Origin of the sequence: Microcoleus sp. B9-D4 (assembly GCF_036705105.1) — a bacterium.
Lineage (GTDB): Bacteria > Cyanobacteriota > Cyanobacteriia > Cyanobacteriales > Microcoleaceae > Microcoleus.
In genome coordinates this window covers 1-57671 of record NZ_JAUBTS010000023.1, presented here as the reverse complement: position 1 = coordinate 57671, position 57671 = coordinate 1, and the positions used below count along the sequence as shown (strand labels likewise).

General features: G+C 44.7%; 47 protein-coding genes. 24 read left to right on the top strand and 23 right to left on the bottom strand.

Going from position 1 to position 57671, the window contains the following annotated elements; all coding sequences use genetic code 11:
* Positions 1 to 475 precede the first annotated feature (475 nt).
* Positions 476 to 724, bottom strand: coding sequence for a hypothetical protein (locus tag QUB24_RS16030; protein ID WP_333154140.1), 249 nt, complete (start codon positions 722 to 724; stop codon positions 476 to 478).
* Between the two features lie 631 nt (positions 725 to 1355).
* On the opposite strand from QUB24_RS16030, the gene QUB24_RS16025 reads away from it, so the two are divergent.
* Positions 1356 to 1715, top strand: coding sequence for a DUF433 domain-containing protein (locus tag QUB24_RS16025; protein ID WP_333154138.1), 360 nt, complete (start codon positions 1356 to 1358; stop codon positions 1713 to 1715).
* A 4-nt stretch (positions 1716 to 1719) separates the two neighbouring features.
* On the top strand, positions 1720 to 2067 hold the full coding sequence (locus QUB24_RS16020; protein WP_333056587.1) for a DUF5615 family PIN-like protein: 348 nt from the start codon (positions 1720 to 1722) through the stop codon (positions 2065 to 2067).
* A 406-nt stretch (positions 2068 to 2473) separates the two neighbouring features.
* Here QUB24_RS16020 and QUB24_RS16015 read toward each other — a convergent pair whose 3' ends face one another.
* From QUB24_RS16015 to QUB24_RS16000, 4 genes are all read right to left on the bottom strand, one after another.
* Positions 2474 to 3430 carry an MrcB family domain-containing protein gene (locus QUB24_RS16015; protein ID WP_333154136.1) on the bottom strand — a complete coding sequence of 319 codons (957 nt, stop codon included), beginning with the start codon at positions 3428 to 3430 and terminating at the stop codon, positions 2474 to 2476.
* Positions 3431 to 3688: 258 nt separating this feature from the next.
* Positions 3689 to 3919, bottom strand: coding sequence for a hypothetical protein (locus tag QUB24_RS16010; protein ID WP_333154134.1), 231 nt, complete (start codon positions 3917 to 3919; stop codon positions 3689 to 3691).
* A gap of 265 nt (positions 3920 to 4184) precedes the next feature.
* Entirely contained in the window at positions 4185 to 6917 is a 2733-nt protein-coding gene (gene topA / locus QUB24_RS16005) for a type I DNA topoisomerase (RefSeq protein ID WP_333154132.1), read from the bottom strand.
* 390 nt (positions 6918 to 7307) lie between these two features.
* Complete coding sequence (locus QUB24_RS16000; RefSeq protein ID WP_333154131.1) at positions 7308 to 7598, bottom strand: hypothetical protein; 291 nt, start codon at positions 7596 to 7598, stop codon at positions 7308 to 7310.
* 31 nt (positions 7599 to 7629) lie between these two features.
* On the opposite strand from QUB24_RS16000, the gene QUB24_RS15995 reads away from it, so the two are divergent.
* The 6 genes from QUB24_RS15995 to QUB24_RS15970 all read left to right on the top strand — a co-directional run bounded on the left by QUB24_RS15995 (position 7630) and on the right by QUB24_RS15970 (position 14625).
* A complete protein-coding gene (locus QUB24_RS15995) occupies positions 7630 to 9078 on the top strand; it encodes a hypothetical protein (protein WP_333154129.1) in 1449 nt (482 codons plus the stop codon).
* 86 nt (positions 9079 to 9164) lie between these two features.
* Entirely contained in the window at positions 9165 to 9836 is a 672-nt protein-coding gene (locus tag QUB24_RS15990; protein WP_333154128.1) for a VOC family protein, read from the top strand.
* 491 nt (positions 9837 to 10327) lie between these two features.
* Entirely contained in the window at positions 10328 to 11341 is a 1014-nt protein-coding gene (locus tag QUB24_RS15985) for a poly(ethylene terephthalate) hydrolase family protein (protein WP_333154126.1), read from the top strand.
* Between the two features lie 437 nt (positions 11342 to 11778).
* Positions 11779 to 13350 (top strand): NAD(P)H-quinone oxidoreductase subunit N, encoded by a 1572-nt coding sequence (locus QUB24_RS15980; protein WP_333154194.1) that lies wholly within the window; start codon positions 11779 to 11781, stop codon positions 13348 to 13350.
* A 153-nt stretch (positions 13351 to 13503) separates the two neighbouring features.
* Entirely contained in the window at positions 13504 to 14109 is a 606-nt protein-coding gene (locus QUB24_RS15975; RefSeq protein WP_333154125.1) for a Uma2 family endonuclease, read from the top strand.
* 99 nt (positions 14110 to 14208) lie between these two features.
* Positions 14209 to 14625: a GNAT family N-acetyltransferase gene (locus QUB24_RS15970; RefSeq protein ID WP_333154123.1), complete on the top strand. Its 417-nt coding sequence runs from the start codon at positions 14209 to 14211 to the stop codon at positions 14623 to 14625.
* A gap of 2 nt (positions 14626 to 14627) precedes the next feature.
* On the opposite strand, the gene QUB24_RS15965 is transcribed toward QUB24_RS15970, so the two are convergent.
* Entirely contained in the window at positions 14628 to 14987 is a 360-nt protein-coding gene (locus tag QUB24_RS15965; RefSeq protein ID WP_333154122.1) for a Spx/MgsR family RNA polymerase-binding regulatory protein, read from the bottom strand.
* A gap of 65 nt (positions 14988 to 15052) precedes the next feature.
* Positions 15053 to 15496, bottom strand: coding sequence for a DUF4332 domain-containing protein (locus QUB24_RS15960; RefSeq protein ID WP_333154120.1), 444 nt, complete (start codon positions 15494 to 15496; stop codon positions 15053 to 15055).
* Positions 15497 to 15891: 395 nt separating this feature from the next.
* On the opposite strand from QUB24_RS15960, the gene QUB24_RS15955 reads away from it, so the two are divergent.
* The 7 genes from QUB24_RS15955 to QUB24_RS15925 all read left to right on the top strand — a co-directional run bounded on the left by QUB24_RS15955 (position 15892) and on the right by QUB24_RS15925 (position 25178).
* Complete coding sequence (locus QUB24_RS15955; RefSeq protein WP_333154118.1) at positions 15892 to 17280, top strand: aminopeptidase P family protein; 1389 nt, start codon at positions 15892 to 15894, stop codon at positions 17278 to 17280.
* Positions 17281 to 17460: 180 nt separating this feature from the next.
* Positions 17461 to 19023 carry an adenylate/guanylate cyclase domain-containing protein gene (locus QUB24_RS15950; RefSeq protein ID WP_333154116.1) on the top strand — a complete coding sequence of 521 codons (1563 nt, stop codon included), beginning with the start codon at positions 17461 to 17463 and terminating at the stop codon, positions 19021 to 19023.
* A 210-nt stretch (positions 19024 to 19233) separates the two neighbouring features.
* Positions 19234 to 20220, top strand: coding sequence for a GntR family transcriptional regulator (locus QUB24_RS15945; RefSeq protein WP_333053807.1), 987 nt, complete (start codon positions 19234 to 19236; stop codon positions 20218 to 20220).
* A 177-nt stretch (positions 20221 to 20397) separates the two neighbouring features.
* On the top strand, positions 20398 to 21072 hold the full coding sequence (locus QUB24_RS15940) for a nitroreductase family protein (protein WP_333154114.1): 675 nt from the start codon (positions 20398 to 20400) through the stop codon (positions 21070 to 21072).
* Positions 21073 to 21225: 153 nt separating this feature from the next.
* Positions 21226 to 23115, top strand: a complete 1890-nt coding sequence (locus QUB24_RS15935) for a hypothetical protein (RefSeq protein ID WP_333154113.1) — start codon at positions 21226 to 21228, stop codon at positions 23113 to 23115.
* A 169-nt stretch (positions 23116 to 23284) separates the two neighbouring features.
* Complete coding sequence (locus tag QUB24_RS15930; protein ID WP_333154112.1) at positions 23285 to 24421, top strand: AAA family ATPase; 1137 nt, start codon at positions 23285 to 23287, stop codon at positions 24419 to 24421.
* Entirely contained in the window at positions 24414 to 25178 is a 765-nt protein-coding gene (locus tag QUB24_RS15925) for a hypothetical protein (protein ID WP_333154110.1), read from the top strand. Before QUB24_RS15930 ends, QUB24_RS15925 begins: the two co-directional genes overlap by 8 nt.
* Before the next feature lie 161 nt (positions 25179 to 25339).
* Here QUB24_RS15925 and QUB24_RS15920 read toward each other — a convergent pair whose 3' ends face one another.
* Positions 25340 to 26119 (bottom strand): ABC transporter permease, encoded by a 780-nt coding sequence (locus QUB24_RS15920; RefSeq protein ID WP_333154109.1) that lies wholly within the window; start codon positions 26117 to 26119, stop codon positions 25340 to 25342.
* A gap of 127 nt (positions 26120 to 26246) precedes the next feature.
* Between QUB24_RS15920 and QUB24_RS15915 the strand changes: the two genes are divergently transcribed.
* The 5 genes from QUB24_RS15915 (at position 26247) to QUB24_RS15895 (ending at position 31245) form a co-directional block, all read left to right on the top strand.
* On the top strand, positions 26247 to 27404 hold the full coding sequence (locus QUB24_RS15915) for a DegT/DnrJ/EryC1/StrS family aminotransferase (RefSeq protein ID WP_333154107.1): 1158 nt from the start codon (positions 26247 to 26249) through the stop codon (positions 27402 to 27404).
* Positions 27405 to 27615: 211 nt separating this feature from the next.
* Complete coding sequence (locus tag QUB24_RS15910) at positions 27616 to 27738, top strand: hypothetical protein (protein WP_333154106.1); 123 nt, start codon at positions 27616 to 27618, stop codon at positions 27736 to 27738.
* A gap of 145 nt (positions 27739 to 27883) precedes the next feature.
* Complete coding sequence (locus tag QUB24_RS15905) at positions 27884 to 29560, top strand: AarF/ABC1/UbiB kinase family protein (RefSeq protein WP_333154105.1); 1677 nt, start codon at positions 27884 to 27886, stop codon at positions 29558 to 29560.
* 114 nt (positions 29561 to 29674) lie between these two features.
* Positions 29675 to 30094: a hypothetical protein gene (locus tag QUB24_RS15900; RefSeq protein ID WP_445300361.1), complete on the top strand. Its 420-nt coding sequence runs from the start codon at positions 29675 to 29677 to the stop codon at positions 30092 to 30094.
* A gap of 200 nt (positions 30095 to 30294) precedes the next feature.
* Positions 30295 to 31245 (top strand): NAD-dependent epimerase/dehydratase family protein, encoded by a 951-nt coding sequence (locus tag QUB24_RS15895; protein WP_333154103.1) that lies wholly within the window; start codon positions 30295 to 30297, stop codon positions 31243 to 31245.
* A 14-nt stretch (positions 31246 to 31259) separates the two neighbouring features.
* Here QUB24_RS15895 and QUB24_RS15890 read toward each other — a convergent pair whose 3' ends face one another.
* From QUB24_RS15890 to QUB24_RS15835, 12 genes are all read right to left on the bottom strand, one after another.
* Positions 31260 to 32282 carry an Npun_R2821/Npun_R2822 family protein gene (locus QUB24_RS15890; RefSeq protein WP_333154102.1) on the bottom strand — a complete coding sequence of 341 codons (1023 nt, stop codon included), beginning with the start codon at positions 32280 to 32282 and terminating at the stop codon, positions 31260 to 31262.
* A gap of 164 nt (positions 32283 to 32446) precedes the next feature.
* The gene (locus tag QUB24_RS15885) at positions 32447 to 33379 is read right to left on the bottom strand and encodes an Npun_R2821/Npun_R2822 family protein (RefSeq protein ID WP_333154100.1); all 933 of its coding nucleotides are present in this window, start codon (positions 33377 to 33379) and stop codon (positions 32447 to 32449) included.
* Entirely contained in the window at positions 33376 to 34350 is a 975-nt protein-coding gene (locus QUB24_RS15880) for an Npun_R2821/Npun_R2822 family protein (RefSeq protein WP_333154098.1), read from the bottom strand. The genes QUB24_RS15885 and QUB24_RS15880 overlap by 4 nt, the downstream gene beginning before the upstream one ends.
* 107 nt (positions 34351 to 34457) lie before the next feature.
* On the bottom strand, positions 34458 to 35573 hold the full coding sequence (locus tag QUB24_RS15875; protein WP_333154097.1) for a formylglycine-generating enzyme family protein: 1116 nt from the start codon (positions 35571 to 35573) through the stop codon (positions 34458 to 34460).
* A gap of 11 nt (positions 35574 to 35584) precedes the next feature.
* Positions 35585 to 36535 (bottom strand): glycosyltransferase family 10 domain-containing protein, encoded by a 951-nt coding sequence (locus QUB24_RS15870; RefSeq protein WP_333154095.1) that lies wholly within the window; start codon positions 36533 to 36535, stop codon positions 35585 to 35587.
* Positions 36536 to 36678: 143 nt separating this feature from the next.
* Positions 36679 to 37920: a glycosyltransferase family 4 protein gene (locus QUB24_RS15865; protein WP_333154094.1), complete on the bottom strand. Its 1242-nt coding sequence runs from the start codon at positions 37918 to 37920 to the stop codon at positions 36679 to 36681.
* 110 nt (positions 37921 to 38030) lie between these two features.
* A complete protein-coding gene (locus QUB24_RS15860; RefSeq protein WP_333154092.1) occupies positions 38031 to 40034 on the bottom strand; it encodes an ABC transporter ATP-binding protein in 2004 nt (667 codons plus the stop codon).
* Between the two features lie 92 nt (positions 40035 to 40126).
* Entirely contained in the window at positions 40127 to 41278 is a 1152-nt protein-coding gene (locus QUB24_RS15855; RefSeq protein ID WP_333154091.1) for a glycosyltransferase family 4 protein, read from the bottom strand.
* Positions 41279 to 41557: 279 nt separating this feature from the next.
* The gene (locus tag QUB24_RS15850) at positions 41558 to 42376 is read right to left on the bottom strand and encodes a hypothetical protein (protein ID WP_333154089.1); all 819 of its coding nucleotides are present in this window, start codon (positions 42374 to 42376) and stop codon (positions 41558 to 41560) included.
* Positions 42377 to 42385: 9 nt separating this feature from the next.
* A complete protein-coding gene (locus QUB24_RS15845) occupies positions 42386 to 43261 on the bottom strand; it encodes a hypothetical protein (RefSeq protein ID WP_333154088.1) in 876 nt (291 codons plus the stop codon).
* Positions 43227 to 44225, bottom strand: a complete 999-nt coding sequence (gene galE, locus QUB24_RS15840) for a UDP-glucose 4-epimerase GalE (protein ID WP_333154087.1) — start codon at positions 44223 to 44225, stop codon at positions 43227 to 43229. The genes QUB24_RS15845 and galE overlap by 35 nt, the downstream gene beginning before the upstream one ends.
* A 200-nt stretch (positions 44226 to 44425) precedes the next feature.
* Positions 44426 to 44629 carry a hypothetical protein gene (locus QUB24_RS15835; protein ID WP_006634790.1) on the bottom strand — a complete coding sequence of 68 codons (204 nt, stop codon included), beginning with the start codon at positions 44627 to 44629 and terminating at the stop codon, positions 44426 to 44428.
* A 248-nt stretch (positions 44630 to 44877) separates the two neighbouring features.
* Here QUB24_RS15835 and gloB point away from each other — a divergent pair, with 248 nt between their 5' ends.
* Entirely contained in the window at positions 44878 to 45651 is a 774-nt protein-coding gene (gene gloB, locus QUB24_RS15830; RefSeq protein WP_333154085.1) for a hydroxyacylglutathione hydrolase, read from the top strand.
* A gap of 2 nt (positions 45652 to 45653) precedes the next feature.
* On the opposite strand, the gene QUB24_RS15825 is transcribed toward gloB, so the two are convergent.
* Entirely contained in the window at positions 45654 to 46493 is an 840-nt protein-coding gene (locus QUB24_RS15825) for a glycosyltransferase (protein ID WP_333154084.1), read from the bottom strand.
* Positions 46494 to 47133: 640 nt separating this feature from the next.
* Between QUB24_RS15825 and QUB24_RS15820 the strand changes: the two genes are divergently transcribed.
* From QUB24_RS15820 to QUB24_RS15810, 3 genes are all read left to right on the top strand, one after another.
* Positions 47134 to 52293: a PAS domain-containing protein gene (locus QUB24_RS15820; RefSeq protein ID WP_333154083.1), complete on the top strand. Its 5160-nt coding sequence runs from the start codon at positions 47134 to 47136 to the stop codon at positions 52291 to 52293.
* Positions 52294 to 52656: 363 nt separating this feature from the next.
* Positions 52657 to 53115, top strand: coding sequence for a 50S ribosomal protein L9 (gene rplI, locus QUB24_RS15815; RefSeq protein WP_333053831.1), 459 nt, complete (start codon positions 52657 to 52659; stop codon positions 53113 to 53115).
* A 443-nt stretch (positions 53116 to 53558) separates the two neighbouring features.
* The gene (locus QUB24_RS15810; RefSeq protein WP_333154082.1) at positions 53559 to 56177 is read left to right on the top strand and encodes a replicative DNA helicase; all 2619 of its coding nucleotides are present in this window, start codon (positions 53559 to 53561) and stop codon (positions 56175 to 56177) included.
* 92 nt (positions 56178 to 56269) lie between these two features.
* Here the strand turns inward: QUB24_RS15810 and QUB24_RS15805 are convergent, their stop codons facing one another.
* Positions 56270 to 56875 carry an FKBP-type peptidyl-prolyl cis-trans isomerase gene (locus tag QUB24_RS15805; RefSeq protein ID WP_333154081.1) on the bottom strand — a complete coding sequence of 202 codons (606 nt, stop codon included), beginning with the start codon at positions 56873 to 56875 and terminating at the stop codon, positions 56270 to 56272.
* Positions 56876 to 57131: 256 nt separating this feature from the next.
* Positions 57132 to 57458 (bottom strand): phasin family protein, encoded by a 327-nt coding sequence (locus tag QUB24_RS15800; RefSeq protein ID WP_333053835.1) that lies wholly within the window; start codon positions 57456 to 57458, stop codon positions 57132 to 57134.
* Positions 57459 to 57671: the final 213 nt, after the last annotated feature.

Below are 57671 nucleotides of genomic sequence, written 5' to 3'. Positions count from 1 at the left end.
TTAAAGTTGTCACTTTTGTGTTAATAAACCGAATTAGTCACCCTAGGAAAAACTTCAAACAACTCTCATTAATATCAAGATGGATTTCTACCATTTGTACCAATATACTTTTGGATTACCGCAGTTTTTTCGTGAAAGTCGATCGCCCATATCGCCTTTCTGGTCGCTGAGGAGATGTTAGACCAACGTCCAGTTATTGATAGGGGAAGGAATTACCGAAACCCTAAAATAATACCATTTTTACAAAGTTTGGCTAAAAAATAAGTGTTGGGTTTGTTTACATCGCCTCTCGATCGCACAAGTGCGGATCTGTGAGATTGTCGATATGCTGCGTTAGGGGTTGTTCATGGCGGCGCACCCTACGACTACTTAGCCGATCGCCACAAAGTAAACTACAGCAATCTCAATCCGAAAATCACTGCATCGGTTTGATTGCTGGCTAGATACCATCGCCGATATTTCCCGCTGAAAAAACTTAGGAGGCGACTAAAACAGGGCACTCTGAAATCCGGCAAACATTGGACACAGTTGGCTGGTGGGAAACGACTCGCAGTTCGTGAGAATACCGGGGACGCGGGTCATTTTCTAACCAGATGGGCGGTACCATCATCACTTCATAGTAAGCGATCTTATGCAAAACCCCGGGCTGGGACTTCAACTCCACTGTCAAGCCCGCTCTGTACTCAAATGCTTCTTCCCAGTCTAGGTTTTCATTCATACCCATAGCGATCGCGCCTCTTAATCTTGTTTCTTTTGTCCATTGTAGAGCGGTACATAAAAGATTGGGTACTTTCTGTTGCTTATGATACAATTTTTAACCTTATATGTTCGTTCCCTGACAATTTAAGAGAGAAGAGCAATTGTCAATAAGTAAATAGGATGATTTTGCCGACGGGTGACAAGTAAGCAGAAAAGCTAGGCTTGACAAGAGTTGGAGTTGATATGTCTCAAAAAAAATAGGGGCGATCGAACCCCGCAGACGTTTATTAGACAAAGGAAGATCAGAGAATTTTAAGGATTGAAGTACAAACCTATTTTTGCAAACTTGGTTAATATTTTATAAGTCAGCCTTAATTTGGAACTGGTATAAACACATGATTATCTAGCCCCAAAACACTACATATAGCCTTTCGAGCTCTCATATGAGGTACTCATGGGCATAGGCCTCCGTGGCCTCCGTGGGCATACCTCACCACGCTTGAGAACCGCTATATTTTGTGCTTTGTCAAGCAAGCTATAATCAAAAAAATTATCAAAATTTTCACGCTCCCTCGATTGCAATCTAGAGTCAACTGATTCGGGCGATCGCACTATAATAGCAAATAGCTACATAATTCATAAATCCTAAAATTTCCATGACAATCAAAGAATTAGAAACACAACTTTTGGCATTAACGCCAACCGAGAAAGCTGAGGCAATCAGCATCTTAACCCAAAGCCTGAAAAACAGCGGCCGCCCGATTACAAAAACTCCCGGCGTGATGGGCGGTGATGCTTGTATTCACGAAACTCGCATTCCCGTTTGGTTGATCGCCAGCTATCACAATGACGGCGCTACCGATGCTTTTATCCTAGACTGCTATCCCCATCTCAGTGCTGCTGATTTGGTAAATGTTTGGGCTTATGCTGAAGCTTATCCTGACGAAATTGAGGAAGCAATTAGACTGCAAGATGAGGCTGACGAAATATTAGATACACCTGAAAATATCAAATAAACCTATGGCGCGTCTCTACGCAGACGAACAATTTCCTCGGCAAGTCGTGCAAAACCTGCGGTCTTTGGGGCATGATGTCCTGACTGTTCAAGAAGCAGGAAATGCTGGACTACCTGATGAGGATGTATTAGCATTTGCCATCATTGAAAATCGGGCTGTTTTGACCGTCAACCGACGGGATTTCTTTCAACTGCACAAGCTGCAACCTGACCACTGTGGTATTATTGCCTGCACGCGAGATGACGATATTGCTAGACTGACTGCTAATATTAATGATGCGATATCTACTGCTGAGACATTGACGAAAAAAGTGATTCGTGTCTATCGCTCAGGGCCGCCGTCCATATCTTAATTGAACTCAATAATAAGGAATTACCGAAGCCCTAAAATAACAAAGGCTCCTTAAGGAGCCTTCGCCAAAATATAAATTTTGGTATTCAGAACGTCTTTACCGGAATTCCTCGACCCTCGTGGCTAACGGGATGTCATGATTAGATCATGTCTGCTGCATCCATAGGTCTAATCTAATTCATGGTTTGGATCTGTGTCAAGTTTTACTCAAGCAAAGTATTAAAATTTTCCAGTGTGGGCGATTTGCGGTATAGTACGCTTTCTAGTTCTGGATTGCCGCAGTTTTGTCGTGAAAGTCGATCGCACATATCGCCTTTCTGGCGGCTGAGGAGATTTTAGACTAACGCGAGGTCAGGGATATGGGGTTTGGGCGGCGTTGGGGGCGCGAGATCAGCATATTTAGCATTTTACATCTTCAATATTTTCTTGAATTCCTCCAAAGTTGGCGTTGGCTTAATTCGATGAATCATGCGATGACAGTTGGAGCAAAGAACCGTAAAGTCTTGTATTGGATCTAATTTAATTTTCGCCTTGCTCAAGCTTGATATTGGAACAGTATGATGCGCCTCTATAAATTGCTTGCCTACTTCTCCATATCGAGCTTCAAAGTTGAAATCGCAAGCTTTGCATATATAACCTTGCAACTGCTTGACTTTTTTAGATAAACTTTGGTTTCTTTCAGTAACTCTATGTATTCTATATTTTGTCAAATCTTCAAACCAGTCGTCTTTTTTTTGCTCGTAGTTCTGAATATCATTTATTGAAAAAACTTTTTCAAAAAGAGTAAAGTAAATTTCTAGGAGTTTATTGAGGTCGTCAGTCAATACCTCATCATCAGGTATCTCATTTCTAGGGTAAAATTTGGATGCAATGTTACCTGCTTCATAAGCCTGCCCCAATCTTCTAGCGTCTTTTTTACGAATGAAAGTTAGCTTTAAGTCTAGTGAATCAGAAAAATCTTTAATCGCTTCTTCTCCAAGGGTATCTCTAAAAAATATTGCTTGATTTCTCACCCTATTTCTTGATCCAGGAAGCCCACACTCATCGCGTATATCTGCAATACCCTGATTTAAAGAAAGATAAACACCAGAGCCATCCACAGGGAAAAAGTAAACACAGTAAAATCCTGAAGTTACAGTCTCAGTGACTAATATATTAAATATTGCAATCCAAGGAACTTTAGCCCAAGCACCCTTACCGGCCGAAGCTTCAATGCTGTACATATCGGGGAGATGTAAGAATGACTCTATAGATTTTGGGATCGTCTTTTTGAAATAGCTAGCAAATGGGTGTTTTGGAAAGGGATCTTTGCTAGCTTCTGGATACTCAAGAACTACTTTCTCCAGCAAATGTTTAAGCACCATATGATACTGCCTCAATATTGATAGTGAGATTGATTGGTTTGCCTCCAGAAGATCGAGGAATTCTTAGGTCAAAGGACATGAAGTCATTTGTATATTTTTCCATATATTCCCGAAATTGACTCCTGTTTTTTTACGAGAAAATTCCCTTATAATATGGTAGCGGATCGAGTAGGGTGCGTCCCCAGAGAAACTTTAATTACTGCATTCTCCATCGAAAGGGACGCACCCTACAAGCCACTAAATTTCTAGTAGCGCGGTTTACGGACATGAGGCTGCTATAACTTTAGCGTTAATTAAGGTAAAAATCCGATCTAGTTCTAGTAAGCTTGCTACTTCTACAACCTTTTCTGAATTTAAAAGATTAGCCTTTTTTCTGTCCGCTAGTTCTTCTAATCGGGCTTGCAGGTTTTCCGTAAATTTGAATAAGTAAAGATTTCTGACTTTCTGAATCGAAATCTCACGATCGATCCAGTAGGAATGTTGTACCATAAGTTCAGCTCTCATGGTGATTAAATTACTCCAATTACTAGATGGATCGTCTTGATTATATCATAAAAATAAAAGATTGCTAAAGCAAAAAACACAAAAAAACCTGCATCGAGTATTGGTCACTATTCTTTAGTCGGTTTCAACCGACTTTCGCTATGAGACAGGGAATTCATTCCCTGACGGACTCGCGGATAAACGAAAGAACCCGATAAAAACCCGGTTTTTCTACTAATAAACCGGGTTTCCAATATTACAGAAAACTCAACTAACTTGACTTAGTTGTTTTCTTGGCTGTTGTCGCAGTCGTCGCCTTCTTAGTCGTGGTTTTCTTCGCCGCAGTCTCCGTCTTTTTAGCAGTGGTTTTCTTCGCCGCAGTCTTCTTCGTTGCTGTTTCCGATTTCGTCGCAGTAGTCTTGGTTGACTTCTTAGACTTGCTGCTAGATTTTCCGCCCCCCGCTGCTTCCTTGGTGGCTAACAATTCCAGTGCTCTTTGTAAGGTGAAATTCTCCACAGATTCATCCTTAGCCAAAGAAGCATTGATATCGCCGTGTTTGACGTAGGGGCCGTAGCGGCCATCGTAAACATTGATCAATTCTCCCGACTCTGGATGCGCGCCCAATTCCTTCAAAGGTGTGGCTGATTTGCTGCGGCCGCGGGCAGCTTTCGGCTGCGATAATAACTCTAAAGCCCGATCGAGCATTATAGTCAAAACATCATCCGGCGGTTTGATCGATCGATAATCTTTCCCCACCTTACCCTGGTCATGCACCACATAAGGCCCGTACATCCCCAAATTAGCTTGCACCTTCGCCCCCGTCTCCGGGTGAGAGCCCAACAAGCGAGGTAAAGTCAACAAACTCACCGCCATATCCAGCGTCACGCTATCCTTATCCGTCCCCTTCGGTAAAGAAGCCCGCTTCGGTTTCTTATTCGTTTCCGAAACTTCCCCTAACTGAACGTATGGCCCATAACTGCCAATCAGCACATAAATCGGTTCCCCGGTTTCCGGGTGAAGACCCAATTTTTCCGGGCCTTCGGTTTTTTGCTTTAACAGAAACTCCACTTGTTCCGGATCTAAATCTGCCGGCGTCAAATCTTGGGGAATCGATGCTTTTACGACGCCTTCTTCGCTTTCCGATTCTAGGTATGCGCCGAATTTGCCGATGCAGACTTTAGCAGAAATATTCTCCAATACCACAGTTCGGGCAACTTTCGCATCAATCTGACTTTCCTGTTCTTTAACTTGGGTTGCGAGTCCGGTTTCCCCTGTATAAAACTTTTGCAAATACGGCAGCCATTTCGCCTCGCCGGTGGCAATTTCATCGAGGGTTTGTTCCATTCTGGAAGTAAAACCGGTGTCTACTAAATCGGGAAAATGTGTTTCCAATAAAGTAGTGACAGCGAAAGCGGTGAATGTCGGAATTAGGGCGTTAGCTATTAATTTGGCATATCCCCGATCGACAATTGTACCGATAATACTCGCATAGGTACTCGGACGGCCCACACCTTCGCTTTCCAGCATTTTCACCAGAGAAGCTTCCGTGTAGCGGGCAGGAGGTTGAGTTTCGTGGCCAACTGCCTCTAAATCCTTACAATTAGGTTTATCCCCCACCTTCAGCGCCGGCAAAATCACCTCCTGGTCTTCCAACGCCGCATTCGGATCGTCGGAACCTTCCACGTATGCCCGCAAAAAGCCTGGAAAATCAATGCGTTTGCCGCTGGAACGGAAACCGGCATCTTCTACCTGAGTTAATACAGTGACGTGAGTTTGGCGGGAATCGGCCATTTGAGAAGCGACAGTCCGCTTCCAAATCAAATCATAGAGGCGGAAATCAATCCCATCCAATCCCGTTTGCTGCGGAGTCCGAAAAGTGCTGCCGGCGGGACGGATAGCTTCGTGGGCTTCCTGGGCACCTTTGCTTTTCGTAGTGTATTTGCGCGGTTGGGGGCTGAGGTATTCGCTGCCGTAAAGTTCTTGCACGCAACTGCGCGCCGCTTCGATCGCCTGTTCGGACAAATGCACCGAATCCGTCCGCATATAGGTGATAAAACCGCGTTCGTAGAGACTTTGGGCAATTCGCATGGTTTCTCGCGCACCCAGCCGCAGCTTGCGGTTAGCTTCTTGCTGCAAAGTCGAGGTCGTAAACGGCGGCGAAGGTTTGCGGGTGACTGGCCGTTCTTCAATATTCCCGACAGTCCAGGGTTTGTTTTGAATGCGTGAGAGTAAAGCCCGCGCCTGTTCTTCGTTGAGCAAAAGTACACGGCGGCCTGCGATAATTTGCCCGGTATTTTCATCAAAATCGCTGCCATTTGCAACTTTTACATTGCCGACAGTCACGAGTTTGGCATCAAAGGAAATCTTGCCCTTTTCCAAAAGCGCTTTTAAATCCCAGTAACTACCTTGGCGGAAAGCGCGGCGTTCCCGTTCCCGCCGCACCAACAGGCGTACAGCGACTGACTGGACTCTACCGGCGGACAAACCCCAAGCGATTTTTTTCCACAGTAGCGGAGAGAGTGTGTAACCGACGAGTCTGTCGAGAATTCGGCGAGTTTCTTGGGCTTGTACAACTCGATTGTCGATATCGCGGCAGTGAGTCAAAGCATCGCGGATTGCTTCGCGGGTGATTTCGTGAAACACCATCCGCTTGATGGGCACTTTGGGTTTGAGGATTTGCAGCAAATGCCAGGAAATACTTTCGCCTTCCCGGTCTTCGTCAGTGGCTAGAATCAGTTCTGTGGCGTCTTTGAGGGCGTCTTTGAGTTCTTTAACAATTTTCTTTTTATCTTTCGGGATGACGTAGAGGGGTTCAAAGTCTGCTTCCACGTTTACGCCCAGTTGCGCCCATTTTTCTCCTTTAACGGCTTCTGGTATTTCTTCGGCGGAGGATGGTAGGTCGCGGACATGGCCCATCGATGCCTCTACACGGTAGGTGGAGGGCAGGAAGTTGCGGATGGTGCGGGCTTTGGTAGGAGATTCGACGATGACTAAGGTTGACATGGCATCTTTTAAATATGGATGGCAGCGCAGCTAGAGGGTCTAAGTTAGAGAGTTTAGGTCAGATGTCAAGGTTTCTTTCAACTTTGGGCGATTATTTTCAAACTACCTTAATTTTTAACTTACTGCCGATCGGGTGGCAGGTGACAATATGATGGGATTTTACTGCTTTGGGGGCAGAGGCTGCGAATCGCGTCTCTACAAGATGCACGGGATGATGACCTGACTTTAGCAGAATTGTCGCTAACTGGATGTTGAGACTGCTGGATACGGGCGGATGGTTCCTCAATTGTAGATTTTAGGTTTTAGATTTAAGATTGGGCAAGATTTGATGGTTTCCCTGCAAAAAAGACTTGAAATGCGATCGAGAATTGGTCAAATAGTCGAGCGCATTTACAGAAAGGGTCGATCGCGCTCACAAGCTAACATCAGATATTGTGGGACTAATTCTTGATACCATTTTGGGAACGGGTTATTATAAACACTAGGCAAGATGGCGTAAATCTTCGATCGTATTCGTAGGGTGTGTCGCCATCTACCATCCTCAAACAAAGAGCGACAATCGATCGAGCGACGCACTAAGCGACAATATTTGACGACACAAACCCAACATTTGTATCTTGTCTCGCTTTGGGAGCGCTCGACAGTAGTAACAACAGTGTCAGGCTGTGTTAGCTTAGCCATAGCCAGTATCTGAAAAACACTTTTGAGTGCTATGATTCAAGAAGAGGGTTCTCAGCCAAGTATTAAATCGATTCTAGAACAAATATTCACCCCAGAAACTTTCTCACCCCAAAGTCACAGCGACCCAATTAAACTGTTAGACATTTCACTCAATTTTCCCTACAGCTCAAATGAGTGGGATACAATCTTTGAAACATTTATTGGTTTGCTTGAACATAAAGAATGGCAGATTTGGGACAGGGCAATTAACAAGCTAATCTATGCTCTAGAAATAGAACAGTCGCAACGATCTAATTGCGACGATTACCAGCCAAGACCGATTGACAGGCGCATGAAATCTATCTGTGAGGCGATCGCAGCCCAAACTCTAAATAAGCCTAACATCTTTGAAAATTTTTGTTGTGGCTTCCAGTTCTTGGCAAAAGAACCACCTTATAACCGCTTACTTCTCGAATGGTTATACCAATTGGCTGCTTCAGAAGAGCGAGAGATTCCTACAAAAAAGGCGATATTAGCAGCACAACTTTTCTTGGGTGCTTATGATTCGACTTGGCAAGAAGTAGGAGAAAAATTGTTAGAAATGCTAGATGATGCTGACCTGCTAATTAGGGCTTGTACTGCTTATCAGATTGGTATTTTTTATGGTAATAGTGTCAAAAAACATGAATATTGGGAATGGTATATTGATGAAAATTATGAGCGCAACCAACAAGCGATTATTGGAATACCACCACTTGACGAGATGATGCAGTTAATTTACCACAAGGAACTCGATCGCCCAGGGATAGCAGGCGCGTTCTGGGGCGCTATTCCGAAACAAGGTTTTGATGCCAAAGAATGGTTGTTGGATATTTTAGAGAATTCACCAGAACCAGAACCTTATATTTGCTACTTTCCTTGCAACTTAGCGTTTGATGCCCATGAACGGTTTAGCCGGGATGCTGGTGCGGTTCGCCGCCTGATTGATATGGGGCGTGTAGGGCTTGCTCTTGCTGCTGCGACAGATGAATCCTGCAAAGTTGCAGCCCTTGAACCGCTGTTAATTGAATTGGGTAACTATGATGACCCTGAAATAATTAGGCTTGCGTCCTGGCATCTTGCATACCATTACCACTATCTGCATCTACGGGGTGCGGAACTGGGATATGTTGAGTTGGTTGGTGAATTATCAACGATTGACTTGTTCTTGCTGTTTCCTCAGAAAAAAGAACTTGAATCTCCCTATGCAGCGGTCATTTATCCAAAAGGAACTGATGGGAAATTGAGCCTACAGACTGCTCGGGAATGGGTCGATAGAATTTTTCCCGATGCAGTTAGAGGCAAGCCGACAGAGCTTTTGTTACCAGAGAATGTCCGCTGGTATCAGCGAGGATATATTGACTACCATGTATCCGAAGAAAATACGAACTCTAATCTTATCGATCATGTAATTATTGGATATCGTTCTCAATTTATGTGGAATCCCAAACAATTCTTGTAGAGATATTGTCGATCTTTTTTACGGATTTTGCATGGCGACACACCCTACAACTAAAGTAGTTGGATGCAATTTAACAGATAACTTTTATGGCATTTGAATTCGACCATCTCTTCATCTTAACTCATATTGGTGCCCCCGAAGCCGATCGCCTATCATCCTTCGGTTTAGTTGAGGGTGGATCTCGCATTCATCGCGGACAAGGTACAGCCAATCGCTGTTTCTTTTTCCATAACGCAATGTTGGAATTGTTATGGGTTCACCATCCAGAAGAGGCGAAGTCTGAGCGAATTCATCAGACTCGTCTTTGGGAGCGATCGACAAATCGGAATAATGGTGCGTGTCCATTTGGCATCTGTTTGCGTCCAGCCAAAGGTTCTGAAGACACAGTTGCATTTTCTAGTTGGGCATATCGTCCACCTTATTTATCTGAAACGATGAGTATCGCAGTAGGAACAAATAGTGATGTTTTGACTGAACCCATGCTTTTCCAAATTTCCTTTGGTAAACGTCCCGATCAATACTCTGCTGATAAGTCACAGCCTTTGGAGCATAGTGTTGGTTTACGCGAAATTACTCGTGTAGAATTAGTCAGTCCTGCTGCCAATAATCCGTCACCTGAACTTCAAGCAGTGCTTGAGACAAATCAGCTAAAGTTACGGATAGGAACCGAGTATTTTGTGGAGCTTGGTTTTGATGGAGAAGTGCAGGGACAACAGGTAGATTTCCGACCGGGATTGCCGCTTATTATTAGTTGGTAATGTAAACCCGCCAGCTAACAAGGAGTTCTATAGAACCCATTTAACATCCAGGGCTGTTTCATTCTCGCTCCGGGGCAAACCCTCGTGAAGAGCCCCGATGCCTGAAACGGCCCTTCGCTCGTCGGTGGGGGGTAGGCACGGGGAGTAGGGGTAGCACTACCCCTATAAAACCATGATTTTCCTGAGAATGAAACCACCCTGCACCGAAATTCCGATTCACCACTCTAAAAAACGTTTTTCTAAAGAAAATTTGGTCGGGTTATAAGCCACACTAAAATCCAAGTAGTCAAAAATGGTGTCAAATCGTGAATCGTGTTTATTTATGAGTCAGTTTATTTGCAATTTTTACACAAATTTTCATTAATGGCAAGTTGATACTCTTCGTCACAGAGTCCGAAACCTTTTCCGGCAACGCTCCTTAAATAAATTACCAACCGTCGCCAACTTGCTTTTTTTCAGTAGCTTATGCACGCACTCTCAAACCAAAAATAATGATGAATTTCAACCCAGATTTTTTTTCAGCAAAAACCCTAGTAATTGTTTGTGTAATTGCTGCGTTTGTTGTCCTTGGTGGCAAAGTCTTTGCCACAACAATCGATTATGCACCGCCATTTAAAGAAACTAGCTTTTACAGTACGACGATATCTGCTAATAACGATTTAGCTGATATTTATTATCCTAAACCATCCGATCTTAATTCCGGTAATTACTCTTTCCCCATTGTACTTTTATTGCAAGGTGCGCTTGTAGATAAATCATTTTATTCAGATTACGCTAGCCATGTGGCGCGGTACGGCTTTGTGGTAGTCGTTCCGAACCATTTGCGCCCTTCGCCCTTCAATCCCACTTCACCGCCTAATTTGGCGTCGGAAACTTCGCAAATTGCGGCGGTTTTGTCTCAAATGGCGATCGAAAACACAAAGCCCACATCTCCGATCGCGTCTGTTATCGATACGCAGCGCCTTGGTTTATTGGGTCATTCTTTTGGTGGTGCAGTGGGGTTATCGGTGATTGCTAATAAATGTCTCCCAGAATTGTATTTGTGTCAAGAGCCATTTACGCGCCCGAAAGAACTATTAGCGGGTGCATTTTTTGGAGCTAACTTGCGAAATCCGATTGCTAATGAATTTGTACCCATCGCTAATGATGGCATTGCAGTGGCGTTGATTCAAGGATCTATCGATGGTGTCGCCCTGCCCGATCGATCTCAAAGCACCTTTGAGCAAATTCAAACACCACCCAAAGCTTTGATTACTGTTATGGGTGCAAATCACTTCGGCATTACCAATGTTAATAACCCCGCTGGTGCGATGCCCGATCGCAATACTGCTACCTTAGAGCGAGCCGTGGGTATTGAAACGATCGCCCGTTGGAGCGCGCTGTTTCTGCGGGCACATATGCTTAAAGATCGATCGGCATTTGATTATATTTACTCTCAAGGTGACGCCCTCGATCCGAATGTCCGTGTTACCACAGTTGCCGTTCCAAAACCATCTTCTAAGTAGCTCCACTTAAAAAAACGTAAGATAGATTAAGGCTAATAGATAGTGTGCCTACATTTTTATTATTGGGCATCACTTATCTGACAGACGGCGAGCACTATATTATGTTCACCATCTATGTACAGTAATTCTATATCGATAACGGTTGAGTAAAGTCCAAACGATCGAACCCATCTGATTGTGGTAGTTCTCTTAGGACATGATATTCCTCTAAATTCTTCAGTCTGCGGAGGCAGACATTGTTTGTATAGACGCGGTTTCAACCGCCGACTCCCCGCCGACTCCCCGCCGACTCCCCGCCGACTCTCCGGCAACAAACACCCGCCCAATTGGGATCGCGAAGCTGTAATCCGCTACAATCTGTGTTTGGTAAAGAATTTTTACAAGTTCACAGCCCATTACAGCCTTTGCGGCTTGTACTACCCAACCTGCCTGAAAATATGGATTTTGCTACTCTTGCTGCCCAGCTAAATGCTGGAACTATCTTGCCAGAGGGAATTGTCATCCTCACCCTCTTGGTGGTTCTCGTCGGCGATTTAATCGTAGGCCGCAGTTCCTCGGGTTGGACTCCCTACGTTGCCGTTGCGGGTTTGTTGGCCGCCGTCGCTGCCTTGTGTTTGCAGTGGGATAACACGGATACCATCTCGTTTCTAGGCGGTTTTAACAGCGATGCCTTGAGTTTAGTGTTTCGTGGCATTATCGCTTTGACTGCGGCTGTCACTATTTTGATATCCGTCCGCTATGTACTGCAAACTGGTACTGCTTTAGCGGAATTCATCGGCATTTTACTAACCGCTACTTTGGGGGGAATGTTCCTCAGCGGCGCTGATGAATTGGTGATGATTTTTATTTCGTTGGAAACTCTGAGTATCTCGTCTTATTTGCTGACGGGTTACACAAAACGCGACCCGCGTTCCAATGAAGCTGCTTTGAAATATTTGTTAATTGGGGCTTCTTCTTCGGCGGTGTTTCTCTACGGAATTTCGCTGCTGTACGGGTTGTCGGGCGGCGAAACTAAGTTAAGTGCGATCGCGGCTAACCTTTCTACTGTGAATGATGGTCAATCTCTTGGTTTGGTGATTGCTTTGGTTTTTGCGATCGCTGGAATCGCCTTCAAAATCTCCGCAGTTCCCTTCCACCAATGGACTCCAGACGTTTACGAAGGTTCTCCTACACCCGTTGTTGCCTTTCTTTCTGTCGGTTCCAAAGCAGCCGGTTTTGCCCTAGCAATCCGCTTGTTAACAACTGCTTTCCCCGCACTTATCGAACAGTGGCACTTCGTGTTCACGGCTTTAGCCATTCTCAGCATGGTGTTGGGAAATGTGGTTGCCCTCGCCCAGACTAGCATGAAGCGGCTTTTGGCTTATTCGTCGATCGCCCAAGCCGGTTTTGTGATGCTGGGTTTGATTGCAGGAACAGAAGCCGGTTACTCCAGCATGATATTTTATCTGTTGGTTTACCTGTTTATGAACTTGGGTGCTTTCGCTTGCATCATCCTGTTCTCCCTGCGGACTGGAACCGACCAAATTAGCGAATACTCCGGTTTGTACCAAAAAGACCCGCTGTTAACTTTAGCCTTAAGTATTTGCCTGCTTTCTCTGGGTGGAATTCCGCCCCTAGCTGGATTTTTCGGCAAAATCTATCTGTTCTGGGCTGGCTGGCAAGCAGGACTTTACGGCTTAGTTATTCTGGGATTAATTACCAGCGTAGTTTCGATTTACTACTACATCCGCGTTGTCAAGATGATGGTAGTAAAAGAACCTCAAGAAATGTCAGACGCGGTGAAAAATTATCCCGAAGTTCGCTGGAACCTTCAGGGAATGCGGCCTTTGCAAGTCAGCGTTGTACTCACTTTGGTGGCGACAACATTGGCGGGAATTTTGTCTAACCCTTTGTTTAATTTGGCTAATGATGCTGTTACCAAAACTCCCATGTTGCAGTCGGCATTGAGTCATGTGCAACCTGTTGTGGGTGCGAAAATTGAATCGAATTTGGTGTCTCGCCGGGATTAATTTTTCCTGTTTGTGACATAGTGGAAAACGCCTGACTCTTTGCAGTTGGGCGTTTCTTTTTTGTTGTGATATACTGTTAATTATGATTTTTAACCGCAGATGTAGGCAGATTAACGCAGATTAACGCAGATAAAAGTTAGTACAGAGGCAACAATGTTAGTACAAAGTAAGGCAAAGTTTTATACTCCAGATGAGTACCGGGAGTTAGAGGAAACTGCTGAGTTTAGAAATGAATACCGCAATGGAGAAATTGTAAAAATGACGGGTGGTAGTATTAATCACAGCCAGATAATCGGTAATATTTATGCGTTCTTAAAATCTGCTTTGCGGGGAAAGAATGCCAGACCATTTATGAGCGATTTGCGGTTGTGGATTCCTCGGTATCGACGCGGGACTTATCCAGATGTGATGGTAGTTGAAGGAGAATTAGTTTGCACAGAGGGACGGAAAGATGAAATACTCAATCCTGTGCTGATTGTGGAAGTGCTTTCTAAGTCTACCAAGGATTTCGATCGGGAGGATAAGTTTCGGTTTTATCGATCGATCCCTGAATTCCGTGAATATGTGTTAGTCAATCAATCTGAGTTTTTAGTCGCACAATATATTAAAACAGAATCAAATGAATGGTTATTTCGGGAATATGAGGGAGAATCAGCAATAGTTTCCTTCGCTTCAGTGGAAGTGCAAATGTCGATGCTGGATCTTTATGAGCTGGTTGTATTTGAAACCCAGGAAACGGAAGTAGAAGAAGAAAATTAATGCTATTGGGGGATGCAATGTCTAGCTTGGTAACAGTAAAACAATAATAACTTGGTGGGTGGTGAGGACTTTAGTCTTCTAATTTTTATGAGGGAAGATATGGATAACTACCGAATTGTCGAAACTTTGACCGAAAGCCAGGTTTCCGACTTGATGGATTTGTACAAAAACGAGTTTTGGAGCGACAAGCGGACGCGGGAGGATGTTGTGAAAATGCTGGCGGCAACTGATGTTACCATTGGTTTTGTCGATGAGAGCGATCGACTAATTGGCATTACCCGCGTCATTACCGATTTTGTCTACAGAGCGATGATTTTTGATGTCATTATCAAGCCGACACACAGAAAGATGGGACTTGGTGCGAAGTTGATGGATGCAGTTTTAACTCATCCCAAACTGCAAGCTGTCGAGCATTTTTATCTTAATTGTTTGCCGAACATGATGCCGTTTTACGAGCGTTGGGGTTTCTCAGATGATGTGGGCGAACTTAAGTTTTTGCGGCGAACAACTGGCTGAACTTAGCCCCTTGAAAGCTCCAATTTTTCTCGAATTACGTCTTCTTTGAAACCTACTAAAACAGCCGTTCCATCTTTAAGGAAAAGAGGACGTTTCAGCAGCATCGCATCCTTAGCAAAAGCATCTACCCACTGTTCGCTAGTCCAATTTTTCTTGTCATCGCCCAAAGCGCGGTAAGATTGACCGGAAGTATTTCGCATGGGTTCAAAACCTAAAGCAGCTACCCAGCTTTGGATTGTTTCGCGAGTCGGCGGCTGTTCTTTTGTGTTAATGAACTCGTAATTAACATCGCTATCTTTGAGCCACTGGAAAGCTTTTTTGCAGGTTCCGCAGTTCGGGATTCCGTAAACTTGAATTGACATAATTAATGATTGTTGACTGTTGACTGTTGACTGTTGACTGTTGATTAATAACAACTGACAACTGACTAATGACTACTGACTAATCTAGCTTGTTGAACCCATTGTTGCACGCGATCGACTGAAGGAGTTAAGTCATTGCGCTGCATTGTCGCTACGTGCAGCCTTAAAACTTGTTGGTGCAATCTCTCCACGGGCATTTGAGCCAATTGAGCCGGCGAAGCAACGCCGGCGTGCAGTAACAGCCCGCAATACTGACACCCTACACTTGGAATTCCAGCCAAATTTGCCATCGCTACCCATTTATTAACATATTGAATGTTAATCTGTAATTGATTGGCTAGCAACACTTTCGCCGCCTGCGTTTTCGTCAGGCGAATTAGTTGTCCGGTTGTGGTGATGCTGCACTCTTCCAGTTGAGATTGGTTTTCCTTGCTCAATCCCGGTAAATGTGCGATCGGCCAGTCGCGTACTTGCACAGAAGTTTGAGGAGATTTATGAGAAATTTTCATGTTTTTTCAGTTAATTTTACTTATACTTTAAAGTCTCATATATCAAACAGTCAATAGAGGATCTCGCTCACGTCACCCTATCAACAAAAACCAGACCAAGGAATTTGACTCATTGCGGGTGTTGTGATATTTATGCTAATTTCCTGCAAAGTAGCACTTTCAGCCGGTTTTCCTGCCTGTGGCTCAGGCTTACTGCTTAACCACATCATCCGGGCGATGACGACAAAGACTATAAAAAAGACAGCCTATAAATGCTAGCAAAAAAGAAGTGACAGATGATAATTTTCTCAAAAATGGCTGCCAAATTGGCCGTCAGGATTTTAGGGCTTTAATGCTGAGAATGCAAAAACTTGTGGCTGACTGCAAACCCAACTCAAAATTATAGGTTTTTACCCATGAGAATTACACAAGGTGATGATTTGTTAACTAATATTCTACACCAACGGCGGCAAAAACTGGCCAGTTTAATTAATTTTCCGGTAATTTTATGGTCGGGGCGCAGCATTCCTCGCAATTATCCGGCACTTACTTATCCCTTTCGTGCCAGCAGTCACTTTCTATATTTTGCTGGTTTGCCCTTAGAAAATGCTGCCATTCGCTTAGAATCGGGCAAATTAGAATTGTTCTTAGATGACGCACCTGCTAGCAGCATCCTTTGGCACGGAGAAATGCCGAAAAGAGCAGAAATTGCCGAACTAATTGGGGCTGATGCTGCTTTCCCAATGGCCGAATTGAAAGCGCGATCTACAAATGCAGCAACGATCGCCGTTCAGGATTCTTGGACTCAGTTGCAACAGTCTCAAATTCTCGCTCGCCCTCTGGCATCGCCGAAATCGCCAACAGGAATCGACCTAGAATTAACCAAGGCAATTATATCTCTGCGCCTGAGCCACGATGCAGCCAGTTTGGTCGAATTGCGTCAAGCTGCGGCTGTCACTGTAGAAGCTCACAAAGCGGGAATGGCGGTAACTCAAAATGCTCAAATTGAAGCAGGGGTGCGCGCTGCAATGGAAAGTGTCATCATCTCGGAAAACATGACCTATGCCTATCCTAGTATCGTGACTGTGCACGGGGAAGTGCTGCACAGCGAACATTATCACAATCCCCTACAAACCGGAGATTTGCTGTTAGCAGATGTTGGTGCGGAAACATCAAGGGGATGGGCTGCTGATGTGACTCGCACTTGGCCAGTTTCTGGCAAGTTTTCTCCGACTCAAAGAGCGATTTATGATGTAGTTTTGGCAGCACACGATGCTTGTATTGATAAAATTAGTCCGGGGGTGGAATATCAAGACATTCATCTGTTAGCGGCTCGGATTATGGCGGAAGGATTAGTGGATTTGGGTATCTTGCGGGGCAATGTTGAAGATTTGGTAGAAATGGATGCTCACGCGCTGTTTTTTGTGCACGGAATCGGACATTTAATTGGTTTGGATGTTCACGATATGGAAGATTTAGGCGATTTGGCTGGCTATGAAGAAGGAAGAACCAGAAGCAGTCGGTTTGGGTTGGGGTTTTTGCGGCTGAATCGAGTTTTGCGTCCGGGAATGCTGGTATCGATCGAACCGGGATTTTATCAAGTTCCGGCAATCTTAAATAACCCAGAAAACCGCGCCAAATATGAAGATTTTGTTAAGTGGGAGGAGTTGGAAAAATTTGCAGATGTGCGCGGAATACGCATAGAAGATGATATACTTGTCATCAATGAGGGTAGAGAAGTATTGACAGGGAAATTGCCCACAACAGCTCCGCAGATTGAGGAGTTAGTTGGGGTAAATACGTAAGTAGAGCCGAGTTCGATCGCACATACGCAGTTCCATCAGGTGTGAAAAAAGATAAAGATGAATAAAGGTTGGTCAAGAAATCTTTCGATATTAGTTAAAAAACTGCTCTCGCAAGTCAGAAAATTCGCTGCACTAATACTTCCACGCATTGTTCGTAAACCTATATCCTCGCGGCCTCGGATGCAAGCTGCACCTTTGCCAAGCAACGAAGAAGAGAGGCTAGAAGCACTTCACCGCTACAACATTCTCGACACAGAAGCCGAAGCAGCTTTTGATGATCTAACAGCTTTAGCATCTTATATTTGTGGCACTCCGATTGCTTTAGTAAGCTTAATAGATTCTAACCGACAGTGGTTTAAATCCAAAGTTGGTCTGGAAGCGCCCGAAACTCCGAGAGAGTTAGCTTTTTGCGCCCACGCTATTTTAAATCCCAACGAATTGCTAGTTGTACCCAATGCTCTAGATGACGATCGCTTTGTCGGCAATCCGCTAGTAACTTCCGATCCAAATATTCGGTTTTATGCTGGAGCCCCGCTAGTAACTCCTGACGGTTATCCGATCGGCACTTTGTGCGCGATAGATACAATTCCTCGTAATCTCACCCCACAACAGCTAGAAGCGCTGCGGACTTTAGGACGGCAAATTATCAACCACATGGAGTTGCGAATAAATATAACTAAATTAAAGCGCGCACAGATCAAGAACAAACAAGTAGAAGCAAAACTCCGTTCTACAGACGAGCAAATTGTCAATTTTTTAGAAGGAATGAGCGATGCTTTTTTTGCTTTCGACACCCATTGGCGATTTACTTACGTCAATTACAAAGGCTCGCAATTTTTGAAGCGATCGCAGGAAGAACTTTATGGTAAAAATTTTTGGGAAGAGTTTCCCGAATTCATGAATTCAGATTTTTATAAAGAGTATCATGAAGCTGTAGCCAAACAAATTGGAGTTGCTTTTGAAAAATATTATAGTCCCTTAAAAGTGTGGTTGGAAGTCCGGGTTTTTCCTTCTCACGACGGGATTTCTGTGTTTTTTCATGATATAACTAAGCGCAGGCAGATGGAATCTGCACTCAGGAAAGAACAGAAAAAAACTGAAAGTTTACTGCTAAATATTTTGCCAGAACCGATCGCCCACAGGTTGAAGTACCAACCGGGGGTGATTGCTGACAAGTTTGAAAAAGCAACAATTCTTTTTGCTGACTTGGTGAATTTTACCCAAATTTCTACTACAATGTCCGCCACTAATTTAGTGTACTTGCTGAATGAAATTTTCTCAGCTTTTGACCAACTGAGTGAGAAGCACGGCTTAGAAAAAATCAAGACGATCGGGGACGCTTACATGGTAGCAGCCGGTATTCCCATTGAACGTCCAGACCACGCAGAGGCGATCGCCGAAATGGCGCTGGATATGCTAGTAGCAATTGAGAAATTAAATGTGAAGCTAGACGCGAAATTTGACCTCCGCATCGGGATTAATAGCGGCCCGGTGGTAGCGGGGGTAATCGGGACTAAAAAATTTATTTATGATTTGTGGGGAAATGCGGTAAATACAGCCAGCCGTATGGAATCTCACGGCATAACAGGTCGCATTCAAGTCAGCCACTATACTTATAAGTTGCTGCAGGATAAATATGAATTTGAAGATCGCGGCGAGATCGAGATTAAAGGTAAAGGGGAAATGCGGACTTATTTGCTGACGGAGAGAAAAACAGTAAGCGATCTCAAAATTGCAGAGTAAATAAAACTAAGAGTTGAAAGTACCTGATTGTTGAGGGAAACTCTGCAGGCTGCGATTAATCGCCTCGAAGGCGCGATCGCCCGCTCGGCAGAACGGCTGCAGCAGAGCAGCCAAATAAGATTATGCTAGAGACAGAGATATCGCAGCAATCCTAGGCGCGGTACTCGACCTTATAAAAATACTAAGTTGAAGTCGTCGGAGCCTTTAATAATGGTTCAATTTCATATTCAAACCGATAGCGATATTCCAGCATCCACCCAACTATTCAATCAAATCAGGTTTGCGATCGCCTCGCGACAATTTCCGCCCGGACACCGCTTGCCCAGCACCAGACAGCTAGCCATGCAGACGGGTTTGCACCGCAACACCATCAGCAAAGTATACCGCCAGCTAGAAAATACCGGACTCGTAGAAGCCCAAGCAGGATCGGGCATTTACGTCCGCGCTCAAGGCAACGAAGTTGTAGGCAACAAACTCAAATCTCCGATCCTCGAAGAATATCCCCTGGCCAACAAAATAGTACAAGGAAGTATCGATCAACTGCTGGAACAGGGCTGTACGCTCAACCAAGCGAGGGAATTATTTTTGACCGAAATTGACTGGCGGCTCAGGTGCAGCGCCCGCGTGGTCGTCACAGCCCCCACAGAAGACATCGGCGTGGGTGAACTGATGGCGAAAGAACTCGAACAAGCTCTCCGCATTCCCATACAGTTAGTGCCGATGGAACAGCTAGGTACTTTTTTGGATCAAATCTCTTCGGGAACTGTGATCACGAGTCGATATTTTATCGGAGAAGCAGAATCGATTTCGGCACCGCGTTCGGTGCGAGTTATTCCCGTAGACATCTATGACTACAGCCAGGAAATCCAGCTAGTCGGGGGTTTGCCGAAAGACAGTTATTTGGGTCTCGTTAGCCTGAGTCCGGGAATGCTGCGATCGACCGAAGTCATCATCCACAGCATCCGGGGAGAGGATTTGCTGGTGATGACGGCCTTGGTTTCAGACGAGTACAAGATTAACTCGATCGTGCGATCGGCCAGAACAATTTTTTGCGACCAACCGAGTTTTGCTACAGTTAAAGCTGCCATCAATGCGGCTAGAGAAGATATTATTCGTCCCCCGCAACTGATATGCTCCGAAAATTACATCGGCTCTAAGTCGATTAATTTGCTCAAGCGCGAGTTGGGCTTGGGGTAAGTCAGTTGACAGTTGACAGTTGACAGTTGACAGTTGACAGTTGACAGTTGACAGTTGACAGTTAGCAGTTAGCAGTTGACGGTTGACCGTTGACCGTTTGCAGTTGATAGTTGTTGTTCTAATTTCCAATCACCAATTCTCGATTACCAATTACCAATTACCAATTACCAATTATCCATGACAATTGAAATCCAACCTTCAATTAATGTTAAAACGGCGATCGAAAGCCGCCGGGCCGCGCGCAGCTTCCAACCCGATCCGATTCCCCCAGCAATATTGGCAGAGATTTTGCGATTGGGAGTGCGATCGCCCTCTGGTTACAACTTGCAGCCTTGGCGGTTTATCGTACTTCAAAACGCAGCCAGCAAAGAAAAATTAAAAGCTTGCGCCTTCGATCAGCGCCAAGTGGTAGAAGCCCCAGTAGTATTAATCTGTTGTGGCGATCGGCGCGCCGCCAGACCCGAAAACACCGAAGCCGTCATCGAATTGGGCAAAACCACAGGCGCAATGAATGACAATTTAGCAGGTTATATGCGACAAGCAATCCCGCAATTGTTCGAGAACCGTCCCTGCTTCGAGTCCCTAGAAGCTTGGACAAACAGACATACAATGCTCGCAGTAGCCCACTTAATGATTGCAGCTAAAAGTTTTGGGGTAGACAGTTGTCCGATGGAAGGTTTTGTCAGCGCTAAGGTGAAAGAAGCCTTTCAAATTCCCGAAGAAGTAGATGTTTGCTGTTTGCTGCCGCTTGGTTATGCAGCAGCACCTTTGAAACAATATGGCGGGCGTTTTGACGTGACTCAAGTTTATTACAGCGAAAGTTATGGACAGGCTTTGCAAGCTGAGATTTGAGAGTTAAGATTTTGAGAGTTAAGATTTGAGAGCTGAGAGTTGAAGGAGTCGGTACAAGTTCAAACCAATCGGAAATACCGACGATTTCGCAATCCGAAATCTAAAATCTAAAATCTAAAATTTCAAGTGGTGAGATCAGACAGAGGAGAAAATATGACAGCAGCAACGATCCAAAGCAACGCCCAAATTCTCGAAGTAAAATTGCAGCAGCACTTGCAAGCAGCCGGATTTAAAAACTTACCGCTTTATATTAGTTGTGATTTTCGAGATGAATCTTTAACGGTTGTGGGAGAACACCCGCGCAGTTTAGTTCTCAAAGCCAAACCGACTTTTGCGGTGCTAGAAGCAGCAATTCTCGAAATAGAACCAGAATCTATTCAACAGATTGGACTTTGCCTAAAAATTACCGGGCAAAAACAGCCTTATGCTTTCCATTCTTTTACCATGCACCACCCTGTTTTGTCAAGACCAAAAACAGTGCTGTTGTTCAAAAAAACCGAGAATCTCCCTGCTGAAGAAACGGGGATAGTCTTAACAGAAAATGTGGCCGAGACGGCGGATGTAGAGGAGGAGATACCCTTAGAAACGGATGATAAAGATGCGTGGGATGAAGAATATTTCCCCAATTTGTCGGAGAGTTCCAGCAATTCCGATCCGATCGCCTTTAGGGTAGCTGCAATCCCGGCAGATATTGGAGACAATCCCTTCAATCCGCTGGATATGGAAGCGGTAACAGTTCCCCAAAAACCCAAGCATTCACCTTTTGCGATGCTGGCTGCTGCAGGAATGGTCAGTGTCGCCGCGCTAGTTTTGGCCGGCGGTTATTATATGCTGAGCCGGCCCTGCGTCATCGGAGGATGTAGTGCATTAGCTAATGCCAAACAGTTGAGCGAGAATTCGACGAAGACGCTGAAAACGTCAAAAGTTGCCAACAGCCCCCAAGAAGCGCAGAAACAGTTAAAACAGGCGATCGCCCTTTTGGAACCGATTCCCTCATGGTCAATTCATCGCGGTGAAGCTCAAAACGCTCTGGAAAGCTACCGTTCGCAAAATCAGAATTTAAACTCTGCGATCGATGCAGCGCGCCTCGCACAGTCAGCAGCCCAGAAAACCCAAAATCCGCCTTATTCTGCCGAGGACGGGCAGGAAGCGCAAGCTCTGTGGCAAAGTGCGATCGCCGAACTCGGAGAAATCCCCAAAGACAGCCCAGTTTATCCCTTTGCTCAGAGAAAGACAAAAGAATACCGGAAGAATGTAGCAACAGGAAATCGGCAGTTAAGCACAGAGAAAAAAGCCGAAAAAACGCTGCTCGCGGCCAAAAATACAGCCCAAATAGCAGAAGCTCGCGAAGCCGTAGCTCAGACAGCCGAGACTTGGGCTCAAGTACAATCAGGTTGGGAAGAAGCCCTCGTAATCCTATCAGAAATTCCCACGGGCACGACATCTTACCAACAAGCTAAACTGCTAGTTCCCAAATACGAAACCAAACTTTCAGAAGCTCGCGAGCGCAAAAATGTCGAAGGAATTTCGGAAAATGCGTATACTCAAGCTGTGACTTTAGCAGCGGAAGCTCAAATTTTTGAGGGCAAAAACGCCTGGTTTAAAGCATCAGAATCCTGGCGAAGAGCTTTGAGTTACGCGGAGCAAGTGCCGGCGGCAACTGCCTATTCTCAGAAAGCCCAACCGCTGATAGCTTCCTACAAAACTTCATTGCAGCAAGCAGAAGTAAAGTTGCAGGAAGAAAGAAACCTGCAAAAAGCCCGCACCGATTTAGATAGAACTTGTAAAGGCAACCCCAAGATTTGCGACTATACTGTTAGCAAAGATTTGATTGCCGTGCAGATGACTCCAGGTTACGTGCAGAAATTGCAACAAACCTTCATCCAAGCAAACAACAACAATGCTGTGAAGACTCGCCAAGCTGTAGAAAACCACGTTCAAACGTTGCAAAAAGCTTTGGAGGCGATCGCCGAAAATGCCAAAATCCCGATGCAGGTGTACGATGGCGAAGGCAAGCGGATTGGGAGTCACGAACCGAAGTAAGCTGTTACGGCATTTAATTTTAGTTTTTGGGGCGGGCTAGGAGCAACGCCCCACTCATTGTTTCAAGAAACATGATTGTTACAATTAAATGCGCGCTAACAACTTAGAACATCCGAACACACGCTACAATTTCGGCAATCAAACTGTATAAAATAATATTAGCAATCAAATGCTAGAAAAGGTCAAACTTCATAACTTCAAAAGTCATAAAGATACAGAACTTAGTTTAGATAGTTCAGGCCTACACGCACTCGTAGGACAAAACAGTTCTGGTAAAACATCAGTTTTGCAAGCAGTGCATTATCTCAGTCGGCTTGCTAATTCATCATTTGACAAGATTTTTCAGCATGAAAAAGAGCCTCAATTTATTACAACAATTGGGCAAGAGAATATGTCTGTTACTGCAAGTGGTTTTTGGAAAAACCCAGATATAAATAATTGGGAAGCTTCCTATGAGTGGAGACGAAACGTTAATCATAAGTGGACTTTTAGAGCATCATGGAAGGCCGATAAAAACCCGAAATATAGGCAAGTAATCTCTGAAACTTCCTTAATGACTACGGAAGAGCCAATTCAGCAATCTTTGAGAAACGCAGTTCATCTTAAACTCGTAGCCAGTAATCTTGCTAAAGCAGCTTACAGTGATGCAATTACACCGCGAGTTGAGTTCGATGGTTCAGGATTAGCACCTACCTTAGACTATCTTCGTGACGAAGATCCAGATAAATTTCAATCTTTACAGAAAATGTTGAAACGGATTGTACCAGGTGTACGCGAGGTAGGGGTAAGGCGAGCTAAAGTTATGGTCAATCGCCAACGCTTAATCGAAGTCGATGGCAAATCTATCTCCTACGAAGAAAGTCAGGAAATTGTAGGGAAAGAAGTTGTCCTAGACATGAATACTGGTAAGCGTATACCAGCCCATGCCATTAGCGAAGGAACAATGCTCGCTCTCGGATTAGTGACTGTTTTGATGAATCCCAATCAACCTAATTTAGTGTTACTAGATGATGTTGAACAGGGACTCCATCCCAAAGCGCAACGAGACTTAATCGCTGTTTTAAAAGAAATTCTTCAAGACAACAGCAATCTGCAAATTATTTTTTCTACCCATTCTCCTTACATTGTGGATGAACTTACGCCTTCTCAAGTTCATGTATTAAGTAACAACAATTCAGGTTTTACTCATTGCAAACGCTTGGATGAACATCCTGATGTAGAATGGGCAAAACAAACTTTAACCACCGGAGAATTCTGGGATGCGGAGGGAGAAGATTGGGTGGTTGCCGGAGAAATAAATGATTGAGTTTGTAGTGATTGTGGAAAGTAGTGCAGACGCACGAACCGCTACTAAATTAGCCGATCGCCTTTTAGTGGATAAAGTTGATTGGTTAGAACCTGAGATGCTGCAACATCTATTTCAATGGAGTGGTTTAGAAGCTGGCACAGAGAATTCTTGCTGGAAAAATATCGATGATATAACTAAACGTTTTTCCGATAAATTTAAATTTCCCACCATCAGATCAAATGGAAGGTTTAAAAGTGATGGTCAATCAGCTAATAAAATTATGACGTTAATCAGCTTTCTACAACACAAACAAAAGAGAGATATTAAAGCCGTTATTTTTATGCGTGATTTAGACAGTCAACCTGAGCGAAGAAAACATATCGAGCAAGCACGTTTAGAACAGATCAATCGACCTAAATTAGCAATTATTATTGGTACACCCGACAGAATGCGGGAAGCCTGGGTTTTGAATGGATTTATTCCATCTAATAAAGACGAAGAACAAATCCTTAAAGAGATAACGACACAATTGACGTTTAATCCTTGCGAGGAGTCACACAGACTACGCTCTAACTCATTGACAAAACCCGATCGCATTAGAAATCCTAAAGTTGTTGTCGAAAAGCTAACAGGTGGCAGAATGGAACGCGAACAACAGTGCTGGGAAGAGACGAGTCTGGAACTTCTACGAAAAAACGGTGTTGAGACAGGCTTAACAGCCTATATTTATGAAATCGAGGAACGATTAATTCCAATCATTGGATCTACTGAGTAAGATCAGCCCGATATTCCCTAAACCTGCCCCCACCGCATCTTGTGGTCGATAAAGTCACGGGCGGGGCGGGTTTATGATATTTATCATTTGTATGGGAGATATTGGTGAACCCGCCCCTCGGTAATCATAATCAATTTACATCTACAATTACCAATTAACAATTACCATTTGATCAATTGTGCATCTTGATTGAAAAACTTCCGAGACAATCCCTCAGTCAACAGCAGAGTTGCAATTACAGTTGCCAGCGCTAATACAAACATAATCAAAATCTGGTAATATGCTGCATCGAGAGGACTGACACCGCTCAGCATTTGACCTGTCATCATTCCGGGTAAAGTCACGATTCCTACCACCGTCATTGTATTTAACAGCGGGATTAATCCAGCTTTGATCGCATCTTTGCGGTACTGTTTTACTGCTTGCTGCGGCGTCGAACCTAAACTTAAATGGGTTTCTATTTCTAAGTGGCTGCTATTAACTGTACTCACAAGTCTTTCGCCCGCGATCGCCCCGGAATTCATCGCATTGCCCAATATCATACCCGCTAAAGGAATCAGGTATTGCGGTTCGTACCAAGGGTCAGGTTGCAAAATTAGCAAGTTTGTATAGGCGAGAGTCAAGGCCGTACTGATAAAAATTGAACCCCAAACTAAGGGCAGTAAGTTCTTGATTTTTTTGCTGATGCGGTTACTGGCAACCATGCTAGCAGTTGTCAGCATAATTGCTAAAACTGCTAAAACCAGCCAAGGATTTTTCCCCTCCGGGTCAAATACGACTGCGAGCACGTACCCGACTAAGATTAGCTGGATCAGGGTGCGCCCTGCGGCGATCGCGATCGCCCCCTCCAATCCCAATTTCTGCCACGCCGAAAGCCCGATCGCGATCGCCACCATCCCCAAAGCCCAACCCAAATCAGTAAAATCTAGCTCAATTAACACCGGCCCACCCTTTCGATAATGTGATTGTTTGCCTGTCCAAATATAAGATATTGCAATAAAGGTTTCTGAGAAACAGTTTTGCTGCAAGAATTTGCTTTGATAATGCTTGAAATTTATGGTGTGAAGAGTGAATAATGTTCCCCCCCTCGACTTAACCCGCCAATACGCGCAGATTGGCGACGAGATAACCGCAGCGGTGCAAAAAGTGCTTGCCTCTGGCGGCTACGTAGGCGGCCCGGCCGTGAAGAGTTTTGAACGAGAGTTCGCCGACTACATCGGCGTTTCCGAGTGCGTTGGCTGCAACTCCGGCACCGATGCCCTGATTTTGGCTTTGCGTGCTCTCAAAATTGGCCCGGGCGATGAAGTGATTACCACTCCTTTTACCTTTTTTGCTTCGGCTGAGACAATTAGCGCCGTCGGCGCGACTCCAGTATTTGTCGATATTGACAGCGAGACTTTTAATCTGGATGTCGAGCTCCTCGAAGCGGCAATTACCGACAAAACCAAGGCAATTATGCCCGTCCACATCTTCGGCCAACCGGTAGACATGACTCGGTTGATGGAAATTGCGACTCGGCACAATTTAGCCGTAATTGAAGATTGCGCCCAGTCTGTCGGGGCCGAGTGGCAGTCTCGAAAAGTCGGCAGCATTGGTCATGTCGGCTGCTTTAGTTTTTATCCGACCAAAAACTTAGGCGCTTGCGGTGACGGTGGGGCGGTGACGACAAATGATCCAGCCCTCGCAGCTTCGATGCGAGTGCTCAAAGAACACGGACAGTCTTCTAGATATTTCTACGAAGAAATCGGGTACAACAGCCGTTTAGATGCCCTGCAAGCGGTGATTCTCAGCATTAAATTGCGGTATCTCGACAGTTGGAACGCCCAGCGGCGCGAGAAAGCGGCACTTTACAGCGAATTTCTCTCCCGCGTGCCCGGAGTTGCCGTCCCGAAAGAATTGCCGGAAGCAAAAGGAGTTTGGAACCAATACACGATCCGGCTGACAAGTCCAGAAGAGGCGCAAAATCCCTCTGGCGATTTTCGAGATTGGATGCGGGCTCAGTTGCAGGAAGCTGGCATTGGTTCGATGGTTTACTATCCGTTACCTTTGCACCTGCAACCTGTTTACAAATCTTTGGGTTATCAAGCAGGTCAGTTGCCACAGGCTGAGCAAGTTTGTCGCGAAGTCTTGTCTTTGCCGATGTTCCCGGAACTGTCGAGGGATCAACAAGAGCGGACGATTTATGGGCTGAAAGATTGCTTGGCAAAGGCCGATCGCATCCGGTAGCTTTGGCGCGATGGCATCAGCGAGGGAAATGCAGGAGGAGAAAAGAATTGCAGGGTTGCAGTGGTGTGAGAATGTGCAGCGTTCAGGGAGAACGGTTAAGTATTTTGACCGATCACTTGTACTTTTATGTACTATATTTAATGAAAAGAAACAAATTTAGGCTAGCAATCCGCCTCGAACGGGTGCATTTTCCGCTCGCCTAAAACTTGCAGTGCGATCGGTCAATGAAGAAGAAGGAAGTTCGGCAACGGATTCTGTAACGGATGTAACGGATGTAACGGATGTAACGGATGTCAGGAAGAGGAAAGAGGGAAGAGGGAAGAAGGAAGAATAATTAATGTTTTAACTTTGAATTTTCGACTTTCAATCCCCGATGCTTTTATGCCCGATGCCCGATGGCCGATGGCCGATGCCCGATGGCCGATGCCCAATTCTCAATTTAACCTGTAATTTTCAGAAGATAAGAGGAAAATAAACGAGTGCCTCAGTATCAATTCACTCAGGCTAGACGCTACGATCCACAAGCGATCGCTCAGTATTACCGCAACCGTCCTTGGAAAGCAATTTGGCGCGCAATTACCGTTATTTGGTCTTTTGCAGGCTTTGTGCTGGGGATGCTGTGGGACAGTTGGCAGCACGAAGTCGCAGCACACCAGCCGGAACGAGCCACCCACCTGCGACAAATACTCACTCGCTTGGGCCCCACTTTCATTAAAGTCGGCCAAGCCCTTTCTACCAGACCGGATTTGATCCGCAAAGACTTTCTCGAAGAATTGATCAAACTTCAGGATCAATTGCCGCCGTTTGACTCGGTGCGCGCTTTCGAGATTATTGAAGCGGAACTCGATCGCCAAATTAGCGAAACCTACAGCGAAATCTCCCCCGAACCTGTCGCCGCGGCAAGTCTTGGTCAAGTCTACCGAGCTCGCCTCCTCACCGGGGAAGCAGTAGCAGTCAAGGTTCAGCGACCGAATTTGCTGCCAGTCTTGAGCCTTGACCTTTATTTAATGCGCTGGGCCGCTGGATGGTTGGGCCCGTTGCTGCCGCTGAATCTCGGTCACGACCTTTGTTTAATAGTCGATGAATTCGGTATCAAATTGTTCGAGGAAATTGATTATATCAATGAAGGACGCAACGCCGAGAAATTTGCTACAAATTTTGCCGACGACCCGACAGTAAAAGTTCCGAGTATTTACTGGCGCTATACTTCAAATTGCGTTCTGACTCTCGAATGGATTGACGGCATCAAGCTGACAGATATGGAAAGTGTTAAAGCCGCTGGTTTGGATACCGATAGTTTAATTGAAGTCGGAGTCCGCAGCGGTTTGCGGCAGTTGCTGGAACACGGATTTTTTCACGCTGACCCCCATCCGGGAAATCTGTTTGCCTTAGCGGACGGCCGCATGGCTTACATTGATTTTGGGATGATGGATCAGATGGAAGAAACAACTAAAGAAACTTTGGTTGATTCTGTCGTTCATTTGATCAACAAAGATTACTTACAGTTAGCCAAGGATTTTGTCAAACTTGGCTTTTTGACGCCAGATACAGATATTATGCCGATCGTCCCGGCGTTGGAATCTGTACTGGGTGATATCGTCGGCGAAAAGGTGTCAGATTTTAACTTCAAGACGATTACAGACCAGTTTTCGGAGTTGATGTACGATTATCCTTTCCGAGTGCCAGCGAAATTTGCCTTAATTATTCGCTCTCTGGTGACAGAAGAAGGTTTGGCCCTGACGCTGAATCCGAATTTCAAGATAGTCGAGGTGGCGTATCCTTATGTAGCGCGGCGTTTGTTGAACGGAGAATCTCCGGCACTGCGGCGGCGTCTGATTGAGGTATTATTCAAAGATGGCAAATTCCAGTGGAACAGGTTAGAGGACATGATCGCGATCGCCCGATCGGATCGCAGTTTCGACTTGCTCCCCACAGCCCAACTAGGCTTGCAATTTTTGCTGTCAGAGGAAGGCTCGTTTTTGAGACGCCAGCTAATGTTAGCTTTGATTGAGGACGATCGAATCCACACCGAAGAAGTTCGCAGCCTGTGGAACTTAGTCAAGGAAGATTTGCAGCCCAGTCGCCTGTTCAACGTTGCTCTAGGCGCTTTGACGGAGTTTTCCACAGCAGGAGCAGCCGCGCTAACTCGATTTTAGTCATTAGTCATTGGTCATTAGTCATTAGTCATTGGTTATTTATTGGTTGTTAGTTGTTGGTTCTAATAACTAATTCCCCATACCCAATGCCCAATGCTCAATGCCCAATGCCCCATGCCCAATTCCCCATTTCCTATTACCCAAATTAAGGAATTATTCGTGTATTATTTTCCAGAACCTCCCTATTTTTTAATGTCGGCTGGATTACTAGCAGGTATGGCCTCCGGCGTAGCATTTGAAGCAACTCTCAAACAATCCGTACAACAGTGGTCTAAAAATCGTTCTACTCGCACCTTGGCTAACCTGCCAAGGCTGCAATTGGTCATACCTTTTCTGGGAATGGCTGGCGGTATTTGCGTATTTTTAGCTTCGGGGATGGAGATTTTTGGCTTCCCAAAACTACTTTGTTATGCCCTAGCTTTGCCACTGACGGTACTCACGGGCTGGCTAGTTTGGACTCAGCTAGGTAAGCTTTTGATCGAGTTAGAACGCGGAGGTTCCCAAGCGCTGGATTTAGATTCTTTTGAACAATGAAAGTTAACTATCAACCTCTTTTGTGAAAAGCAAAGGGGTTGATAGTTATCTAAGATTATCCTAATTTGAGGCTTTTTGAACCGCAGAGAACGCAGAGAACGCAGAGGAAGAGAAAGAAGAAGATGACAGCTTAGACAATAATTTGTGTAAAACTTTAAAAATCTAAAATCTAAAATCTAAAATCTAAAATCTAAAATCGAATGAGTATTTTAATTGTTACGGGTGCGGCGGGATTTATTGGCTCTAATTTAGTAGAAACTCTTTTAGATCGAGGGGAGACGGTGATCGGTGTTGATGAGTTCAACGATTATTACGATCCGGATCTCAAGCGCAAGAATATTGCTCGCTTTGAAAAGTATCCGGGTTTTGAATTGGTGGAAGGCGATATTGTGTCTCTAAATTGGCGAAGTCTTTTATCTGATGCTAAGGTAATATTTCATCAGGCGGCGCAAGCGGGAGTTCGTGCTAGCTGGGGCGACGGTTTTCGCAGCTATACCGATCGCAATATTAACAGCACTCAAGTATTGTTAGAAGCGGCCAAAGATGCGCCAAGATTGCAAAAGTTTGTCTATGCTTCTTCTTCTTCTATTTACGGCAATGCTGAATCTTTTCCCACGAATGAAAACGCTTGTCCCCAGCCAATTTCTCCCTACGGAATTACGAAATTAGCCGGTGAACGTTTGTGCGGGCTTTATTACAAAAATTTTGGTCTTCCCACTACTTCGCTGCGCTATTTTACTGTTTACGGGCCCAGACAGCGCCCCGATATGGCTTTTCACAAGTTTTTTAAGTCGATTTTGTTTGACGAGGCGATTTCAATTTTCGGCGACGGATTGCAAACGCGGGATTTTACGTTTATCAGCGATTGCGTTGCGGCGAATTTAGCGGCGGCTGAGGTTCCGGAAGCTGCGGGGGAAGTTTTTAATATTGGTGGGGGAAGTCGGGTAGTTTTAAAAGAAGTTATTGATACAATAGAGAGAATTGTCGATCGACCTATTCGGATAGATTTTAGCGAAGCTGCGAGGGGAGACGCGCGGCACACTAGCGCGGATGTATCTAAAGCCCAGAAAATCTTAGGTTATCAGCCGCAGGTTGCTTTAGAAGAAGGTTTAAGGCGCGAATGGGAGTGGATTCAGTCTTTGTACAGTTAGAGTACAGTTAGATGCTATCTATCCCAGAAATTTCGCAACTTAAATTGAACATTATTAACTTTTTGAAGTCCCCAACTTTTGATATTTCTCTGCAAGCAAACCAACAAATTTGGAGGCGCGAGTTTTGGCTGTGTTTCCGGCGACTTCAAATAGCGGTAGTGCAGAAATACGTCTCGGTAGGGAATCTCCACATCTTCGCCAGCACACAATCGATTAATTTTTGCAGCCGAAATACTCATGTAGTGCAAATAAGTCAGCCGCCGTCCTTTATCATATAGAACATAATCTCTCACATCAAATTTAGAAGACCAATGATTTCCCGTTACCTGTTCTGGTTGAGAATATGCAAAGTTGTAAAAAGAGATTTTGCTGCGGGCTACTAAATAGTTTAATAAAGATTGGTCAGATGCACTCAAACACATAATTTCCGCTTCTCCTGATGTTAAGTTATCTAACAGTTGGACGGAATTTTCTCTATTAAATATTTCTTTTTTTGAAGCAAACAAACCTGTACAAAAAGTATGAGATGGCAGTTGGTCTATATTGAAAATATGTGGCAATTTATCTGAGGATAAGTCAAATACATAGTTGAGGTCTGATTTGTATTGAAAATCGTTTGCTACCCAATCAACTCGATCGAGTTTTTGATAAATATAATCCAGACAACCCATTAACAGAGTGTCCGCGTCAAAATATACAAATTTGTCAAAAGGCCCGTCAAAACAGCATAATTTCCGATGCCTGGTCAAACAGTGAACTGATTTCAAACCTTTAGCTTGCCAAACTTTTTGAGCTTTGGCGTGAGATGTCCAAGCTTGAGTTGCAAAGTCTTCCCAGAAATGAATTGAATCGGTGTTGTCAAAGAGGGTGACATTAGGACGAATTGCAATTTCTCCTCGCACTTTTTTCAGTCTATCATCATAGGGAATGATACAAACGGGAATATCTTTTGCCCCATTGACTTCGAGACTGTTTAATAAAGCGACTAAGTGGTCGAAAACCACATCGTTTGCTAGAATATAAATACCATTCGTCATAATTTTTAAGTTTTTTAAATCCTTTACCAAATATTCCGGTAGGGTGTGTTGGGCGCTGGGGGATCATCTCGGCTTTATCGAATTTATCGAATATCAAAAAAGCGCCCAATGCACCGAAATTCTCGCCCAAGGTGCGTTGGCCCCTGCCAAATCTCTCGGCTTTATCAAATATTATAACAGCGCCCAACACACCATACAATATCGCATATTATAACAGCGCTCAACACACCCTGCAAAGAGCGAAATATTTTTTGCACTAAATTTGGTGGTTCCTCATTGAGATAACGATAATGTTTCCACAGTTTCCAATAAGGACTACCGGATTTAATTGGTATTCCCGCCCAGTGAATATATTTTAACCTTTGGCCTTTGTCATAAAGAACATAATCTATTTCTTGAAAATGTTTAGAACCTGCCCAGCTTCCGGGCTCTGTTGGTGAAGCTTTAACAAGGTTGCAGCGCTTGGGAATCAGCTTAAGAATAATATAATTTAGTAGAGGTTGGTCTGTGACATTTTGAGTAAAGTCAAAATATTCTCGATGCTGCGAACATTCTCGCAAATTTTCATACATTTGCGATTCTGTAATAGTTCCTTTTCGGGAGGCCCAAAAACCGCTGTTGAATACATCTTGAAGCTGTGAATCTGTAAAGATATTCTGTTCTTTTACAGCGGGTGAAAATACATTTCGCAGTTTTTCGCTAAGGTGGTGGTAGTCGCAGCAAAAAAAGTCTACTTCTGATAGTTTGTTAAGGTTGGCTGCGATGTCTTCAAAGACGATGATATCGGTATCGATGTACAGAAATTCGTCAAGCGGGCCAAACCAAACGGCGAGTTTTCGCATTTTGTTGGGGAGGGCTAAAAAGTTGCGATCGAACATTTGGCCAATTTCTCTGGTAAACTGTTCCACAAACTCCAGATTTGGGAACAATCGCACCCCGTGGAGACTGCTGAGTGCGGCTGCGACTTGCTGATAATTGTCGTCGAAGGGAATCAGAAAAACAGGTACTTGACAATTGTACAGACGTATGCTGTTTAAAAGGGCGATCGCACTTTCGATCACCTTATCATTCGCAACAATATAAATACCGCGACTCATACATTTATCCTCAACCTTCTCAATACCCTTTTTAACAAATTCGGCGCAGAAACCTCAGTATAAGACTTTGGCGCTTCGGCAAAAATCGGACGCTTGGATGGTTCGCGGAGATAGCGGTAATGCAGGAACAAATCGCGATAGGGAAACTCAATATTTTCGCCTGCACAAACTCTCCGAATTAAATCCGGTGGCACACCAATATAATGAATGTAAGTAAGGCGGTTTCCCTTGTCGTACAAAATCCGATGTTGCTCTTCAAAATGTTTAGAAGTGACGCTACACCCAGTTTTTTCGCCATCCGGGAGGCTATAAGCAAAATTATAGCTATTCATCCCTGTTTTCATCACCATATAATTGAGCAACGGCTGTTCTCCCGCACCTTCATAGAGAATTTCCGCCTCGCCCGATTGCAGTTGAGCTAACAGCCATTCCCTAGTATTTTGCTCAAACAACCCTTGCTTGCTGGCGTAAAATCCCGAACAAAATATTTCCGAGTCTATCCGATTTTGCTCAAAAACTTCGAGGAGTTTTGGTGACTGAATATTGTATACTTTGGTTGGGGATAAAAATTGAAAATCATAAACCACAAAATCCGATTCCTCTAACTTCTGAAAAACCGCATCAAGGGCATTCATCACCAAAGTATCCGCATCCATATAGATAAACTTTTCAAACGGGCCGTCGAAAGCGCAAAAGCGCCGATGTGCGCCGTAAAGCCGGAATTTTTTGCGGTTCAAACGCTCTGGTGCGGCTGCTTGCATGAATTTATCCCATCGCTGAATAGATGCGCTATCTTCATAAATAAAGACGTTGGGACGGTTAACAATTTCAGCTTTGATTTGCTCTATTTGGTCGTCGAAAGGATAAATGCAGACCGGAGTATTTGAGCCTAAGATAACTTCAATACTGTTGAGCAAGGCAATTAGTTGGTCGTAAACTGTATCGTTGGCAAGCGTGCAAATTCCATTCATATCTATAGTCTCGCGAAGGCGGACTTTGTTTGTTTAGTTGCGGTTTCAACCGCCGAATCATTTAAAGGGTAAAAGGATAGAAAAGACTCCTCGCGGGAAAACTAGGACTAGGGAGAAACCGACGCTACCGCAACGCGAAACCCCGCGTAGGGCTCGCGAGCGAGTACGAATAGCGAGAACTGATTGGCACTGCGGCAAGAGTACGCCTTGCTGATCCAGGAACCGCCACGCAGCACCCGGCAACCCCCTGTGCAACTTTCCCAGGAACTTCCGTCAGTTGGTGCGCCGTTATAGTTCGAGTGCCACGCAGCGGTGCGATCGCTGCACCACTCCAAAACATTGCCGTGCATATCGTACAGTCCAAAGGCATTGGGAGGAAAAATCCCGACATCGGTTGTTTGGTGGCGGTAAAGTCCTTTGGGGGCGTTTGCGTAGGGTTTGTATCCGTCATAGTTGACTAATTCCGGGGTAATAGTTTCCCCAAAATGAAATGGGGTTGTTGTTCGGGCACGACAGGCGTATTCCCATTCTGCTTCACTCAGGAGGCGATATTTTCTCCCGGTTTTTTGCGATAGTTTGCCACAGAATTCGACGGCCATATCCCACGATACTTTTTCTACAGGACGTTTTTCACCTATGTAATAGGATGGGTTGTTTCCCATCACTGCTTGCCACTGTGCTTGGGTGATGGGATATTTGCCTGCAAAAAAAGCGGGTACTGTTACTTGATGCTGCGGACGTTCGCTATCGGAACTATATTTTTCTGTTGCTGGGGAACCCATCATAAAAGTGTCGCCGGGAATATAAACCATTTCCAGCACAACTCCATTTCCTAAGTCTTCTGCGAAGAAGTGAGCATAATGACGGCGACGACTGTTTTCTTTTCCTTCAGCATCCACTGTTATCACATCGAAGTCAAAAGTAGGAAAATATTTTTGTAACTGCTCTTTTATATTTGGTTCATCTCTATCCTTCAACAGCGAATAGGCTGCAAACTTCACCGCCATTGATTCATCTTGCAGTACCCCAATTATTAAATCTAAACCTGCATCTCCATATTTGATCGCTTCAGACAATGCAGCAATTTTTACCTCAACAATCAGTGAAGCCAAACGACTCTTAACACCCGTAATGCCACCTAAAACAGCAGCACCTATGGGGGGAGGATTTTGACCGCCGAGTACGGCATCGTATTCTCTGGGTTGATTTTGGTTTTCTGTCATTGTGCTATTTCCTAAGATACAAAGTTAGACAGCCAATTGAGCAAGTTCAATTCGTGGAGAATGATTTGTCTGGCTTCAGCAATTTTATCCCTGGCTTCATGCCAATAATCCGCATTAGCCACAACCTCTTGAATAAATTCAACTCCTTTCTCATCCAGACTGGGAAGCCGCAGAAAGCTCCCCGCCGGCAGCAATTTATCCGCCGCAGAACCGCCGTAATAAATTGGCAAACACCAAGCTAATAAAGCATCCCAAAGCTTCTCGCTGACATACAAATCGTTTTCTGCATAATTTTCAATAGCTAAGTTGTAATAGTATGGTGCGACGGCGTGCCATTTATTGTTGACAGTCCCATTCCCGCGCGCCCAAGTTGGCAAGTTTCGCCCGTAAAGGTCAAAGTCTAATTCTTGTTTTTGCAGCAATTTTATAAACTCTAATCTGCGTCGGTGATTGGCGCTGCGGCTAACACCTGAAGTTATCCAAGAACAGGATTTAGTTTTGGGCGGCGCAGGCATTTCATCGAGTTCTCGAAACGAGTTAGAGTGATACCAAATCGCGGGCATATAATCGGGTTTTGGTGCGAAATCGTCTGGCCCGGAAATGTAACCGCAATAAAGTTTGGCTTGTTCGTAGTTGGCTTTGGTAATTTCAATTACTTCTGGCAAGGGCGGCTCGCGGATCAGGTAAATTATGCGTTCCTTGGGGACACCGCGCAATTTTTCTTGAATGTCGTTTTCTTGGTTTTGATGCCTGTAGCGACGTATTGTATCGACCCACGATTGCTTTTTGGAAGGTTGGGGAAAGTCGAATTGATACATGAGTAAAAAGTCTGGTTCTGGGTGGTTGGCGAGCATTTGAATGTTTCCCCATTTTCCGAAGTTGTGGGGGGTTTGTTGCCACAGCCAGTCGCTTTGGCTCATTCCTGGGTATGTGGTGATTGTACCGATAATTTTTTGGTTCATATCTAATAATAAATCGGGTTTTAGCGTGTGGGCGGGGCGGGTTTATGAGATTATTAATTTGAGGCGATGATTGTTGGTAAAACCCGCCCCTACTGATAATAAATGTGGTTTTTGCGTTGGGCAGGGCGGGTTTATGAGATTGTTTATTTGAGGCGATGATTGTTGGTAAAACCCGCCCCTACGGAATTTTGAATTATCGGATATCGCACTGACTCTTCGACATAACCCATAATTTTCTGTATCCTATTTTCCCACGAAAATTGCTTGAGAAAATCCATCGTTTCTGCATAGCCTTCGCTTTTCCTCGGATATTTGGTTAAACTATCTCGAATGCTTTGCGCGAAGTGCTGCGGATTATCCGGTTCGCACCAAGTTGCTGCTATATTTCCCGATTTAAATTCCATTAAAGATGCAATCTCCGTCGCTACAATCGGAGTTCCCGATGCCATGTAATCAAAGAATTTTAAAGGAGATGTGAACGTTGCGGCCTCTGTCAAACAGTGCGGGTGAGTCAAAACATCGGCTGCTTGCAGCAAGCTAGCTAGTTGATTTTGAGGCAGGTAGCCGAGAAATTTAATGTTGTTAACTTGCTTGGATTTGGCTAACTGCTGGTATGCTGTTACTTGGGATGAATCACCGCCCGCGATCGCAAATTGAACCAGTGGCAATTCCTTAGCCACATCCACCAATATATCAACACCTTTAAACTGGTAAAGTCCGCCTGCATAAACTGCTAAATGCTGTCTGTCATCTTCTAATAATTTCTGTCGCCAATTCTGGGCCGCTTCTGTTTGTCTCGCGAGAAACAAATGGTTAAAACCGTTGTGCAGCGTAATTACTTTTTCCGGTGGCATTCCATTCTTAATCATGCTGTCTCGCACTGTATCGGCAACAGTTACGGAAATTTGAAACAGAGGATTGCGGACAATTTCTGATTCAAATTGTTTGTCTTCATGGTGGTGCTGTTCGTAGATAGCGGGAATTCCGTTTTTAACTGCTGCTTTGACAAAGTTCCAGTCGCGGGTGTGGACAATTTTAGTTGATTTAAGCAGGTGAATCGGTAAGTAGTATTTTGATACTATTGTACTGGAACTCGTCCACTTGCTGTCCAAAAGGTTGATCGGCCACGGCATCGGTAAATCTGCTACTTTTAATTTATCTTGAATATTGTAAATTTTGGCAAGTTTGTCATCCGGTTTCCTCGGTTGAAAAGGAAAAAGCAAATCAACCGGATTCAATGCACTCCAGCCTTTGCGGAGGTATACCAAAACTGCTGGATAACCGAGATTTGCTGCGGCATTGGCAGAGTGTGCAACTTGAACTAAGCTCGCTACATTTGGTTGGGGCAAGATATTTCTGGTAAAAAATACATAATATTTGGACATGGTAATTGGTAGTTAGTAAGTGGTAATTAGTAATTGTTGACTGTTGACTGTTGACTGTTGACTGTTGACTGTTGACTACTGCCAACTGCCAACTGCCAACTGCCAACTGACTACTTTTTAACAGCCTGACGCTTAATAGTCTTTTCTATAAATTCTAAAGTCGTGAAAATATTAGCAGCAGAGTGAAATGATTCTCTGATTAACTCGTCTCTTTCTTCGGGAGAGTCTACCATTTCATCTACTAGCATTTTGAGGTAAGCTATCATGGGAGTCAGGCGAGTGCGAATTTCGTAAGAACCTCTAATTAGAGCTTCATCGCGAGCGGTTTCTTCGGCAAATTGCACTGAATACAAGCGAGTGTAGTATCCTCCTTTTGCTAGCAATTCTTCGTGGGAACCCATTTCTACTACTTGCCCGCGATCGATCACGGCGATTTTGTTGGCTTTTTGGACTGTGGAGAGGCGGTGGGCGATGACTAAGGTTGTGCGATCGCAACTCAATTTCTCGATCGCCGCTTGCACGTACCTTTCCGAAACCGTATCCAGCGAACTCGTTGCCTCATCTAAAATTAAGATTTCCGGGTTTTGCAGCAGGGCTCTAGCAATTGAAATTCTCTGACGCTGCCCTCCCGATAAAATCACGCCCCGATCGCCAATTTGAGTATCCAACCCCTCCGGCAACAGTTGGATAAACTCATAAGCATTCGCCCCCTTCGCTGCTTCCACAATTTCTTCCTCAGTCGCTTGGGGTCTAGCATAAGCAATATTTTCGCGCACTGAAGCATTAAACAAAAACGTATCTTGGCTAACAATACCCATAGCTTGTCTGAGACTTTTCAAGTCAAATTCGCGCAAATCCCTGCCATCGATCGAGATATTACCTTCAGTAGGATCGTAAAATCTCGGCAGTAAGTCTGCCAAAGTTGACTTGCCAGAACCCGAAGTTCCTACCAAAGCCAAAGTAGTGCCGTGAGGTAGAAATAAATCAATTCCTTGCAAAACTAAATTTTTGTGGTTAGGATAACTAAAAGATATTTTATTAAAATGAATTCCCGATCGCAAATGAGTGTAAGGCACAGAACCGTTCAGCATAAATGGCTTGTCCTCGCAGCTCAAAAAATCATTAACCACCTCTACACTAGCCGAGGTATTAGCAAATTGACTGCGCCCGCTATTCAACTGAGAAATTAAAGGGATCAAGCGAAACAGTACCAATAAATAGGTTAATAAAATTGTAGAAATAGACTCTATCTCATGGGCAAATATTGTGCGACCTATAAATACAATCAAAATTACAACTATTAAATTAACAACTTCGTTAATTGGGGCGATCGCCGCATAATTTACCTGAGCCTGAAAATCCGCTTGTTCTCGCCTTTGAATTAAATGCTTGATCCGCTGATACTCCCTTTCCTCGTTCCCCGTTGACTTGACCAGCCGAATGCCAGTAATGGTTTCCAGCACCCTAACCGAATAATCTTTCGACATTTCAGAAAGCAGGTGGCCAAAATGCTTGGAACGGTTAATAATATATTGATTTGCCCAAGCAACTAACGCCAGCAAAACTGTAGCTGTCACCGTCAGTTTCCACGAGATAGAAAGTAGCAGGCCCACAAACACCAAAACCGTGATTGAGGTAGTAAACATTCCGATGGCCGTGCCAACTGCACTCGCAGTCCGACCAATCTCTCCGCCCAATCTATTAATTAAATCCCCGACTTTAGTTTTAGAGTAAAAATCTAGATCTACTTCTAACAACAACCGCAAACCTGCTTCTCGCAAATCAAAAGTCAGAGCTCGCGTCAGAGAAGTAGCTACTAAAGTATTGATATAACTCGCAACATTTTTTAAGAAAATTGCCAGCACAACCGCCCCGGTCATCAACATTAAACGCTGATTTTCGGGCATTCCCTCAAAGGGATACATCAAAGTTTTAATTAGAGATGGAGCGCCGCGCAGCTCGATAGCGTGATCTAAAAAACTTAAAAGCACTGGTACAATCAGAGTAGTGCTGATACCGTTGAATAAAGCGCCAGAAAAGCCCAGCATCACAGTTAAGAGAATCCTGCCGGGATATCGTCTGGCAAATTTTAGGAGTAGCTTATTGGCAGACATGAAGCATTCCCAGCTAAACAGTACGGCATCTCAAAATATTCTTTAATAACAGCCAGTTTTTATTCCTCCCGTGAGTTGTTTTAAAATAACACTTACATACCTGCGATTATATCTGAAAGTATCGGTTTCATTGCTTGAATACTATATTTTTTCACACATCTTTCCCGAGCTTTCATTCCTTGTAAATTAGCCGCTGTCAAATTTTGAAATATCCATTGAATTTTTTCTGAAATTTGAGCGGGAGAACTCGGATCGACTAAATAACCCGTTCCCCCTAAAATTGCTGGAATATCCCCCACTCGCGTAGACAAAACAGGCTTAGCCATTGCCATGCCATCTGTCAGCTTGAGCGGAAACTGAGCCACGGCTGTGAGAGTTTCTCGCTGAGGAACAACGACAACATGAGCCGCCGCTACAACCGACGGCATCGTCTCCACTGGAAACCTTGGCAGTTTAATAATCCAACGCCCCCATTGTTTCACAAGTTTATCATCATAATCATCATAAGGACTCCCGCCGACGATCGCTAATTTTAAATCGGGTTCATTTAACTGTTCGAGGGCCATCAAAACATCCTCAACACCTTTGTGAGGTCGCGGCGCACCGGGGAACATTAAGATTCTATACCCGGACAAGCCGTAACGCTGTCTGCTCAATTCAGGATTGTATTTAGCAGGGTCGAACATTGCAGTATCCTTACCATTAGGCAAATATACACCACCAAAACGCTGTTTTAAAAACTCAGTATCAACGGTGACTGCATCCGCACGGTGAATGAGACTTTCCATCCACTTGAGATAGAGGGGATTATCTGGTTTTCTCAATTGACCATTGTGTTTAAAAATATCTCGATAAAGTTGTTTAAAAGAAGGACGGTATTGCCATTCATCTCCCCCGTACCAGCTCAGTTCCCAGTCGTCTATATCTAAAATTATAAAGTGGCGAGTCGCCAGTTTTTTTAGCAGTGATAACCCAAAGCTTGTAGGTTTAGGTTTGACTGCATAAATAATATCCCCATCTATTTTTTTCCAAAGTTTTTGAGCATCCATTAAAAACCCCGGATAATTTTTACCCGGTATCGCACATACCGGGATGTCTCTGGGAGGAGTAGCGTACAATTCCTTGCCAAACTGAAATCCAACAACTTCTACATCACATTTAAGCTCTATCAAGACTTGAGCTAATAAAAAAGCACGAATTGCACCTCCTCCTGACAAATCGCTCACTACTAATGAAACTTTCACTGAGTATTTTGTTTAAAACATTTGTTTAATTTTCCTGCTTAACCGAGCTTTTGTCAAGGCGATGGGGACTCACGCACTCCCGACCAAAGCAACCAGGTTTTTAACCAGGGGAAAGGGCTGCAACGCGTCTTTTTGTAAAAAAACACAATAATGAACCCAAGACTGTTATTCAAGCCAGCAATAATTCTTCTAGGTAAATTTTCGGATATGTTGAGGCTAATTTTTTTTTGTTTGGGCAAAACTTTGTTGCTTTTGATGCAGTTTGCCAACAAACTTTAATTATTTTAAACGCCAGGGATTGTTAAGTTGATTTGGTAAAAATATTTTAGCAGTGCGATCGACTATTCTAGTAAAGAGCGATCGCGTCACGTTCTTTGCGTACTGAGGGCGGTAAGGATAAGTGCAGTGCATTACTTTAATCGGTTTGTCGATCGTATAAACATCTTTCCACTTATCCAAGTAGTTGTAAACCGGGGACAAAGTTGTCATTTTCGGTTTCACCAATTCAACAGCAGCCGCAAAAGCGCCCTGATCTTTTAACAGTAGCACATTTTGATGCGCCACTACTATCTCGAAATATTTCTTAAAGTTTGTGAACAATTCCTGAGTTTTACTGCTTTTCGTAAAAGCGATAAATCCGCCATTGTATTGAATGCTATTTTCATTTAGCGGCAACCCGACAGACTGCAAAGTTGACAGAATATCCTGCTTGACTCTTAATAAATTTGCCGCTTTAGGAATCGCAGGCTGCACATCTTCTGTTATCAGCAAATCTACTTCATCAAGATAGTCAAAAACTTCATATATTGGCGATAGCAAACAAATATCGCAGTCCAGATAAATAGTTTTCTCAAAAGGAGATTGTTGATACAAAGCCAGCTTAGCTTGTCGCGATGCTAAAACAGGATTTTCGTGTTTCGGTGCGGCCTGCAATCTCACATTTCCGAACACCAAAAGTAAGGGATATAAAAATCGCGGGACTTTATCTATTAAAATAATAATTGGTTCGCGGTGAAATTTCCTGACTGAGGCTAGAAAATGTATGCAGTCTTGAAATGAGTACAATCCAATTAAAATGGTGATAAATCCTCTATCCATATCTTTTCTCTAACGATAGTAAAAATTGAAATTTAATAAGGCAATTAACTGTGTTTTTAATAACCGATAGAGATACTGCCAATGCTCAAACTGCAATTTATCCCCAACTTTATCCCAAAAGGTTCTTACTTGATTTTTTTGCCAGTCCCAATGAGCAAAAGAATGATCCATAATTTGAGCAAGTTCCTGCCACCCGTCATTACGAATATTCCACCCAACTTTAGCAGTTGCTAACCCAATGGGATTACCGTCTTTTGTTTTGACTTTTTGCACTTCAAAAAATCTTCCAATCTTTCCCCATTCTTGAATAAACTGAATTTCTTTTCCATTGTCTCTCGCAATTACGAACAAATTTTCTTGAACAAAACTTACATTTTTTAATGGTAGTTCTAGCTTTTTTGCTAATTTATGAATTGCCTCTTTTCTCCCCGGCAATGATTGATTTGGTGGATGTTCTAGAATGGGAACAAACCCTTTACAAGTAATTCCTGACATCCATTCTCTCTCCGGCACTTTTCCTATGATTCTTGTATCTGCATCCACAAAGATTGTCACTCGGCATAATTCTAAGGCTTTTTTTAGTGCAAATCGTTTATCATTATAACAATAATCTACACCTTCGCGACTTTTTTTAAAGGCGAAAACATTCGTCAAATTCTGAAAGTCATTTGGGTAGTCAGTACAAACAACGAGCATCGTCCCTAGAGAATGAGTTTCTAAGTCTGCTGCTAGTTGTTTTGCTAATTCGCGATACTTTTTCCGAAAAGCTAAGGTGCAAAAACAAAAATCTTTGTGACTGTTTAACATTATTTTAGACTCAATTTTTGCACGGGTTTTATTTGAGTTTATGCTAACTGTGACGCTTTTGATGCCACTGCCAAGCATGGGATATAATATTCTTGATGTCGGGATATTCTGGAGACCAACCCAAGGTTTCGATCGCCTTTTTGCTGCTACCAACCAAAGCAGGAGGGTCGCCCGGACGCCGATCGCACTCAACAGCCTTAATCTCTTTTCCCGTCACTTGGCGAGCCGTTTCTATCACCTCTTTCACCGAAAACCCGCCCCCATTGCCCAAATTAAAGAAATCAGATTTGCCACCATTTAGCAAATATTCTAATCCCAAAATGTGAGCAGATGCCAAATCGTTAACGTGAATGTAATCCCGAATGCAAGTACCGTCAGGAGTATCGTAATCCGTGCCAAAAATCGCGATCGAATCTCGTTTACCCAAAGCCGCGAACAACACCAGTGGGATCAGGTGAGTTTCTGGATTGTGATCCTCTCCTAACAACCCGTTAGGGTCAGCCCCAGCCGCGTTAAAATAGCGGAAACAAACAGACTTGAAATCATACGCAGCGTCAAAATCCGACAAAATCCGTTCTACCATTAACTTAGTAGCACCGTAGGGATTGATCGGATTTTGCGGGTGGTCTTCTGTGAGCGGAATTTTCTGCGGTACACCGTAAGTCGCGCAAGTAGAAGAAAACACAAATTTCTTCACCCCAGCAGCGATCATTGCTTCCAAAAGCGTAATAGTGCCAATGACATTGTTGCGATAATATTTAGCTGGGTCGGTAACAGATTCGCCCACGTAAGCGTAAGCAGAAAAGTGCATTACCGCATCAATCTTGTGCGTAGCAAACAGGTTGTCTAGAAGAGTGCGATCGTTCGTGTCGCCAACTACTAACTCCACCTGCAAAGCCTGATCTACTAAATCTCTGTGACCGTAAACTAAATTATCCAAAATCACCACACCATAACCGGCGTTTTTCAGCGCTAATACCGCGTGAGAGCCAATATATCCAGCTCCGCCCGTCACCAAAATAGTTGGTTTGTCTGCACTCATTTTTTTCTGCCTGTTTTTGTAGCTGGGATTGCCAAGACCCTTGTTAATTTGAGACTTCCACATCTGACGCTTTCACACTCCGCGTGAGCCGGAGAATTAAAGCGAAATATCTAGGCTTTGCTGTGTCCGACGGGACGATCGCACTCCTAAAAAACGCTTTTTACACTCCAGACAGATGCTGACTGTGCAAGTCTTTCTGTTCAATCGATAAACTTGAGGCGACCGATTTGGATATAATCAAATATCCGATTAATCTGATGTCGATCCTCTTCTGAAATTTTATCATCTGACAGGATAGCCGAAGTCAAAACTAAGTGTTCCCTGCGACTGATCTTGCCAGACGCTACAATCCGATCGACTTTTTGAGAAATTGTTAAGTTCGATTTGTTGTGAGATGTTCGCATTTATTCGATCGCTTTTATGCCAAAATAGTTAAAGCCGATTGCAGTTCTTGACTCAAAAATAGTGCGTACCCGACCGCCAATCAATTTGCTCAACAGCAGAAATAACGTATTAGAAAACGTATTAGAAAACGTATCAGAGTTTTACTTCCCAAGATAGATATGCGGACTTAATAAATCTGCAATCAGCCTTCGGATAGCGTTCAGACTAACTTAATTATATAATATTTTTCCGAGAGAGGCACTTTTCTATGCAGGTTTATCGGCTTCCGGTACTGTCCGACAATTACATTTTCTTGCTGCACGACCCCGATCGCCACACAGCAGCCGTCGTCGATCCAGCGCGATCGCAGCCAGTATTAGAGCAACTGCAAGCACTCGGAGCCGAATTAACCGCAATTTTCATTACCCACCACCACAGCGACCACATAGGCGGCAATCAGGAACTGATCGATCGCTTTCCCCAAATTAAAGTTTACGGTGGCGCAGAAGACCGAGGCAGAATACCCGGACAGCAAGTGTTTTTACAAGCGGGCGATCGAGTTTCTTTCGCCAACAGAACCGCCGAAGTCTTCTTCCTACCCGGCCACACAAAAGCTCACATCGCCTACTATTTCCCCCCCAGCAACCCCAGCGAAATCGGCGAATTGTTCTGCGGCGACACCTTATTTGCCGGCGGCTGCGGCAGGCTCAAAGAAGGCACTCCCGCCCAAATGTTAGCCTCTCTGGCGCAACTGCGAAACTTGCCCGATAGTACCAGAGTCTGGTGCGCCCACGAATACACGCTGAACAACCTGCAATTTGCCTTGAGTGTGGATGGCGACAATCCCGATTTACAGCAGCGCTTCGCCGAAGTCAAAGAAGCGCGCAGTCGATCGCAACCTACAATACCATCATCGATCGGCCTCGAAAAAAGCACAAACCCATTTTTGCGCTGGGATTTTCCCAACCTCCAATCAGCCACCAACACCCACGATCCAGTGCAAACCTTCGCTCGATTGCGCGGCATGAAAGACCAATTTTGACCTTAACGTTTTTTTCTCTTCTGGTAACTCTTAAACTTGAGTATCGGTTCTGTCAACCACTGGCCAAATGCTCTGTATTTTATCTTAAAGCTCGACAGCCAATTAAACTTCTTGGGAATTTTTTCCACTTCGTCCTTAAACGGTGTCTGACACAACATATCGAGCCATAATTGATTGGGGGTTGAGCTTTCCCACGGTTTCGGTCTTGACATAAAGTGCATCACTTTACTTGACATATCATCAGTCTTGTGGTTGTTCCAGATTTGGTCTAATTGCTTCCACCTTCCCGCTAAAAATGAATTTAATGCACCCTGATCGTGATCCACCCAAAGGTTTAATCGAGCGTTTTCCATCAACTTTTCGGACAGTTGCTCTTCCTCCCAAAGCTTCATGTTGTAAACTAAAACGCCAGCATTTAAATAAGGGTTTCGATCTTGAGAATTGTTCGGATTTCCCCAGACGTTGGGTGCGGCTGCTATCGGCATTGTTTTAAGATCTAGGTTCCACAGCGGCTCTAAACTTCCCAGAACGATCGTGTCGCTGTCGAGCCAAATCAGCCTTTCTGTTTCCTTGGTATATTTTCGTGGCTCCAATCTAACGTAAGTAAGTTTAGAACCTGACAGGGAAAGAAGTTGGTCGTAACTAGATTGCAATTCTTGCCATTCAATCTGGTATTTGCAGCAATTCTGTAACTGTTCCTTTTGCTTTGGAGCTATGCCGGTAGATACAATGGTAATTTTTACCTGCTCTTGTCCAGATTTACTAACATTCAAATCTATAGACTTAAGAAGTGCTGCCAACCCCAGAATATAGTTGCGATCGCCGGCGATGAATATGTGCATAGGATTAAGTTTGTGAAATTAACAAAGGTAAAAGGCGCGCGGTCAAACTTGACACAAACGTCGGCACGCCAGGAAGCAGGCTGCCCTGTATTGGGTAAATACGCTCGCCCGTTTACCGTTGAGACGAACAGAACCTTGCCTAAATTTACCATCTGGTTTACGCCAAGAAACCGGGTTTTTAAGTAGGTAGGCGCCAATAAAGTTTACCACAATGTAACAGAATGTAAGGCGGGGGTAACAAGAGCGATTGCTTCGTTTCACTCGCTGCAAGAGAGGGCTTATGTATTTTCCAGCTTAATCTACTTATTTATCTGTGTGCAAGTGCCATCTGTTCGCGCGCGAAAACCAGCAACAGCAATGGGTAATATGCAGCAACACGGAAAACTGATGAGACGGACTAACCTGGCATTTGAAACAGCCAGAAAATTCCCCGTCGCCTGTGCTGAATCCCGCAAATGGTTCAGACGTGGGACTCTACGATAAAATAAATTGTCTAGATATCGATATTACCGCAGAACGATCGACATCCATCTTAGGTTTGAAGTGTCACCCTGCTCAAGTCAAAAGTTCCTCTGGTTATTTCCCTATTATTGAGCGCGATTTGCTTTGCCCAAAGTAAAATGATCGTTGTTAGAAACCGATGCAAAACCCACGCAATACTGAACCCCAAGCAAAAATCGACCCCTCTGTTTCAACGGATTCTAACAAAGCGTTCTACCCAGTCGCGCCTTTGCCAACTGATGTAGGGATGGTTCTGCAATTGGCAGATGGTAGCATTCAGGGGTGCAATTCTCACGCCCAGGAGCTGTTGGGGATGACAGCAGAACAGATGCTCTTATGCACTTCAATCAAAACTCGGTGGCAGACTCTGCGTGAAGATGGCTCAGATTTTCCCGGCGAGACACATCCGGCGATGGTGGCGCTGCAAACCGGGCAACCATGTTTAAATGTCATCATGGGCTTTTATCGGCCACAGGGAGAATTGATTTGGTTGACGCTCAATTCTCAACCTTTATTTCAGGGAGATCGATCGACTCCCTATGCCGTAGTAACAACCTTCACTCCTATCGCTCAACCTCAGCCTGAACCAGTCTGTAACGCGCCCGCTGCCCAACTGTCAGACACCCTCGAAAGTATTTCGGACGGGTTCTTTGCTTTGGATCGAGACTGGCGATTTACCTACCTCAATTCGCAAGCGGCGCGGTGGCTGAATCGACCCTCGAAAGATTTGATTGGCAACAGCATTTGGGAAGAGTTTCCCGAATCAGTGGGCAGTTTGTTTGAGATCACATCTTGCACCATTCTCAAGAACGGGCAAGATGCCCGTTCCACAAAAGATGAATTTTCTTCTTGTGGAACAGGCATCTTGCCTGTTCGGGAACAAATTACGGTTAGTTTTGAATTTTTTGATCCGCCACTCAATGCTTGGTATGCGGTACGAGCTTATCCCATCCCATCGGGACTTGCCGTTTATTTTCAAGATGTCACCGAGCAGAACGCGGCTCGGGCTGATTCAATTAAACAAGCACAAACTTCGCAGCAACAACTAGCAGAAATCGAGGCGATTTATGCTAGTGCGCCGATCGGACTTTGCTTCCTCGATACCGAGTTGCGGTTTGTCCGCATCAACGATCAGCTAGCAGAAATAAACGGAGTTCCAGCCGCCACCCACATCGGCAAAACATTGCGCGAAATCTTGCCAGAAATGGCAGATGATTTAGAGCCACTTTACCGACAAGTTATTGAAACTAAAGTTCCACTTCAACAGCTCGAACTTCGCAGGACGAACTCAGCACAGCCGGGAGTCGAACAGGATTGGCTGTTGAGTGTCTATCCACTGAGGGCCGAGGACGATCGCGTCCTGGGAGTGAATGTGACGGTGCTAGAAATTACAGAGCGCAAAGCTACCAAAAAAGAAATTGAACGGCTCAACCAAGAACTAGAGCGACGAGTCAATGAACTGGAATCGATACTTGATGCTGTACCCGTTGGCATTACGATCGCCCACGACCCACAGTGTAAAGTAATTCGGGCTAACCGGTTTGCCCAGTCGATGTTGATAGTGCCGCCGGATACCAATGTTTCTGGAACCGGAGAGCAAGCCGCAGCCCTTCCGTTTAGACGATTCCGCAACGGAGAAGAAATTCCGGGAGAACAACTGCCCATGCAACTGGCCGTGGCTTCCGGCGTCGAAGTGCGAGATATGGAAATTCAAATGGTGCGCGAGGACGGGGTAGCCTTTGATTGGTTGGTGAATGCGGTGCCGTTATTTGACGAACAGGGCGCAGTTCGTGGCTGTGTGGCGGCCTTTATGGATATTAGCGATCGCAAACAAGCTCTTGCTGCTTTGCGCCACTCTGAGGAACGCTATCGCACTTTGTTTGAGTGCCTAGACGAAGGCTTTTGCATCATCGAAATGCTGTTTGACGCCAACGAAAAGCCGATCGATTACCGCTTTTTGGAAGTCAATCCGGCCTTCTTGAAACAAACCGGACTCGAACAAGCTGCGGGTAAAACGGCGCGACAGATGCTTCCTGAACTCGAAGATTATTGGTTTGAGATGTACGGCAAAGTCGCGCTGACGGGGGAGTCCTTGCGCTTCGAGCACGGCTCGGAAGTCATGAACCGCTGGTTCGAGGTTTTGGCGTTCCGCACTCCTGAGCCGCAGAGCCGAAAAGTCGCCATACTTTTCAAAGAAATCAGCGATCGCAAACAATCGGAGAATCTCCTGCGGCAACAGGAAGAGCAACTGCGACTGTTCGTAAAACATTCGCCTGCGGGAGTGGCGATGTTTGACCGCCAGATGCGGTATATGCTGGTGAGCGACCGCTGGCTGGCAAGTTACGGGCTCGGCACTCAAAACATTGTGGGCCGATCGCACTACGACATCTTTCCTAATTTGCCCGATCATTTCAAACAAATCCACCAGCGCTGTCTGGCGGGAGCAGTCGAAACCTGCCCTGAAGAGCAGTTTCCCCGCCCTGATGGCTCTATCGACTGGGTGCGCTGGGAAATTCACCCTTGGCGAACCAACACTAATGAGATTGGCGGCATCATGATTTTTTGCGAAATCATCACCGAGCGCAAAAACGCTGAACTCGCGCTCTCTGGGGCCAACCAACAAGTCAGCAATATTATAGAAAGTATTACCGATGCCTTTATCGCGATCGATTCACAATGGCGCTTTACCTACGTTAATGCCACAGCAGAAAAACTGCTTTCTCGATCGAGAAACGACTTGTTAGGTCGATCGATCTGGGAGGTATTCCCCGCCGAAAAAGAATCCTATTCAAGGGCATATCAAGAATTTCATCGAGTCGTTAACGAGCAAGTTTCTGTCAAATTTGAAGAGTTCTCGCCCTCGCTCCAAATGTATATAGAAGTGAGCGCCTATCCTGCGGCCGAAGGACTTACGGCTTATTGGAGCGATATTAGCGATCGCAAACGCACTGAAGAAGAACTGCGGCAAAAAAATGCGATTTTGAATGTAATTAACGAGTCAGCACCCACGCCAATTTTTGTAAAAGATCGAGAAGGACGGATTATTTATGCCAATCCAGCCACGCTGGACGTACTGGGCAAACCTGCTGCTGAAGTAATTGGCCGGCGCGATCGGGATTTCTACCCAATAGCAGAACTTGGAGCCACAGTCACGGGAAACGATCGGCGCATTATGGAATCTGGAGAAACAGAAGTCGTCGAAGAATCTCCCGATGGCATTCGGACATTTGTGTCAATGAAAGCTCCCTACCGCAATGAGGCGGGAGAAGTCATCGGCTTGATTGGCATCTCCAGCGACATCACAAATCGCAAACGAGCAGAAGTCGCTATGCAAGAACAAACTAAGTTACTGCAAGTAATTATTGACAGCATTGGTGATGGCTTGATTTTGGCCAACCAACAAGGGGAGTTTGTGTTGTTTAACCGAGCCGCCGTAGGAATATTCGGTCAGCTATCGAATGAAAAATCTTGTGAGGAATGGTCGAGAACTTACGGGCTATTTTTGCCAGACAAAAACACTCTCTTCCCCGACGCTGAACTACCTCTAGCCAGAGCAATCAAAGGTGAATATGTCAATGATGTAGAGGTATTTGTCCGCCGCGATGATTCCGCAGAACGCTGGATCAGTATCAGCGGTTATCCAGTAGTTGATGCTAGCAGCGACATCAAAGGCGGAGTGATTGTCTGTCGGGATATCACTGAACGCAAACAAGCAGAAGCCGCGTTGCAAGAAAGCGAAGAACGATTCCGCAATATGGCTAACAACACTCCCTTTATGGTATGGGTAACAAACTCCACAGGCTACTGTAGTTTCCTGAGCCAAACCTGGTATGACTTTACAGGTCAAACTGAGGAAACAGGTTTGGGATTGGGTTGGGTAAACGCGCTGCATCCAGAAGACCGAGAACAGGCCAAGAACGCATTTTTGACAGCCAACGAACGCCAGGAATCTTTCCGCGTGGAATACCGCATCAGACGTAAGGATGGCGGATATTCTTGGGCGATCGATGCGGCTGCTCCCAGATTTTCCAAAAGCGGACAATTTGAGGGTTATATCGGCTCTGTGATCGACATTACAGAGCGCAAACAAGTGGAAACCGAGCGCGATATGGTTCTGCAATTAGAACAAACTGCCCGCGCGGAAGCCGAGCGAGCTAACCGCATTAAAGACGAGTTTCTGGCGGTGCTTTCTCACGAGTTGCGATCGCCCCTGAATCCGATTTTAGGCTGGTCGCAACTGCTAGTCGGCGGCAAGCTGAAGCCGACTCAAACTGCCAAAGCCTTTGAGACGATCGAGCGCAACGCCAGACTGCAATCTCAATTAATCGAAGACTTGCTTGACGTGTCTCGGATTCTGCAAGGAAAACTCAGATTGAATGTTGCTCCGGTGAATCTGGCAACCATTATTCCGTCTGCTGTGGAAACGGTGCAATTAGCAGCCGAAGCTAAAAAAATTCAAATCCAAACAATCTTAAATCGCGATGTGGGGAAAGTTGTAGGCGATACAAGTCGCTTGCAGCAAATTGTGTGGAATTTGTTATCAAACGCGGTAAAATTCACTCCCGAAGGCGGTAGAGTTGAAGTTAGATTAGCGCAAATCGAACACCAAGCTCAAATTCAAGTCACAGACACTGGTAAAGGTATTATTCCCGATTTCTTGCCTTATGTTTTCGACCATTTCCGGCAAGAAGATGGCGCTACAACTCGCAAATTTGGCGGCTTGGGACTGGGATTGGCGATCGTTCGCCAACTGATCGAACTTCACGGCGGAACGGTGTTTGCAGAAAGCGCAGGAGTTGGTCAAGGAGCGACGTTTACGGTGAGATTACCGCTATTAAATGATGATTCTAGAAGGCAGGAGGAGGAAGCTGTCAATGGGGCTGCTAGTCCCGATCTCTCATCCTTGCCACTAGCTGGATTGAGAATTTTGGTGGTAGATGATGAACTCGACTCGCGAGATTTTGTCGCTTTTGTGCTTGAGGAAGCGGGTGCAGAGGTGATTTCCCTGTCATCTGCTGCTGAGGCGCTACAGTCGATCGAACAAACTGCACCGGATTTGCTCGTCAGCGACATTGGAATGCCCGATATGGACGGGTATATGTTGATAAATCGCATCCGCACTCAGCTTGCGCCTGAGTATCGGCAGTTGTTGGCGATCGCCTTAACTGCCTATGCTGGAGAAGCCAACGAGCGCCAAATTTTGCAAGCCGGATTTGACAAACATTTAGCCAAGCCGATCAATCCGACCCAGTTAGTTGCTACTGTAGCGCGATCGATCATTACCTACGGGGCGCAGTAGGGACGCGGCAATGCCCTTCTTCGTGTCAACTTAAGCTTTTAGTCGCTCAGTCTTCTCGTCCACCCGTCAGTCCGCCAGGGGTTGAAACCCCGTCTAATAGCTAAAGTCCTCTGAAGAGGAATGAAGAACTCATTAGTCCTCTTCAGAGGACTTTAGCTTTGAGACAGGGACTTCAGTCCCTGGCGGACTGGCGGGTGGGTGGGAGGAGTGGCGGACTGATAGCTTAAGTTGACACTAATTAGCTGGTGGGCTGTCCGTACCTACTTTTCTCTCTTCCTTCTTCCTTCTTCCTTCTTCCTTGCGATCGCCCCTCAAACTTCGCTATTATAAAAAGTTGCAGTTAAAACCCCACAACCCACGATCATGGCCAAGCGCGTTCAATTAGTTTTAAATAAAGATGTCAGCAAACTCGGCAAAGCTGGCGACGTAGTAGAAGTAGCCCCAGGCTACGCCCGCAACTACCTAGTACCCCAAGGCATGGGATTTAAAGCCACTCCAGGCATTCTCAAGCAAGCAGAGCGCCGCCGTGAAGAAGAAAGACTACGCCAGCTAGAGCTCAAGCAGCAAGCTGAAGTCCGCAAAACCGCCCTCGAATCGGCTGGGCCTTTCATCATTTCCAAGCAAGTTGGCGAAGCTGACGCGATTTTTGGTACTGTTACCAACCAAGAAGTAGCAGAACTAATTTTCAACTCTACCAGTCAAGAAGTCGATCGGCGCGGCATCACCCTACCCGAAATTCGCCAAACTGGTACATACAAAGCTGAAATCAAACTTCACGCCGAAGTTACTGCCGAAGTTGATATTCAAGTTGTTCCAATGTAATTAAGAGTTATCAGTCATTAGTTGTTAGTCATTAGTCATTAGTCATTAGTCATTAGTCATTAGTCATTAGCTAAGAACAGAGTACCGCTAACTAATATTATGTCCGGTCGATTACCCCTAATACGGTAGGGGCAGGTTCACGACAAATATCTGCCAATAATTGACAATCTCAAAAACCCGCCCTTTTAATCGCTCGATCGGACATGATATAAGAAGTGAGTAACGCTAACTAAGGACTGAGGACTGCTAACTTGCAGATTTAAAACTGAGGACTAATCACTGGCAACTAATAGCTATAGGATTTACCCAAAAAATGGTTAAATGCGCTATAAATAGGAATAAGGTGCGCCCTGAAGCACCCTACAGATAGAGTTGGTGCGTAAGTCCTAAACTAATGACTAATAACTAATGACTAACAACTAATGACTGAGGACTATTGACTAATGAGCGATTTGATGCCGACAAATATAGAGGCAGAAGAAGCTATTTTGGGGGGGATTTTAATTGACCCCGAAGCTATTTCCCGAATTGCCGAACTTCTGCGGCCGGAGTTTTTTGCCATCACCGCTCATCAAGTCATTTATCGATCGGCATTAGGGCTATTTTTACAGGGTCAACCTACCGATTTAATGACGGTAACAACTTCGCTAACCGACCGCAACCAGTTAGAGCAAGTAGGAGGACTAACTAAATTAGCACAATTAGTCGATCGCACAGTTTCCGCAGTCAACATCGACCAATATGCAGTTTTAGTTGAAGACAAATATCAGCGTCGCAAATTAATCGAAGCTGGCAACAACATAGTACAATTAGGTTACGAAACGGCAACACCACTAGAAACAGTCTTAGACCGCGCCGAACAAGAAATTTTCAGCATAACTCAAGAACGCCCGCAACAGGATTTAGTGTCGATCGGCGAAACGCTAAACCAAACATTTCAAGACCTAGAAAATCGCAATGAAGGCCTGACACTTCCCGGTATTCCCTGCGGTTTCTATGACTTAGATGCCATGACAGGAGGTTTTCAGCGATCGGATTTAATCATCGTTGCGGCTAGGCCGGCGATGGGCAAAACCGCCTTTTGTACCAACATCGCCCACCACATCGCCGCCGGACAGCAGAAATTGCCGGTTGCCGTTTTCAGCTTAGAAATGTCGAAAGAACAGCTAGTGCAGCGCATCCTGTCCAGCGAAGCCAAAATAGAAAGTAACCGATTGCGATCGGGTAGAATCAGTCAAAACGAATGGGAACCCATCAGTACAGCCATTGGCAATTTATCAGAACTACCGCTGTTTATTGACGATACTCCCAATATTACCGTCACAGAAATCCGATCGAAAGTCCGCCGCCTCCAAGCAGAACAAGGCGGAACCCTAGGATTAGTCTTGCTAGATTACCTCCAATTAATGGAAGGTACCAGCGACAACCGCGTGCAAGAACTATCTCGAATTACCAGAAGTCTTAAAGGTTTAGCCCGCGAACTCAACGTGCCGATTATTGCCTTATCTCAGTTGAGTCGGGGTGTGGAAGCGAGGACAAACAAGCGGCCCATGATGTCTGATTTACGCGAAAGTGGCTGTCTCGGTGGCGATAGTTTAGTTACCATGGCGGATAGTGGATTAGAAGTCCCGATTCGTGATTTAGTCGGCAAATCTGGCTTTGCTGTTTGGGGATTAAATTCAGATACCCTGAAACAGGAAAAAGCGATGGTGACTAATGCTTTTTGTACTGGAGTCAAGCCCGTCTGGGAGATGACGACTTGCTTGGGAAATTCGATTACAGCAACAGGCAATCATAAGTTCTTTACATCAGATGGTTGGAAGCGGTTAGATGAATTAAAAATAGGCGATCGAATTGCTACACCTCGCTCAATTCCTTGTACTGAAGTGCAGACGATGGGTAATGCTGAATTAGCTTTACTAGGACATTTAATTGGTGATGGTTGTACTTTACCCCGACATACCATTCAGTACACGACGCGAGAATTAGATTTAGCTGAATTAGTTGCACATTTGGCTAGAGAAGTATTTGGTGATCAAATTAATCCCCGCATTAAACGCGAACGCGATTGGTATCAAGTTTATCTCTCCGCTAGTTATCGTCTCGCTCCCAATATTAAAAATCAGATTACTAAATGGCTCGAACAATTAGAAATATTTGGTTTACGTTCCCATGAAAAATTTATTCCCAGTTTAGTATTTACCCAACCGCAAGAATCGATCGCTCTTTTCCTTCGACACCTATGGGCAACTGATGGTTGTATCAAACCGACTAAAGGGAAGAAATGTCTTTATCCAGCTATTTATTATGCTTCTAGTAGCGAGAAGTTAGCCAGAGGAGTCCGTTCTCTGTTGCTTAGACTGAACATCAATGCGGCTGTCAGAGTTATTTCTCAAGGTAAAAAAGGGCGCGCACAATATCAAGTTTGGTTAGGAGGGAAATCAGACATAGAAATATTTGCGAATGTAATTGGTGCAGTTGGTAATTATAAAAAATCTAGTTTGGAAGAGGTAAAAATATATTTAAATAATGCTGATAGTGGGAAGACTAATCGGGATTTAATTCCGAATGAACTTTGGCGAACTCAAGTCAATCTTGCCCAAAAGCGCCTTGGTTTAACCGTCAAACAGATGCAAGATTGCTTAGGTATGCGTTATTCAGCCACAACGGATTACAAATGTGATATTGGTCGAGAACGCGCATATCAGTTGGGGAATATTTTGGATGCCGAAGAGATATTCAAGCTAGCTGTTAGCGATATCTATTGGGATAAGGTGAAAGAAATCAATTTTTGTGGCGAAGAAATGGTTTACGATATGACAGTAGAAAATATTGAAAGCTTTGCCACACAAGGTTTGTATGCCCATAATTCCATAGAGCAAGACGCAGATTTAGTAATTATGCTCTACCGCGATGAATATTACAACCCTGACTCGCCCGATCGCGGAATTGCAGAAGTAATTATTACCAAACACAGAAACGGCCCCACAGGAATCATTAAACTATTATTTGACGCCCAATATACCTGCTTCCGCAATCTGGCATCTCCGAAGCGATCGTAAATCAACCAGAACATACACAGAAACCCGGTTTCTTAAAAAAAACCGGGTTTCTAAATACCGTAAAAGTTTTACGTTGAATGAGATTGAGCTACCTAGCCACCGATTCTCAACAATTCCACATCAAAAATCAGCGTAGCATTAGGAGGAATCACCCCGCCCGCACCGCGAGCGCCGTAACCGAGTTCAGGGGGAATAATCAATTGGCGGCGGTCTCCAACTTTCATCGTACCGACACCTTCATCCCAACCCTTAATTACTTGACCCACGCCAATTTTGAACTGAAAAGGAGAATTGCGATCGCGCGAACTGTCAAACTTCGTGCCATCCTCCAAAGTTCCCGTGTAGTGTACGACAACAGTCTGCCCGGTTTTTGGAGTCGCCCCCTTACCCTCTTTCAATTCAACATATTTCAGACCTGAATCTGTGGTGACAGTTTTCTCAGTATTAACAGTTTTCTCAGTATTATCAGTCATGTCATTGCCAGCGATAGTAGCTGGTACCTCTGGTAAAGTAGCATCAGCTACTAGCAAGCTATTTTCATTCAAAGACTGCGCTGACAACTTCTCAATAGCTGTCTCGGGTAAAAGATTGTTCAATTCGGCTGCAACTGCTTGGGACCCAGAACCGCCCATTTGAGCGACTATCAAAAACAAAAAGCAAACCAGCATTACTCCCAAGCTGACTAGAACTCCTCGCAAAATTAATCCTCCTGATACTTTAAATCGCGATCTCTCAGATATCTAAGACATCTAGTACAACAAAAACTACCAAATTTTATCTGAACTTTTCCACCAAACAAGGGCAGGTTCCAGATAATTTTAAAGGCCAAAGTATGAAGTCAGAATGTTTGTAATTCTACATAAGTGGCTTCTACATAAGTGCCTTTTTGAGCCTTCTGCCTTCGGGTGACAATCTTATCACAAGATAGCAGGCAACCGTCGGGCCCGATCGAACTCAGCGCCAGTTACGGTTTTCTAAATCCCGCATCTGACGTTCCAAACGATCGAGCCTTCCCCGCAACTCATCCATTTCCGACTGTCGGGGAACTCCCATATCTTGCAGCATATTCCGTAGTTGCCGCTGCAACTGCGTCTCCCAATTGCCCTGTTCAGACTTGATGTGCTCGGTCATGTCATCGACAAAGGTTTTGGCTTGCTCAGGATTGATTTTGCCATCTTTGACCCATTGCTCGCTGACTTCCTGCAATTTCTCTGCCACCAGAGAGGTAGTACCAATGCCCAGCATTACCAGTTGTTTGAGTAAGTTGCTATTGTTATCCATAGATTTTTCCTAATGTTTGCCCTTTCATACCCGATCGGCTCAGGTCGCCTGCAGTCGCTGCGAAACCATCTGTAAACGTGAACGAACCTGACGGTCAACTGAGTACAGTTAGACCGCAGGCTTCTTTTTCCTTTTGTTCAAAGGCTTTTTTGAGTGACGGAGTTCCCCCGCCACTTTCGTAACTTAGACCAATTCTCTTTATAAGCTTAGCTG

Bases quoted from the DNA above. Each gene is read 5' to 3' on its own strand.
- QUB24_RS15965 (WP_333154122.1), bottom strand. From the start codon at position 14,987: ATGTCAATTCAAGTTTACGGAATCCCGAACTGCGGAACCTGCAAAAAA.
- QUB24_RS15950 (WP_333154116.1), top strand. From the start codon at position 17,461: ATGCAAGCTGCACCTTTGCCAAGCAACGAAGAAGAGAGGCTAGAAGCA.
- QUB24_RS16030 (WP_333154140.1), bottom strand. From the start codon at position 724: ATGGGTATGAATGAAAACCTAGACTGGGAAGAAGCATTTGAGTACAGA.
- QUB24_RS15960 (WP_333154120.1), bottom strand. From the start codon at position 15,496: ATGAAAATTTCTCATAAATCTCCTCAAACTTCTGTGCAAGTACGCGAC.
- QUB24_RS16015 (WP_333154136.1), bottom strand. From the start codon at position 3,430: ATGGTGCTTAAACATTTGCTGGAGAAAGTAGTTCTTGAGTATCCAGAA.
- topA (WP_333154132.1), bottom strand. From the start codon at position 6,917: ATGTCAACCTTAGTCATCGTCGAATCTCCTACCAAAGCCCGCACCATC.
- QUB24_RS15885 (WP_333154100.1), bottom strand. From the start codon at position 33,379: ATGAGTCGCGGTATTTATATTGTTGCGAATGATAAGGTGATCGAAAGT.
- QUB24_RS15955 (WP_333154118.1), top strand. From the start codon at position 15,892: ATGAGAATTACACAAGGTGATGATTTGTTAACTAATATTCTACACCAA.
- QUB24_RS15935 (WP_333154113.1), top strand. From the start codon at position 21,226: ATGACAGCAGCAACGATCCAAAGCAACGCCCAAATTCTCGAAGTAAAA.
- galE (WP_333154087.1), bottom strand. From the start codon at position 44,225: ATGAGTGCAGACAAACCAACTATTTTGGTGACGGGCGGAGCTGGATAT.
- QUB24_RS15995 (WP_333154129.1), top strand. From the start codon at position 7,630: ATGATTCAAGAAGAGGGTTCTCAGCCAAGTATTAAATCGATTCTAGAA.
- QUB24_RS15865 (WP_333154094.1), bottom strand. From the start codon at position 37,920: ATGTCCAAATATTATGTATTTTTTACCAGAAATATCTTGCCCCAACCA.
- QUB24_RS15940 (WP_333154114.1), top strand. From the start codon at position 20,398: ATGACAATTGAAATCCAACCTTCAATTAATGTTAAAACGGCGATCGAA.
- QUB24_RS16020 (WP_333056587.1), top strand. From the start codon at position 1,720: ATGGCGCGTCTCTACGCAGACGAACAATTTCCTCGGCAAGTCGTGCAA.
- QUB24_RS15845 (WP_333154088.1), bottom strand. From the start codon at position 43,261: ATGCTTGGCAGTGGCATCAAAAGCGTCACAGTTAGCATAAACTCAAAT.
- QUB24_RS15990 (WP_333154128.1), top strand. From the start codon at position 9,165: ATGGCATTTGAATTCGACCATCTCTTCATCTTAACTCATATTGGTGCC.
- QUB24_RS15880 (WP_333154098.1), bottom strand. From the start codon at position 34,350: ATGAATGGAATTTGCACGCTTGCCAACGATACAGTTTACGACCAACTA.
- QUB24_RS15900 (WP_445300361.1), top strand. From the start codon at position 29,675: ATGCCCAATTCCCCATTTCCTATTACCCAAATTAAGGAATTATTCGTG.
- QUB24_RS15925 (WP_333154110.1), top strand. From the start codon at position 24,414: ATGATTGAGTTTGTAGTGATTGTGGAAAGTAGTGCAGACGCACGAACC.
- QUB24_RS15810 (WP_333154082.1), top strand. From the start codon at position 53,559: ATGAGCGATTTGATGCCGACAAATATAGAGGCAGAAGAAGCTATTTTG.
- QUB24_RS15825 (WP_333154084.1), bottom strand. From the start codon at position 46,493: ATGCACATATTCATCGCCGGCGATCGCAACTATATTCTGGGGTTGGCA.
- gloB (WP_333154085.1), top strand. From the start codon at position 44,878: ATGCAGGTTTATCGGCTTCCGGTACTGTCCGACAATTACATTTTCTTG.
- QUB24_RS15985 (WP_333154126.1), top strand. From the start codon at position 10,328: ATGATGAATTTCAACCCAGATTTTTTTTCAGCAAAAACCCTAGTAATT.
- QUB24_RS16025 (WP_333154138.1), top strand. From the start codon at position 1,356: ATGACAATCAAAGAATTAGAAACACAACTTTTGGCATTAACGCCAACC.
- rplI (WP_333053831.1), top strand. From the start codon at position 52,657: ATGGCCAAGCGCGTTCAATTAGTTTTAAATAAAGATGTCAGCAAACTC.
- QUB24_RS15835 (WP_006634790.1), bottom strand. From the start codon at position 44,629: ATGCGAACATCTCACAACAAATCGAACTTAACAATTTCTCAAAAAGTC.
- QUB24_RS15850 (WP_333154089.1), bottom strand. From the start codon at position 42,376: ATGGATAGAGGATTTATCACCATTTTAATTGGATTGTACTCATTTCAA.
- QUB24_RS15820 (WP_333154083.1), top strand. From the start codon at position 47,134: ATGCAAAACCCACGCAATACTGAACCCCAAGCAAAAATCGACCCCTCT.
- QUB24_RS15980 (WP_333154194.1), top strand. From the start codon at position 11,779: ATGGATTTTGCTACTCTTGCTGCCCAGCTAAATGCTGGAACTATCTTG.
- QUB24_RS15860 (WP_333154092.1), bottom strand. From the start codon at position 40,034: ATGTCTGCCAATAAGCTACTCCTAAAATTTGCCAGACGATATCCCGGC.
- QUB24_RS15970 (WP_333154123.1), top strand. From the start codon at position 14,209: ATGGATAACTACCGAATTGTCGAAACTTTGACCGAAAGCCAGGTTTCC.
- QUB24_RS15975 (WP_333154125.1), top strand. From the start codon at position 13,504: ATGTTAGTACAAAGTAAGGCAAAGTTTTATACTCCAGATGAGTACCGG.
- QUB24_RS15870 (WP_333154095.1), bottom strand. From the start codon at position 36,535: ATGAACCAAAAAATTATCGGTACAATCACCACATACCCAGGAATGAGC.
- QUB24_RS15945 (WP_333053807.1), top strand. From the start codon at position 19,234: ATGGTTCAATTTCATATTCAAACCGATAGCGATATTCCAGCATCCACC.
- QUB24_RS15930 (WP_333154112.1), top strand. From the start codon at position 23,285: ATGCTAGAAAAGGTCAAACTTCATAACTTCAAAAGTCATAAAGATACA.
- QUB24_RS15800 (WP_333053835.1), bottom strand. From the start codon at position 57,458: ATGGATAACAATAGCAACTTACTCAAACAACTGGTAATGCTGGGCATT.
- QUB24_RS15890 (WP_333154102.1), bottom strand. From the start codon at position 32,282: ATGACGAATGGTATTTATATTCTAGCAAACGATGTGGTTTTCGACCAC.
- QUB24_RS16010 (WP_333154134.1), bottom strand. From the start codon at position 3,919: ATGGTACAACATTCCTACTGGATCGATCGTGAGATTTCGATTCAGAAA.
- QUB24_RS16000 (WP_333154131.1), bottom strand. From the start codon at position 7,598: ATGGCTAAGCTAACACAGCCTGACACTGTTGTTACTACTGTCGAGCGC.
- QUB24_RS15875 (WP_333154097.1), bottom strand. From the start codon at position 35,573: ATGACAGAAAACCAAAATCAACCCAGAGAATACGATGCCGTACTCGGC.
- QUB24_RS15895 (WP_333154103.1), top strand. From the start codon at position 30,295: ATGAGTATTTTAATTGTTACGGGTGCGGCGGGATTTATTGGCTCTAAT.